Source organism: Leclercia sp. Colony189 (genome assembly GCF_009740165.1).
Classification (GTDB): Bacteria; Pseudomonadota; Gammaproteobacteria; order Enterobacterales; family Enterobacteriaceae; genus Enterobacter.
This window is the reverse complement of the sequence record NZ_CP046557.1, coordinates 3898270-3955346: the sequence shown is the minus strand read 5'-3', so window position 1 is coordinate 3955346 and position 57077 is coordinate 3898270. Positions and strand designations below refer to the sequence as shown.

Annotated in this window: 55 protein-coding genes and 1 tRNA gene (2 of these 56 only partly in view); 36 read left to right on the top strand and 20 right to left on the bottom strand. The window is 55.5% G+C overall.

From position 1 onward, the window contains the following. The 5 genes from ubiI to GNG29_RS18795 form a co-directional block, all read left to right on the top strand. A protein-coding gene (gene ubiI, locus GNG29_RS18815) for an FAD-dependent 2-octaprenylphenol hydroxylase (protein WP_103176884.1) crosses the window boundary here: on the top strand, positions 1-559 show its end. It extends 644 nt beyond the left edge of the window; 559 of the gene's 1203 nt are visible here — the last part of the coding sequence; the start codon falls outside the window, past its left edge; its stop codon occupies positions 557-559. Positions 560-987: 428 nt separating this feature from the next. Continuing rightward, complete coding sequence (gcvT, locus tag GNG29_RS18810; RefSeq protein ID WP_156655196.1) at positions 988-2082, top strand: glycine cleavage system aminomethyltransferase GcvT; 1095 nt, start codon at positions 988-990, stop codon at positions 2080-2082. A 23-nt stretch (positions 2083-2105) separates the two neighbouring features. Further along, positions 2106-2495, top strand: coding sequence for a glycine cleavage system protein GcvH (gene gcvH / locus GNG29_RS18805; protein ID WP_039029826.1), 390 nt, complete (start codon positions 2106-2108; stop codon positions 2493-2495). Between the two features lie 174 nt (positions 2496-2669). Then, positions 2670-5543 (top strand): aminomethyl-transferring glycine dehydrogenase, encoded by a 2874-nt coding sequence (gene gcvP / locus GNG29_RS18800; RefSeq protein WP_103176881.1) that lies wholly within the window; start codon positions 2670-2672, stop codon positions 5541-5543. 69 nt (positions 5544-5612) lie between these two features. Continuing rightward, a complete protein-coding gene (locus GNG29_RS18795) occupies positions 5613-6356 on the top strand; it encodes an SDR family oxidoreductase (protein WP_103176880.1) in 744 nt (247 codons plus the stop codon). 86 nt (positions 6357-6442) lie between these two features. On the opposite strand, the gene bglA is transcribed toward GNG29_RS18795, so the two are convergent. Further along, positions 6443-7876: a 6-phospho-beta-glucosidase BglA gene (gene bglA, locus GNG29_RS18790; protein ID WP_156655195.1), complete on the bottom strand. Its 1434-nt coding sequence runs from the start codon at positions 7874-7876 to the stop codon at positions 6443-6445. Positions 7877-7990: 114 nt separating this feature from the next. After that, positions 7991-8722: a MurR/RpiR family transcriptional regulator gene (locus GNG29_RS18785; protein ID WP_103176879.1), complete on the bottom strand. Its 732-nt coding sequence runs from the start codon at positions 8720-8722 to the stop codon at positions 7991-7993. Positions 8723-8774: 52 nt separating this feature from the next. Here GNG29_RS18785 and yqfB point away from each other — a divergent pair, with 52 nt between their 5' ends. Further along, positions 8775-9086: a N(4)-acetylcytidine aminohydrolase gene (gene yqfB, locus GNG29_RS18780; RefSeq protein WP_103176878.1), complete on the top strand. Its 312-nt coding sequence runs from the start codon at positions 8775-8777 to the stop codon at positions 9084-9086. A 165-nt stretch (positions 9087-9251) separates the two neighbouring features. After that, complete coding sequence (trhA, locus tag GNG29_RS18775; RefSeq protein ID WP_103176877.1) at positions 9252-9911, top strand: PAQR family membrane homeostasis protein TrhA; 660 nt, start codon at positions 9252-9254, stop codon at positions 9909-9911. A gap of 85 nt (positions 9912-9996) precedes the next feature. Here trhA and ygfZ read toward each other — a convergent pair whose 3' ends face one another. After that, the gene (gene ygfZ / locus GNG29_RS18770; RefSeq protein WP_156655194.1) at positions 9997-10977 is read right to left on the bottom strand and encodes a tRNA-modifying protein YgfZ; all 981 of its coding nucleotides are present in this window, start codon (positions 10975-10977) and stop codon (positions 9997-9999) included. A gap of 303 nt (positions 10978-11280) precedes the next feature. Between ygfZ and sdhE the strand changes: the two genes are divergently transcribed. Both sdhE and GNG29_RS18760 read left to right on the top strand, forming a co-directional pair. Continuing rightward, positions 11281-11547 carry an FAD assembly factor SdhE gene (gene sdhE, locus GNG29_RS18765; RefSeq protein ID WP_103176875.1) on the top strand — a complete coding sequence of 89 codons (267 nt, stop codon included), beginning with the start codon at positions 11281-11283 and terminating at the stop codon, positions 11545-11547. Beyond that, positions 11528-11941, top strand: a complete 414-nt coding sequence (locus GNG29_RS18760) for a protein YgfX (RefSeq protein WP_103176874.1) — start codon at positions 11528-11530, stop codon at positions 11939-11941. Before sdhE ends, GNG29_RS18760 begins: the two co-directional genes overlap by 20 nt. Before the next feature lie 4 nt (positions 11942-11945). On the opposite strand, the gene fldB is transcribed toward GNG29_RS18760, so the two are convergent. Continuing rightward, positions 11946-12467: a flavodoxin FldB gene (gene fldB / locus GNG29_RS18755; RefSeq protein ID WP_103176873.1), complete on the bottom strand. Its 522-nt coding sequence runs from the start codon at positions 12465-12467 to the stop codon at positions 11946-11948. Positions 12468-12537: 70 nt separating this feature from the next. Here fldB and xerD point away from each other — a divergent pair, with 70 nt between their 5' ends. The 9 genes from xerD to ompA all read left to right on the top strand — a co-directional run bounded on the left by xerD (position 12538) and on the right by ompA (position 21739). Further along, the gene (xerD, locus tag GNG29_RS18750; RefSeq protein WP_409201128.1) at positions 12538-13464 is read left to right on the top strand and encodes a site-specific tyrosine recombinase XerD; all 927 of its coding nucleotides are present in this window, start codon (positions 12538-12540) and stop codon (positions 13462-13464) included. Between the two features lie 21 nt (positions 13465-13485). Further along, complete coding sequence (gene dsbC, locus GNG29_RS18745; RefSeq protein WP_156655193.1) at positions 13486-14199, top strand: bifunctional protein-disulfide isomerase/oxidoreductase DsbC; 714 nt, start codon at positions 13486-13488, stop codon at positions 14197-14199. Positions 14200-14204: 5 nt separating this feature from the next. Beyond that, the gene (gene recJ, locus GNG29_RS18740) at positions 14205-15938 is read left to right on the top strand and encodes a single-stranded-DNA-specific exonuclease RecJ (RefSeq protein WP_103176870.1); all 1734 of its coding nucleotides are present in this window, start codon (positions 14205-14207) and stop codon (positions 15936-15938) included. A gap of 90 nt (positions 15939-16028) precedes the next feature. Next, positions 16029-17127, top strand: a protein-coding gene (gene prfB, locus GNG29_RS18735) for a peptide chain release factor 2 (protein ID WP_103176869.1) whose coding sequence is annotated in 2 segments (ribosomal slippage) — positions 16029-16103 and positions 16105-17127 — 1098 coding nt in all. Because the reading frame shifts where the segments join, the coding sequence is not laid out codon by codon here. A 9-nt stretch (positions 17128-17136) separates the two neighbouring features. Continuing rightward, positions 17137-18654, top strand: a complete 1518-nt coding sequence (gene lysS, locus GNG29_RS18730) for a lysine--tRNA ligase (RefSeq protein ID WP_103176868.1) — start codon at positions 17137-17139, stop codon at positions 18652-18654. A gap of 224 nt (positions 18655-18878) precedes the next feature. Beyond that, the gene (actS, locus tag GNG29_RS18725; protein ID WP_103176867.1) at positions 18879-19616 is read left to right on the top strand and encodes an amidase activator ActS; all 738 of its coding nucleotides are present in this window, start codon (positions 18879-18881) and stop codon (positions 19614-19616) included. Positions 19617-19696: 80 nt separating this feature from the next. Beyond that, positions 19697-19770: transfer RNA gene (locus GNG29_RS18720), tRNA-Gly, on the top strand. A gap of 180 nt (positions 19771-19950) precedes the next feature. Further along, entirely contained in the window at positions 19951-20580 is a 630-nt protein-coding gene (locus GNG29_RS18715) for a helix-turn-helix domain-containing protein (protein WP_103176866.1), read from the top strand. Between the two features lie 115 nt (positions 20581-20695). Beyond that, positions 20696-21739: a porin OmpA gene (gene ompA / locus GNG29_RS18710; protein ID WP_156655192.1), complete on the top strand. Its 1044-nt coding sequence runs from the start codon at positions 20696-20698 to the stop codon at positions 21737-21739. A 54-nt stretch (positions 21740-21793) separates the two neighbouring features. Here ompA and GNG29_RS18705 read toward each other — a convergent pair whose 3' ends face one another. Next, positions 21794-22156: a hypothetical protein gene (locus tag GNG29_RS18705; RefSeq protein WP_231736557.1), complete on the bottom strand. Its 363-nt coding sequence runs from the start codon at positions 22154-22156 to the stop codon at positions 21794-21796. A gap of 185 nt (positions 22157-22341) precedes the next feature. On the opposite strand from GNG29_RS18705, the gene yjdI reads away from it, so the two are divergent. Together yjdI and GNG29_RS18695 are read left to right on the top strand one after the other, a co-directional pair. Beyond that, positions 22342-22572 carry a 4Fe-4S mono-cluster protein YjdI gene (gene yjdI, locus GNG29_RS18700; RefSeq protein WP_040074154.1) on the top strand — a complete coding sequence of 77 codons (231 nt, stop codon included), beginning with the start codon at positions 22342-22344 and terminating at the stop codon, positions 22570-22572. 10 nt (positions 22573-22582) lie between these two features. Beyond that, the gene (locus tag GNG29_RS18695) at positions 22583-22855 is read left to right on the top strand and encodes a GNAT family N-acetyltransferase (RefSeq protein ID WP_103176863.1); all 273 of its coding nucleotides are present in this window, start codon (positions 22583-22585) and stop codon (positions 22853-22855) included. Positions 22856-22892: 37 nt separating this feature from the next. Here GNG29_RS18695 and GNG29_RS18690 read toward each other — a convergent pair whose 3' ends face one another. Together GNG29_RS18690 and GNG29_RS18685 are read right to left on the bottom strand one after the other, a co-directional pair. Then, positions 22893-24122, bottom strand: coding sequence for an amino acid permease (locus GNG29_RS18690; protein WP_156655190.1), 1230 nt, complete (start codon positions 24120-24122; stop codon positions 22893-22895). Between the two features lie 118 nt (positions 24123-24240). Continuing rightward, positions 24241-24702, bottom strand: coding sequence for a multidrug/biocide efflux PACE transporter (locus tag GNG29_RS18685; RefSeq protein ID WP_103176861.1), 462 nt, complete (start codon positions 24700-24702; stop codon positions 24241-24243). 104 nt (positions 24703-24806) lie between these two features. Between GNG29_RS18685 and GNG29_RS18680 the strand changes: the two genes are divergently transcribed. The 4 genes from GNG29_RS18680 (at position 24807) to GNG29_RS18665 (ending at position 28632) form a co-directional block, all read left to right on the top strand. Continuing rightward, on the top strand, positions 24807-25682 hold the full coding sequence (locus GNG29_RS18680) for a LysR family transcriptional regulator (RefSeq protein ID WP_103176860.1): 876 nt from the start codon (positions 24807-24809) through the stop codon (positions 25680-25682). Positions 25683-25756: 74 nt separating this feature from the next. Continuing rightward, positions 25757-26269, top strand: coding sequence for a cupin domain-containing protein (locus GNG29_RS18675; RefSeq protein WP_103176859.1), 513 nt, complete (start codon positions 25757-25759; stop codon positions 26267-26269). A gap of 171 nt (positions 26270-26440) precedes the next feature. After that, positions 26441-27619 carry an acetyl-CoA C-acetyltransferase gene (locus tag GNG29_RS18670; RefSeq protein WP_103176858.1) on the top strand — a complete coding sequence of 393 codons (1179 nt, stop codon included), beginning with the start codon at positions 26441-26443 and terminating at the stop codon, positions 27617-27619. 329 nt (positions 27620-27948) lie between these two features. Next, complete coding sequence (locus GNG29_RS18665; protein ID WP_103176857.1) at positions 27949-28632, top strand: porin; 684 nt, start codon at positions 27949-27951, stop codon at positions 28630-28632. Positions 28633-28785: 153 nt separating this feature from the next. Here the strand turns inward: GNG29_RS18665 and GNG29_RS18660 are convergent, their stop codons facing one another. Beyond that, positions 28786-29961 carry an oligogalacturonate lyase family protein gene (locus GNG29_RS18660; protein ID WP_156655189.1) on the bottom strand — a complete coding sequence of 392 codons (1176 nt, stop codon included), beginning with the start codon at positions 29959-29961 and terminating at the stop codon, positions 28786-28788. 454 nt (positions 29962-30415) lie between these two features. Between GNG29_RS18660 and kduI the strand changes: the two genes are divergently transcribed. The 3 genes from kduI (at position 30416) to GNG29_RS18645 (ending at position 33806) form a co-directional block, all read left to right on the top strand. Further along, positions 30416-31252, top strand: a complete 837-nt coding sequence (kduI, locus tag GNG29_RS18655) for a 5-dehydro-4-deoxy-D-glucuronate isomerase (RefSeq protein ID WP_114385818.1) — start codon at positions 30416-30418, stop codon at positions 31250-31252. 62 nt (positions 31253-31314) lie between these two features. Next, entirely contained in the window at positions 31315-32076 is a 762-nt protein-coding gene (kduD, locus tag GNG29_RS18650; protein WP_103176854.1) for a 2-dehydro-3-deoxy-D-gluconate 5-dehydrogenase KduD, read from the top strand. Between the two features lie 296 nt (positions 32077-32372). Beyond that, positions 32373-33806 carry a sugar porter family MFS transporter gene (locus GNG29_RS18645; RefSeq protein ID WP_259935569.1) on the top strand — a complete coding sequence of 478 codons (1434 nt, stop codon included), beginning with the start codon at positions 32373-32375 and terminating at the stop codon, positions 33804-33806. 78 nt (positions 33807-33884) lie between these two features. Here the strand turns inward: GNG29_RS18645 and GNG29_RS18640 are convergent, their stop codons facing one another. The 6 genes from GNG29_RS18640 to GNG29_RS18615 form a co-directional block, all read right to left on the bottom strand. Continuing rightward, the gene (locus GNG29_RS18640; protein ID WP_156655187.1) at positions 33885-35012 is read right to left on the bottom strand and encodes an oligogalacturonate lyase family protein; all 1128 of its coding nucleotides are present in this window, start codon (positions 35010-35012) and stop codon (positions 33885-33887) included. Between the two features lie 66 nt (positions 35013-35078). Continuing rightward, a complete protein-coding gene (locus GNG29_RS18635) occupies positions 35079-36368 on the bottom strand; it encodes an ABC transporter substrate-binding protein (RefSeq protein WP_103176851.1) in 1290 nt (429 codons plus the stop codon). 13 nt (positions 36369-36381) lie between these two features. Then, positions 36382-37509, bottom strand: coding sequence for an ABC transporter ATP-binding protein (locus GNG29_RS18630; protein WP_103176850.1), 1128 nt, complete (start codon positions 37507-37509; stop codon positions 36382-36384). A gap of 12 nt (positions 37510-37521) precedes the next feature. Next, on the bottom strand, positions 37522-38424 hold the full coding sequence (locus GNG29_RS18625; protein WP_103176849.1) for a carbohydrate ABC transporter permease: 903 nt from the start codon (positions 38422-38424) through the stop codon (positions 37522-37524). Beyond that, complete coding sequence (locus tag GNG29_RS18620) at positions 38417-39307, bottom strand: carbohydrate ABC transporter permease (RefSeq protein WP_103176848.1); 891 nt, start codon at positions 39305-39307, stop codon at positions 38417-38419. Before GNG29_RS18620 ends, GNG29_RS18625 begins: the two co-directional genes overlap by 8 nt. Before the next feature lie 547 nt (positions 39308-39854). After that, positions 39855-40178 carry a cupin domain-containing protein gene (locus GNG29_RS18615; protein WP_039029883.1) on the bottom strand — a complete coding sequence of 108 codons (324 nt, stop codon included), beginning with the start codon at positions 40176-40178 and terminating at the stop codon, positions 39855-39857. A gap of 137 nt (positions 40179-40315) precedes the next feature. On the opposite strand from GNG29_RS18615, the gene GNG29_RS18610 reads away from it, so the two are divergent. Beyond that, positions 40316-41008 (top strand): aspartate/glutamate racemase, encoded by a 693-nt coding sequence (locus GNG29_RS18610; RefSeq protein WP_103176847.1) that lies wholly within the window; start codon positions 40316-40318, stop codon positions 41006-41008. Here GNG29_RS18610 and GNG29_RS18605 read toward each other — a convergent pair. After that, positions 40995-41933 carry a LysR family transcriptional regulator gene (locus GNG29_RS18605; RefSeq protein ID WP_156655186.1) on the bottom strand — a complete coding sequence of 313 codons (939 nt, stop codon included), beginning with the start codon at positions 41931-41933 and terminating at the stop codon, positions 40995-40997. The genes GNG29_RS18610 and GNG29_RS18605 overlap by 14 nt on opposite strands. Before the next feature lie 119 nt (positions 41934-42052). On the opposite strand from GNG29_RS18605, the gene lysA reads away from it, so the two are divergent. Next, complete coding sequence (lysA, locus tag GNG29_RS18600; RefSeq protein WP_103176845.1) at positions 42053-43315, top strand: diaminopimelate decarboxylase; 1263 nt, start codon at positions 42053-42055, stop codon at positions 43313-43315. Here lysA and GNG29_RS18595 read toward each other — a convergent pair. Then, a complete protein-coding gene (locus GNG29_RS18595) occupies positions 43285-44322 on the bottom strand; it encodes a LacI family DNA-binding transcriptional regulator (protein WP_103176844.1) in 1038 nt (345 codons plus the stop codon). The genes lysA and GNG29_RS18595 overlap by 31 nt on opposite strands. A 291-nt stretch (positions 44323-44613) precedes the next feature. Between GNG29_RS18595 and GNG29_RS18590 the strand changes: the two genes are divergently transcribed. From GNG29_RS18590 to GNG29_RS18575, 4 genes are all read left to right on the top strand, one after another. After that, positions 44614-45951 (top strand): PTS sugar transporter subunit IIC, encoded by a 1338-nt coding sequence (locus GNG29_RS18590; RefSeq protein WP_103180976.1) that lies wholly within the window; start codon positions 44614-44616, stop codon positions 45949-45951. After that, a complete protein-coding gene (locus tag GNG29_RS18585) occupies positions 45948-47375 on the top strand; it encodes a glycoside hydrolase family 1 protein (protein WP_156655185.1) in 1428 nt (475 codons plus the stop codon). Before GNG29_RS18590 ends, GNG29_RS18585 begins: the two co-directional genes overlap by 4 nt. 90 nt (positions 47376-47465) lie before the next feature. Continuing rightward, the gene (locus tag GNG29_RS18580) at positions 47466-48239 is read left to right on the top strand and encodes a GntR family transcriptional regulator (protein ID WP_103180974.1); all 774 of its coding nucleotides are present in this window, start codon (positions 47466-47468) and stop codon (positions 48237-48239) included. Continuing rightward, positions 48236-48712 carry a GNAT family N-acetyltransferase gene (locus GNG29_RS18575; protein ID WP_103180973.1) on the top strand — a complete coding sequence of 159 codons (477 nt, stop codon included), beginning with the start codon at positions 48236-48238 and terminating at the stop codon, positions 48710-48712. Before GNG29_RS18580 ends, GNG29_RS18575 begins: the two co-directional genes overlap by 4 nt. On the opposite strand, the gene galR is transcribed toward GNG29_RS18575, so the two are convergent. After that, the gene (gene galR, locus GNG29_RS18570; RefSeq protein WP_103180972.1) at positions 48673-49689 is read right to left on the bottom strand and encodes an HTH-type transcriptional regulator GalR; all 1017 of its coding nucleotides are present in this window, start codon (positions 49687-49689) and stop codon (positions 48673-48675) included. The two genes, GNG29_RS18575 and galR, sit on opposite strands and share 40 nt — an antisense overlap. A 621-nt stretch (positions 49690-50310) precedes the next feature. Here galR and aas point away from each other — a divergent pair. After that, the gene (aas, locus tag GNG29_RS18565) at positions 50311-52470 is read left to right on the top strand and encodes a bifunctional acyl-ACP--phospholipid O-acyltransferase/long-chain-fatty-acid--ACP ligase (protein WP_156655184.1); all 2160 of its coding nucleotides are present in this window, start codon (positions 50311-50313) and stop codon (positions 52468-52470) included. Beyond that, positions 52463-53656: a lysophospholipid transporter LplT gene (gene lplT / locus GNG29_RS18560; protein WP_156655513.1), complete on the top strand. Its 1194-nt coding sequence runs from the start codon at positions 52463-52465 to the stop codon at positions 53654-53656. The genes aas and lplT overlap by 8 nt, the downstream gene beginning before the upstream one ends. Before the next feature lie 159 nt (positions 53657-53815). Here lplT and GNG29_RS18555 read toward each other — a convergent pair whose 3' ends face one another. The 3 genes from GNG29_RS18555 to mutH form a co-directional block, all read right to left on the bottom strand. After that, positions 53816-54856, bottom strand: coding sequence for an NADP(H)-dependent aldo-keto reductase (locus GNG29_RS18555; RefSeq protein ID WP_103180970.1), 1041 nt, complete (start codon positions 54854-54856; stop codon positions 53816-53818). Between the two features lie 116 nt (positions 54857-54972). Continuing rightward, positions 54973-55191 carry a YgdI/YgdR family lipoprotein gene (locus GNG29_RS18550; RefSeq protein WP_039029896.1) on the bottom strand — a complete coding sequence of 73 codons (219 nt, stop codon included), beginning with the start codon at positions 55189-55191 and terminating at the stop codon, positions 54973-54975. A 129-nt stretch (positions 55192-55320) separates the two neighbouring features. Beyond that, positions 55321-56013 (bottom strand): DNA mismatch repair endonuclease MutH, encoded by a 693-nt coding sequence (mutH, locus tag GNG29_RS18545; RefSeq protein WP_103822739.1) that lies wholly within the window; start codon positions 56011-56013, stop codon positions 55321-55323. Positions 56014-56697: 684 nt separating this feature from the next. Here mutH and rppH point away from each other — a divergent pair. Beyond that, on the top strand, positions 56698-57077 hold the 5' portion of the coding sequence (gene rppH, locus GNG29_RS18540; RefSeq protein WP_103180968.1) for an RNA pyrophosphohydrolase. 151 nt of this gene lie beyond the right edge of the window; only the first 380 of its 531 coding nucleotides appear in the window; its start codon is at positions 56698-56700; the stop codon falls past the right edge of the window.

The window sequence follows — 57077 nt, the reverse complement described above, 5'->3', positions numbered from 1 at the left end:
GCCGCTCAGCGATCCGCATCTCTGCTCCATCGTCTGGTCGCTTTCCCCTGAGAAGGCGCAGCAGATGCAGGAGGCATCAGCCGAAGCGTTTAATCAGGCCCTGTGCGTGGCCTTTGATAACCGGCTGGGGCTCTGCACTGTCGAAAGCGAGCGTCAGGTATTCCCGTTAACCGGTCGCTATGCGCGCCAGTTCGCGGCGCATCGCCTGGCGCTGGTGGGCGACGCGGCGCACACCATTCATCCGCTGGCCGGGCAGGGGGTAAACCTGGGCTTTATGGATGCCGCCGAGCTGGTGAATGAACTGCGCCGCCTCCATCGTGAGGGCAAAGATATTGGTCAGCATATTTACCTGCGCCGGTACGAGCGTAGCCGTAAGCACAGCGCGGCAATGATGCTGGCGGGGATGCAGGGCTTCCGCGAACTCTTTGCCGGTGCCAATCCGGCGAAAAAACTGCTGCGCGATCTCGGTCTGAAACTGGCTGACACCCTCCCGGGCGTTAAACCACAACTTCTGCGTCAGGCGATGGGACTTAACGACCTGCCGGACTGGCTACGCTAATTTAGAACTCCATCACACTTTATTCTCCCGGCCTGCAGGCCGGGGGATCTCCCTCGTTTGAAATAATCTAATTTCACCGCCTTTTTCGCATTAGATTAACTAATCTGGCTATTTTTATGTTACGGAAATTTCGCGCATTTTTCCGCAGTAAATATCAGCCTGTGCTAAATCCCATCTTATCGACTTTGCTTTTGTGCGGAACGATTCGCATTTTTATAGTGAATAACTCTGTACGCTTTGCTGGCTTTTTTGACTATAAGCTAATGTGATGACCCATTTTGCCTTATGGTTAACCACCGTTTTCGGTGGTAAGTTCTGAGGAAAGAGAACGTTTGCGTCGGTGTCCGGGAGCGATGCCGATGCCGGGTTTCGTGGTGAATTTTTCGCCATGAAACGCAAGACAGCCCAGCTCATTCAACGAGGATAAGATGGCTCAACAGACGCCTTTGTATGAACAACACACCTTATGCGGTGCACGCATGGTCGATTTCCATGGCTGGATGATGCCGCTGCATTATGGTTCGCAGATTGATGAGCATCATACGGTGCGCACCGATGCCGGTATGTTCGACGTCTCTCACATGACCATTGTCGATCTGCACGGCAGCCGCACCCGGGAGTTTTTACGCTATCTGCTGGCAAACGACGTCGCCAAACTGAAGACGCCGGGTAAAGCGCTCTATAGCGGCATGCTGAATGCCTCCGGCGGCGTTATTGACGACCTGATTGTCTATTACCTCTCTGAAGATTTCTTCCGCCTCGTTGTAAACTCCGCCACCCGCGAAAAAGACCTCTCCTGGATCACCCAACACGCTGAACCTTACGGCATCGACATCACCGTGCGTGACGACCTGTCGCTGATTGCGGTGCAGGGGCCAAATGCCCAGGCGAAAGCCGCCTCCCTGTTTAACGAAGAACAGCGTAAAGCCACCGAAGGCATGAAGCCGTTCTTTGGCGTGCAGGCGGGCGATCTCTTTGTGGCGACCACCGGCTACACCGGTGAAGCGGGCTATGAAATTGCCATGCCGAACGAAAAAGCGGCCGATTTCTGGCGTGCGCTGGTAGAAGCGGGCGTTAAGCCGGCGGGTCTGGGCGCGCGCGATACGCTGCGTCTGGAAGCCGGTATGAATTTATATGGCCAGGAGATGGACGAAGGGGTCTCTCCGCTGGCGGCCAACATGGGCTGGACCATAGCCTGGGAACCGGCCGATCGCGACTTTATCGGTCGTGAAGTGCTGGAACAGCAGCGTGAGAAGGGCACCGAACAGCTGGTTGGGCTGGTGATGACCGAGAAAGGCGTCCTGCGCGGTGAACTGCCGGTACGTTTCACCGATGCCAATGGCAACCACTGCGAAGGCATTATCACCAGCGGCACCTTCTCCCCGACGCTGGGTTACAGTATTGCGCTGGCGCGTGTGCCGGCGGGCATTGGCGAGACGGCCGTGGTGCAGATCCGCAACCGCGAAATGCCGGTCCGCGTGACCAAACCGATTTTTGTTCGCGCCGGTAAACCGGTCGCCTAATTATTTTTATCAGGAGAAATTCAATGAGCAATGTGCCAGCAGAACTGAAATACAGCAAAGAACATGAGTGGCTGCGCAAAGAAGCCGACGGCACCTATACCGTTGGGATCACCGAACATGCTCAGGAGCTGTTAGGTGACATGGTCTTTGTGGATCTGCCGGAAGTGGGCGCGACCGTGACCGCGGGCGACGACTGTGCGGTGGCGGAATCGGTAAAAGCAGCTTCAGACATCTATGCCCCGGTCGGCGGCGAAATCGTGGCGGTTAACGACGCCCTGAGCGACTCCCCGGAGCTGGTCAACAGCGAGCCTTACGGCGAAGGCTGGATCTTCAAAATTAAAGCCAGCGATGAAGCGGAAGTTGCCGCCCTGCTGGATGCCACCGCGTACGAAGCTCTACTCGAAGACGAATAAATACGCGTCATCCTTCACGTTGCAGGCGCGTTGGCTTCCTCGCTCACCCCGGTCACTTACCTGAGTAAGCTCCCGGGGATTCGCTGCGTCGCCGCCTTCCTGCAACGCGAATGATTTAGCGTATTCAGTTAAATTCCAAATACGATTCACTGCACGTTTCAGGAACCATCGCTCATGACACAGACTTTAAGCCAGCTTGAAAACCGTGGCGCCTTCATCGAACGTCACATTGGGCCGGATGCTCAGCAACAGCAGGAGATGCTGAAGACGGTTGGCGCGGATTCGCTCAACGCCTTGATCGGCCAGATTGTGCCAAAGGATATTCAGCTCGACACGCCGCCGCAGGTGGGGGAATCGACCACTGAATATGCCGCCCTGGCGGAACTGAAGGGCATTGCCAGCCTGAACAAGCGCTTTAAGTCTTACATTGGCATGGGTTACACCAACGTGCAGTTACCGCCGGTGATCCTGCGTAACATGCTGGAAAACCCGGGCTGGTACACCGCGTACACCCCTTATCAGCCGGAAGTCTCTCAGGGCCGTCTGGAAGCGCTGCTCAACTTCCAGCAGGTGACGCTGGATCTGACCGGTCTGGATATCGCCTCCGCCTCGCTGCTGGATGAAGCCACTGCCGCCGCAGAAGCGATGGCGATGGCAAAACGCGTCAGCAAACTGAAGGGCGCAAACCGCTTCTTCGTCGCAGCCGACGTGCATCCGCAAACCCTCGACGTGGTACGTACCCGTGCTGAGACCTTTGGCTTTGAAGTGATCGTTGATGATGCCGATAAAGTGCTGGATCACCAGGATGTGTTCGGCGTGCTGTTGCAGCAGGTTGGCACCACCGGTGAAGTGCACGATTACGCCAAACTGATTGCCGAGCTGAAAGGGCGTAAAATTGTCGTCAGCGTGGCGGCCGATTTTATGGCGCTGGTGCTGTTAACCGCCCCGGGTAAACAGGGCGCAGACATCGTCTTCGGCTCCGCGCAGCGCTTCGGCGTACCGATGGGCTACGGCGGTCCACACGCGGCCTTCTTCGCCGCCAAAGATGAATTCAAACGCTCCATGCCAGGCCGTATTATTGGCGTATCGAAAGATGCCGCCGGCAATACCGCCCTGCGAATGGCGATGCAGACTCGCGAGCAGCATATCCGCCGTGAGAAAGCGAACTCCAACATCTGTACCTCTCAGGTACTGCTGGCCAACATCGCCAGCCTTTATGCGGTCTTCCATGGCCCGGTCGGCCTGAAGCGTATCGCCAGCCGCATTCATCGCCTGGCCGATATTCTCGCCTGTGGCCTGCAGCAGAAAGGTCAAAAACTGCGTCACGCCCACTTCTTCGACACCCTGTGCGTTGACGTGGCCGACAAAGCCGCCGTGCTGGCACGCGCTGAGGCGGCAGAAATTAACCTGCGCAGTGATATCCTGAATGCGGTCAGCATCACCCTGGATGAGACCACCACCCGTGACGATCTGCAGGTGCTCTTCAACGTCCTGCTGGGTGAAGACCACGGTCTGGATGTGGACACGCTCGATAAAGAGGTGGCGCACGACAGTTGCTCCATTCAGGCGAGCATGCTGCGCGATGACGCGATCCTGACGCATCCGGTCTTTAACCGCTATCACAGCGAAACCGAGATGATGCGCTATATGCACTCTCTGGAGCGCAAAGATCTGGCCCTGAATCAGGCGATGATCCCGCTGGGCTCCTGCACCATGAAGCTGAACGCCGCCGCCGAGATGATCCCAATCACCTGGCCGGAATTCGCTGAACTGCACCCATTCTGCCCGGCCGATCAGGCGGAAGGGTATCACCAGATGATCAACCAGCTCTCCGACTGGCTGGTGAAACTGACCGGCTACGACGCACTCTGCATGCAGCCAAACTCCGGCGCCCAGGGTGAATACGCAGGTCTGCTGGCGATCCGCCATTATCACGAGAGCCGTAACGAAGGGCATCGCGATATCTGCCTGATCCCAAGCTCCGCCCACGGCACCAACCCGGCATCGGCCCAGATGGCAGGGATGGAAGTGGTGGTAGTGGCCTGCGATAAAAACGGCAACATCGACCTGGCCGATCTGCGTGCGAAAGCGGAACAGACCGGCGATAAGCTCTCCTGCATCATGGTCACCTATCCGTCCACTCACGGCGTGTATGAAGAGACCATCCGCGAAGTGTGCGAAATTGTGCACCAGTATGGCGGCCAGGTTTACCTCGATGGCGCCAACATGAACGCCCAGGTGGGGATCACCACGCCAGGCTTTATCGGCGCGGACGTGTCGCACCTGAACCTGCACAAAACCTTCTGCATTCCGCACGGCGGCGGCGGCCCGGGCATGGGCCCGATCGGTGTGAAAGCGCACCTGGCGCCGTTTGTTCCGGGCCACAGCGTGGTGCAGATCGAAGGCATGCTCACCCGTCAGGGCGCGGTCTCTGCGGCACCGTTCGGCAGCGCCTCTATTCTGCCAATCAGCTGGATGTATATCCGCATGATGGGCGCAGAAGGGCTGAAGCAGGCCAGCCAGGTGGCGATCCTGAATGCCAACTACATCGCGACGCGTCTGAAAGATGCCTATCCGGTGCTCTACACCGGCCGTGATGGTCGCGTGGCGCACGAGTGCATCCTCGATATTCGTCCTCTGAAAGAAGAGACCGGTATCAGCGAGCTGGATATCGCCAAGCGTCTGATCGACTACGGCTTCCACGCCCCGACCATGTCGTTCCCGGTTGCGGGTACGCTGATGGTTGAACCAACCGAGTCCGAAAGCAAAGTTGAGCTGGACCGCTTTATCGATGCGATGCTGGCGATCCGCAGCGAAATCGACCGCGTGAAGGCCGGGGAGTGGACCCTGGAAGATAACCCGCTGGTTAACGCGCCGCATACTCAGAACGAACTGGTAGCGGAGTGGAACCACGGTTACACCCGCGAACTGGCGGTCTTCCCGGCAGGCGTAGCCAACAAGTACTGGCCGACCGTGAAGCGTCTTGATGACGTTTACGGCGACCGTAACCTGTTCTGCTCCTGTGTGCCGATGAGCGAATACCAGTAATCTTTCTGTCATACTGTAGGCCGGGTAAGCGTCAGCGCCACCCGGCTTTTTTTTATCCGGAGGTTGTAGATGGCAATCGCATTAGTCACCGGCGCCAGCCGTGGGATTGGCAAAGCGACGGCGCTTGAGCTGGCGCGTGTGGGTTATAACGTGGCGGTGAATTATCACCACAACATCAGCGCCGCCACCGACGTGATCAATCAGATTACAGAAGAGGGCGGCAGAGCCTTTGCCCTGCGCGCGGATATCAGCGACGAAGCGCAGGTTATGGCGATGTTCGACAGCCTCGATCGCGAAGGGGAGCCCCTCGCCGCGCTGGTCAACAACGCCGGGATTCTCTTCGAGCAGAGCACCATTGAGAACCTCTCCGCCGAGCGGATTAACCGCGTGCTGGCCACCAACGTGACCGGGTATTTCCTCTGCTGCCGCGAAGCGGTGAAACGCATGTCGCTGAAACATGGCGGTAAAGGCGGGGCGATCGTGAATGTCTCTTCAGCAGCCTCACGACTCGGCGCGCCGGGGGAGTATGTGGATTACGCGGCATCGAAAGGGGCGGTGGACTCCCTGACGACCGGGCTATCGCTGGAAGTGGCGGCCCAGGGCATCCGGGTGAACTGCGTGCGTCCGGGGCTGATTTACACCGACATTCATGCCTCCGGCGGTGAACCGGGGCGGGTGGATCGGGTGAAGTCGATGCTGCCGATGCAGCGCGGCGGCCAGCCGGAAGAGGTGGCGCAGGCGATTGTCTGGCTGCTGAGCGAGAAGGCCTCGTACGTGACGGGCAGTTTTATTGAGTTAGCGGGCGGGAAGTAAGGCCCCTCACCCTAACCCTCTCCCCATAGGGGAGAGGGGATCGATCGCAGGCCGGTGCAAGCGCAGCGCCGCCCGGCAATGCCGGATTAAAGCGTCTCGCCGTTGCTGGCGATCACTTTTTTGTACCACTCAAAGCTCTTCTTACGCGAACGGGACATGTCGCCGGTGCCGTCGTCGTGCTTGTTCACATAGATAAAGCCGTAACGTTTGCTGTACTGGCCGGTAGTGAACGACACGCAGTCGATGCAGCCCCACGGGGTGTACCCCATCAGATCCACACCATCGTAAGTGACCGCTTTCATCATCTCTTCCACGTGCGCGCGCAGATAGTCGATGCGGTAGTCATCATTGATGCTGCCGTCCTCTTCTACTTTGTCGTACGCGCCAAAGCCGTTTTCCACGATAAACAGCGGTTTCTGATAGCGCTCATAGAGTTCGCACAGGGAGTAACGCAGGCCCACCGGGTCAATCTGCCAGCCCCAGTCGGACGCTTTCACGTGCGGGTTCGGCACGCTGCCTTCAAAGCCGGAGATCGCATCGCCGGTGCCGCCTTCCGCTTTCACCGCGTTGGTCATGTAATAGCTGAAGCCCAGATAATCACAGGTGCCTTCGCGCAGGATCTGCTCGTCGCCCGCTTCCATCTTGATGGTGAAACCGCGGCGCTCCCACTCATTCAGCACGTAGGACGGGTAGTAACCCCGCAACTGCACGTCGGTAAAGACATAGCGTTCACGCATCGATTCCTGAGCAAACATCACATCTTCTGGTTTGCAGGAGTAAGGATAGAGCGCGACCATTGCCAGCATGCAGCCGACTTTCATCTCCGGGTTGATGCGACGGGCCGCTTTCACCGCCAGGGCGCTGGCCACGAACTGGTGATGCAGCACCTGGTACATGGTCTCTTCCGGATTCTGATGCTCGGTATAGACCACCCCGGAGCAGCAGTAGCCGAACAGCGGCGCGCGCCAGTTACGCTGATTGTTGATTTCGTTGAAGGTCATCCAGTATTTGACCTTGCTCTTGTAGCGCTCAAAGACCACTTCGGCGAAGTTGACGAAGAAATCGACCACCTTACGGTTGGTCCAGCCGCCGTACTCCTGCACCAGGTGCAGCGGCATTTCGAAGTGGGAGAGGGTGATGACCGGCTCGATGTTGTATTTCAGCAGCTCATCGAACATGTCGTCGTAGAACTTCAGCCCCTCTTCGTTGGGCTGAGTTTCGTCACCTTTCGGGAAAATACGGGTCCAGGCGATGGAGGTGCGGAAGCATTTGAAACCCATCTCGGCAAACAGCTTGATATCTTCTTTATAGTGACCGTGGAAGTCGATGGCCTCGTGGTTAGGGTAGTATTTGCCGTCAACTACCTCCTGGGTGATTTCACGCGGTACGCCGTGCGCGCCGCCGGTCAGCACGTCACAAATGCTCGGGCCTTTGCCGCCTTTGTTCCAGCCGCCTTCAACCTGATGCGCCGCAACCGCGCCGCCCCATAAAAAGTCTTTTGGTAAGGTGAGTTTTTTCATCTTTGCTAATCTCATTTATTGCTATTGTTTTTGAGTCTAACAAAGGGGAATAAAATGTCACGATATAACAATTCGTGAGAGTTGTAATATGTTACACCGAAAAAACAGGGTGTTTTATTCCGTTAATTTCTTCGCCAGTTTACGCCCCAGCGATTCAAGAATATAAATAACCGGAATCTGCGTGGTAATATCGTAGACGCCTGCGATACGCGTTTGCGGAACATGCCATGAGAGGTTAAAGTCCGCCAGTTTCGCCAGCCGCGAATGTTCGTGGCTGGTAATGGAGAGTACCTTGCAGTGATGCAGGCTGAACTGGCTGGCGAAGCGCAGGATCTCTTCGGTTTCGCCCGAGACCGAGAGCACAATCGCCAGCGCATTTTTTGCCATATCGTTAGTGACCGGGAAATAAGGGTCGTCGATATGGTTGCTGAATTTTCCAATATTGGAAAAGAACCGTGCGCCATATTTTGCCAGCGAACCTGAAGTTCCCGCGCCGACAAATATAATACGTTCCGAGGATAATATAATATCCACGGCGTTATTTAATAGCGCGTCAAATTCGTCGTTGTTTACGCTTTTGAAAAAACTGATAATCTCACTGGCGCCAAAATTAGCCTGCTGCGGTTCGTTTTGCTCAAGGTATAATTTAAACCGCACGCGGAATTCCGAATAGCCATCGCAGTTCAGCTTGCGGCAAAAGCGCAGCACGGTGGTGGTGGACACCCCCGCCGCATCCGCCAGTTCACGAATGGTCATGTACATCACCCGATCGCGGTTTTTAATGACGGTGTTGTAGACCATCATCTCCAGGTTGTTGAGGCTGGCAATGGCGGAATGGGAGAACATGCTCACTGGGGCTAAACTCACTCATCAGACTTCATCTTCAGGGAATAATAACATGCAGCCAAACGACATCACTTTTTTTCAGCGCTTTCAGGATGACATTCTGGCCGGACGTAAGACCATTACTCTCCGCGATGAAAGCGAATCACATTTCAAAGCGGGCGATGTGCTGCGGGTGGGGCGTTATGAGGATGACGGCTACTTTTGCACCATTAAGGTTACAGGCACGTCGACGGTCACGCTCGATACGCTGAGTGAAAAACATGCTCAACAGGAGAACATGTCCCTGGACGAACTGAAGCGGGTAATTACAGACATTTACCCGGACCAGCATCAGTTTTATGTTATTGAATTTAAATGCCTTTAAGTTTTTATGTGAACAGCCGTTAGCTGAAATAATCCCTCAACCTTATGATTGTAATAAATAAATTTTAAACTGATATTTATTTTAGCGAACAGGTGTTCACTGGAATCATTCTCAGTTAGCATAGACAGCGAGACATTATTCACTTTTGTTTTCCCGGAGTTATCTATGGTTAGCAAACCATTAACCACACAGGGATATTCGCTGGCTGAGGAGATAGCCAACAGCATTAGCCACGGTATTGGCCTGGTGTTTGGCATCGTTGGGCTGGTGTTGCTGCTGGTTCAGGCCGTCGACACTAACGCCAGCACGCTGGCGATCACCAGCTACAGCCTCTACGGCGGGAGTATGATCCTGCTGTTTTTGGCCTCCACCTTGTACCACGCCATTCCCCATCAGCGGGCCAAGATCTGGCTGAAGAAATTTGACCACTGCGCGATCTATCTGCTGATTGCCGGAACCTATACGCCGTTTTTGCTGGTCGGGCTGGATTCACCCCTGGCGCGTGGGTTGATGATTGTTATCTGGAGCCTGGCGCTACTGGGGATCCTGTTTAAGCTCACCATCGCGCACCGCTTTAAGGTGCTGTCGCTGGTGACCTATCTGACCATGGGCTGGCTGTCGCTGATTGTGATCTATCAGTTGGCGGTAAAACTGGCGGCGGGCGGTGTGACACTGCTGGCGGTGGGCGGAATTGTCTATTCGCTGGGGGTCATTTTTTACGTCTGCAAGCGCATCCCCTATAACCACGCTATCTGGCACGGGTTTGTACTGGGCGGCAGCGTGTGCCATTTCCTGGCGATTTATCTGTACGTCGGGCAGGTCTAATAAAAATTGCCGGGTGGCGGCTTCGCCTTACCCGGCCTACGGGTTTTGTAGGCCCGGTAAGCGCAGCGCCACCGGGCAACAGCTATCACTCTTCCAGCGAATAGGGCAGCGGCTCAATGCTTAACGTATTCACATCCTCACGGACGCGGAAGACGCTGTCTGGCTCCATATCATTATTCATCACGGCCTGAACCAGCAGGCGGCCATCGTCAAGCTGAACGGCAGCCAGTACGGTGCCAGTACGGCGCCAGTTATCACCCATTTTCAGCTCCAGATCTTCACCGGCTTCCGGTACGCGGCTGGCTTTACCCGCCAGATACCAGAGCGCGCGTTTGTTGGCGCCGCGGAACTTCGCGCGGGCAACCATCTCCTGACCGGTATAGCAGCCTTTTTTAAAGCTGATACCGCCCAGCGCCTGAAGGTTGGTCGCCTGCGGAATAAACTGCCCGCTGTTGGCGGCATCGATAACCGGAATGCCCGCTTCAATGTCCAGCGACAGCCACTGCTGGCTGTTATTTAACTGCGCTTCGCCACGCAGGGCCTGGGTCACGCGCTCGGCGGTAGCGACATCGGTTACCAGTAAGAAACGCTCTGCCGGATGTTCAAACCACAGCAGCGAGGTAGCCCCGTCGTTGGTGACCTGTTTTTCTGCATCAGGCAGTTCGCTGAACAGGTTTTTCAGCGCGGCGCGCGCCTGGAAGCCCGCCACACCCAGCAGCACCTGCTCGTCATCGGCCGCGATGGTCACTTTAGAGAATACCGCATACTTTTTCAGCTCGGTGAGCTGGGCGTCGCGCAGGCTACGACGTTCGATCAGGGCAAAACCATCCTGACGACGGAAGAGGCGCAGGTTGCTCCACATCTTGCCTTTCGGATCGCAGTGCGCCGCCAGCAGATGCTGGTGTTCGGTCAGCTGACTGACATCCGCGGTCACCTGGCCCTGCAGGTACTTTTCGCTGTCCACGCCGACGAGGGTTGCCAGCGCCCAGTCATCAAGGGTCATAAGCGTCAGCGGCAGACGCGCAGAGGCGACAGGCTGGCGCGGAGAAAAGGGTGTAAATGCCATATTGATGTCCTGAATTGCTTAACGCTTTGATAATGCCTAATGGTAAAAGAGACTGTAGCCATTGCAAGCGGTTTCAACAGGCTATTCGTGCCCTTAGCCTAATCTACGTAACGCTACGCAAAACAGCTGAACACGCTTATTTATTGTGGTTTTTTGTGGAAGCCTGCTCCTGGAACACAATATTCCAGTAATGAAACAGCAAAAAACACGTTACACTAAGAGCCGTTTCTTCCCGGTTGAGCACGTTTCTCTGCCGATACGAACGGAACACTGCCTGAACTCAACGTTATGCAGGAATCAGACATGGACATTAATAACAAAGCCCGCATTCACTGGGCATGCCGTCGCGGCATGCGCGAACTCGATATCTCCATCATGCCGTTCTTCGAATACGAATATGACAGCCTGAGCGATGAGGATAAGCATCTCTTCGTTCGCCTGCTGGAGAACGACGATCCCGATTTATTTAACTGGTTGATGAATCACGGCAAACCCGCCGACGCCGAGCTGCAACGGATGGTGCTTTTAATTCAGACACGGAATCAGGAACGTGGTCCTGTGGCAATCTGATCTACGCGTCTCATGGCGCGCCCAGTGGATGTCGCTTCTGCTCCACGGCCTGGTCGCGGCTGTTATTCTTCTGATGCCGTGGCCGCTGAGCTACACCCCATTATGGCTGATGCTGCTGTCGCTGGTGGTGTTTGATAGCGTACGCAGTCAGCGGCGCATTAACGCCCGTCAGGGTGAAATCAAACTGTTTATGGATTCCCGTCTGCACTGGCAGGAGAGCGAGTGGGAAATTGTCGGCACGCCGTGGATGCTGAACTCCGGCATGATGCTCCGCTTACGCAAAGGCGCGGGTCAACGCTGCCATCATTTATGGCTTGCGGCAGACAGTATGGATGAAGCGGAGTGGCGGGATCTACGTCGGATGATGTCGCACCAGCCGACGCAGGGGCGGTAGTGGTTTAGCTGAACTGCTCCGCCATTTCGCCAAGGATTTGCTCGCACCAGCTCTGCAGGCGCTCTTCACTGAGGTCGTACTGGTTGGTTTCATCCAGGGCCAGCCCGACAAACAGCTCTCCGTCGGCGATAATCGGTTTCTTGCTGGTAAACTCATAGCCTTCTGTCGGCCAGTAACCGATGAACGTGACCCCTTTCGGTGCCAGCTTGTCATGCAGCATCCCCAGCGCGTCGAGGAACCACTCGCCGTAGCCCAGCTGATCGCCCATGCCGTAAAGCGCGATAATTTTGCCTTCAAGCGCCAGGGAGTCGAGCTGATCCCAGATGGCTTCCCAGTCTTCCTGCAGTTCACCGAAATCCCAGGTCGGGATGCCGAGGATCAGCACGTCGTACTGCTCCATCATCGATGGGGCATCATCTTTGAGATTGTGCAGGGTGACCAGTTCCGGGCCGATAATGTCGCGAATTTTCTCTGCGGCCATCTCGGTGTAGCAGGTGCTGGAACCATAAAACAGACCAATATTCATCGCTAAAATGTCTCAATACTTGCTATGACTTTGCGAGTAGTGTACCAGAAACAAGACCCATTCAGGCATAATGCCCCATTGCAGAACGAAAGAGGCGGACGTGGAAAAGGATCTCTCACTCATCGAACAGTTTCTCGATGCGCTCTGGCTGGAGAAGAATCTTGCCGAGAACACCCTCAGCGCCTACCGACGCGATCTGGCGATGCTGGTGGCATGGTTACACCATCATGATCTCTCTCTGGCCACGGCCCAAAGCGACAATTTGCAGGCGCTGCTTGCCGAGCGGATGGAAGGGGGATATAAAGCCACCAGTTCCGCGCGGCTGCTGAGCGCCATGCGGCGTCTGTTTCAGCACCTTTATCGCGAGAAGATACGCCCTGATGATCCCAGTGCGGCACTGGCGTCGCCAAAACTGCCCCAGCGTTTGCCAAAAGATCTCAGCGAAGCGCAAGTTGAGAGATTATTACAGTCGCCAGTGGTTGACCAACCGCTGGAGTTACGCGATAAAGCGATGCTCGAAGTGCTTTACGCCACAGGATTACGCGTGTCTGAACTGGTCGGGCTGACGATGAGCGATATCAGTCTGCGCCAGGGCGTGGTACGGGTGATCGGTAAAGGCAATAAAGAGCGTCTGGTGCCGCTGGGTGAAGAGGCGGTTTACTGGCTGGAGAACTATCTTCAGCATGGCCGCCCCTGGTTGCTGAACGGTGTCTCCATTGACGTGCTGTTTCCCAGCCAGCGCGCGCAGCAAATGACACGTCAAACCTTCTGGCATCGCATCAAACATTACGCCACACTGGCGGGTATCGACAGTGAAAAACTTTCGCCGCACGTTCTGCGTCACGCGTTTGCGACCCATCTTCTGAATCACGGTGCCGATCTGCGCGTGGTCCAGATGCTGCTTGGGCACAGTGACCTGTCAACGACGCAAATCTACACGCATGTCGCGACGGAACGCCTGCGGCAGCTACACCAACAGCATCACCCACGTGCGTGATGACTTGTAACAGGAACCAATATGAAAAAGTCTTTAGTGCTGTTCTCTCTGCTGGCAGCGTCATTATCCGGTCTGGCGCATGCTGACGATGCGGCCATCAAACAGTCTCTGGCGAAGCTTGGTGTCACCAGTAGCGAAATTCAGCCTGCGCCCGTTGCGGGCATGAAAACGGTACTGACCAACAGCGGCGTGCTGTATGTGACCGAAGACGGTAAGCACTTTATCCAGGGACCGCTGTACGACGTGAGCGGCGCGCAGCCGGTTAACGTTACCAACCAGATGCTGATGAAAAACCTGAACGCGCTGGAAAAAGAGATGATCGTCTACAAAGCGGCGCAGGAAAAACATGTCATTACCGTCTTTACCGACATCACCTGCGGCTACTGCCACAAGCTGCATGAAGAGATGAAAGATTACAACGCGCTGGGGATCACCGTGCGTTATCTCGCCTTCCCGCGTGCGGGCGTGCAGAGCCAGCCTGAGCAGGACATGAAGGCCATCTGGTGTGCGAAAGATCGCAACAAAGCCTTTGATGATGCCATGAGCGGTAAAGGCGTTAAGCCTGCCTCCTGTGATATCGACATTGCCAATCACTACGCGCTGGGCGTGCAGTTTGGTGTGACCGGTACGCCTGCGATCGTGCTGAGCAACGGCTATGTTGTGCCGGGCTACCAGGGGCCGAAAGAGATGAAAGCCTTCCTTGATGAGCATCAGAAACAGTTTGGCGGTAAATAATTCGCGTGAAATCTTCGACACAACTTCGTCGTCGTGAAGTGGACGAGAGCGCCGCGTTACCCGCGACGCTCCCTCCGCTGTTGCGTCGGCTCTATGCCAGCCGTGGCGTGCGAAATGCAGATGACCTTGAACGCAGCGTAAAGGGTATGCTCTCCTGGCAGCAGCTTAGCGGCGTCGAACGCGCCACCGAGCTGCTGTACAACGCCCTGCGGGAAGGAACGCGCATCATTGTGGTAGGGGATTTTGACGCCGATGGCGCCACCAGTACCGCGCTGAGCGTGCTCAGCCTGCGGGCGATGGGGTGCGACAACGTCTCATATCTGGTGCCGAACCGCTTTGAGGATGGCTATGGCCTGAGTCCGGAAGTGGTGGATCAGGCTCACGCCCGCGGCGCGCAGATGATCCTGACGGTGGACAACGGGATCTCCTCCCACTCCGGAGTTGAGCGCGCCCATGAATTTGGCATCCCGGTGCTGGTCACCGATCACCATCTGCCTGGGGATACCTTACCGGCGGCAGAAGCGATCGTTAACCCCAACCTGCGCGACTGCGACTTCCCGTCGAAATCGCTGGCGGGGGTGGGGGTGGCTTTCTATCTGATGCTGGCGCTGCGTACACGGCTGCGTGATGAAGGGTGGTTTGACGCTAAAGGTATTGCGCCGCCTAATCTGGCGGAATTCCTCGATCTGGTGGCGCTGGGCACCGTAGCGGACGTGGTGCCGCTGGATGCCAATAACCGTATTCTGACCTGGCAGGGTTTGAACCGCATTCGGGCGGGAAAATGCCGTCCGGGTATCAAGGCGCTGCTGGAGATCTCCAACCGGGACCCGCTGCGGCTGGCGGCCAGCGATCTCGGCTTTGCCCTTGGCCCGCGTCTGAACGCTGCCGGACGTCTGGACGATATGTCGGTGGGCGTAGCGCTGCTGCTGTGCGATAACATCGGCGAGGCGCGCGTGCTGGCCAACGAGCTGGATGCGCTGAACCAGACCCGCAAAGAGATCGAGCAGGGGATGCAGGCCGAAGCCCTGATCCTCTGCGAAAAGCTGGAGCGCAGCGGCGACTCGCTGCCCGGCGGGCTGGCGATGTATCACCCCGAGTGGCATCAGGGGGTGGTGGGCATCCTCGCCTCGCGCATTAAAGAGCGTTTTCACCGCCCGGTGATCGCCTTTGCCCCTGCCGGAGACGGCACCCTGAAAGGATCCGGCCGCTCGATTCAGGGGCTGCATATGCGCGACGCGCTGGAGCGCCTGCATACGCTGCATCCGGGGCTGATGATTAAATTTGGCGGCCACGCCATGGCGGCGGGACTGTCGCTGGAAGAGGCGAAATTTGACCAGTTCCAGCGCCTGTTCAGCGAGCTGGTCACCGACTGGCTGGATCCGGCTCTGCTCCAGGGCGAAGTGGTCACCGATGGCCCGCTGGCGCCGGCGGATATGACCATGGAGGTGGCGCAGATGCTGCGCGACGCCGGTCCGTGGGGGCAGATGTTCCCGGAGCCGCTGTTTGACGGGCGTTTTCGCCTGCTGCAACAGCGTCTGGTGGGGGAACGGCATCTGAAGGTGATGGTGGAACCGGTTGGCGGCGGTCCGCTGCTGGACGGTATCGCCTTTAACGTGGACACCACAATCTGGCCTGATAACGGCGTACGCGAAGTCGAACTGGCCTATAAACTGGATATTAACGAGTTTCGCGGCAACCGCAGCCTGCAAATCATCATCGACCATATCTGGCCACTTTAGCATCACTATTCCGCTATAAAAAAGGGCGTGAATCCGGTACAATTCCGCCCTTACACCGCATTTTTACTCGTCCATAAAAGAAAACAGACCATGTTTGAAATTAATCCGGTAAAAAACCGCATTCAGGACCTCACCGAGCGCTCCGACGTTCTTAGGGGGTATCTTTGACTACGATGCCAAGAAAGAGCGTCTTGAAGAAGTAAACGCCGAGCTGGAACAGCCAGACGTCTGGAACGAACCTGAACGCGCACAGGCGCTGGGTAAAGAGCGTTCCTCTCTCGAAGCTATCGTAGATACGCTGGATCAAATGGCGCAGGGTCTGGATGATGTTTCCGGACTGCTGGAGCTGGCCGTTGAGGCCGACGACGAAGAGACCTTCAACGAAGCTGTCGCAGAGCTCGACGGGCTGGAAGAGAAGCTGGCACAGCTGGAATTCCGTCGTATGTTCTCCGGCGAGTACGACAGCGCCGACTGCTACCTTGATATCCAGGCCGGTTCCGGCGGTACAGAAGCCCAGGACTGGGCCAGCATGCTGACCCGCATGTATCTGCGTTGGGCTGAAGCCCGCGGCTTCAAGACTGAGATTATCGAAGAGTCTGAAGGCGAAGTGGCAGGCCTGAAATCTGTCACCATCAAGATCATTGGCGATTATGCCTACGGCTGGCTGCGTACTGAAACCGGCGTACACCGTCTGGTGCGTAAGAGCCCGTTCGACTCCGGCGGTCGCCGCCATACCTCGTTCAGCTCCGCGTTTGTCTATCCGGAAGTGGACGAAGATATCGACATCGAAATCAACCCGGCAGATCTGCGTATCGACGTCTACCGCGCATCCGGTGCGGGTGGTCAGCACGTTAACCGTACGGAATCTGCGGTGCGTATTACCCACATCCCTACCGGGCTGGTGACACAGTGCCAGAACGACCGTTCCCAGCATAAAAACAAAGACCAGGCCATGAAGCAGATGAAAGCGAAGCTTTATGAGCTGGAGATGCAAAAGAAAAATGCTGAGAAACAGGCGATGGAAGATAACAAGTCTGATATCGGCTGGGGCAGCCAGATCCGTTCTTACGTCCTTGATGACTCCCGCATCAAAGACCTGCGTACCGGTGTCGAAACCCGTAACACGCAGGCGGTGCTGGATGGCAGCCTGGACCAATTTATCGAAGCAAGTTTGAAAGCAGGGTTATGAGGAACCAACATGTCTGAACAACAAGCACAGGGCGCTGACGCGGTAGCCGATCTTAATAATGAACTGAAAACCCGCCGCGAGAAGCTGGCTGCGCTGCGCGAGCAGGGCGTGCCGTTCCCGAACGATTTTCGCCGCGATCGTACCTCAGACCAACTGCATGCTGACTTCGACGCTAAAGAGAACGAAGAGCTGGAAGCGCTGAACATCGAAGTGGCCGTTGCTGGCCGCATGATGACCCGTCGTATCATGGGTAAAGCCTCCTTTATTACGCTGCAGGACGTGGGTGGCCGTATTCAGCTGTACGTCTCCCGTGACGATCTGCCGGAAGGCATCTACAACGAGCAGTTCAAGAAGTGGGACCTGGGCGATATCCTGGGCGCGAAAGGGAAACTGTTCAAAACCAAGACCGGTGAACTCTCTATCCACTGCACCGAGCTGCGTCTGCTGACCAAAGCCCTGCGTCCGCTGCCGGACAAATTCCACGGCCTGCAGGATCAGGAAGCGCGCTACCGTCAGCGCTACCTGGATCTCATCTCTAACGATGAATCCCGCAAGACCTTCAAAATTCGCTCTCAGATCATGGCCGGTATCCGCCAGTTCATGGTGGGCCGCGACTTTATGGAAGTAGAAACCCCGATGATGCAGGTGATCCCGGGCGGCGCGTCTGCGCGTCCATTCATCACCCATCACAACGCCCTGGACCTGGACATGTACCTGCGTATCGCGCCGGAACTGTACCTGAAGCGTCTGGTGGTCGGTGGTTTCGACCGCGTGTTCGAAATCAACCGTAACTTCCGTAACGAAGGCATCTCCGTTCGTCATAACCCTGAGTTCACCATGATGGAACTCTATATGGCCTACGCGGATTACAAAGATCTGATCGAGCTGACCGAATCCCTGTTCCGCACCCTGGCGCAGGACATTCTGGGCACCACTGAAGTGCCGTACGGCGAAGAGGTGTTCGACTTCGGTAAGCCGTTCGCTAAGCTGACAATGCGTGAAGCAATCAAGAAATACCGTCCGGAAACCGAGATGGCCGATCTGGATAACTTCGACTCTGCGAAAGCTATCGCTGAGAGCATCGGTATCAAGGTTGAGAAGAGCTGGGGTCTGGGCCGTATCGTGACCGAGATCTTCGAAGAAGTGGCCGAAGCGCACCTCATTCAGCCAACCTTCATTACCGAATACCCGGCTGAAGTCTCTCCGCTGGCGCGTCGTAACGATGTGAATCCGGAAATCACTGACCGCTTCGAGTTCTTCATCGGTGGCCGCGAAATCGGCAACGGCTTTAGCGAGCTGAACGATGCAGAAGATCAGGCGCAGCGCTTCCAGGATCAGGTTGATGCGAAAGCGGCGGGTGACGACGAAGCGATGTTCTTCGACGAAGATTACGTGACCGCACTGGAACACGGCCTGCCGCCGACGGCTGGTCTGGGTATTGGTATCGACCGTATGGTGATGCTGTTCACCAACAGCCACACCATCCGCGACGTGATCCTCTTCCCGGCGATGCGTCCGGTAAAATAATCCCTGTTGCGAAAAAGCCCCGGCGTATATTGCGTCGGGGCTTTTTTTATTGCCTGGCGTTTGTCGCGAAGCGCAGCGGTGAGCCTCTTGCAGCCCGGGCTTCTTCGCCCTTCACGGCCTGGAGCGTAATCGCTGCTACACTGGTTGTCGCGCAGGGTGCTCTTGGGCATCCGTAATGAGGCTGCTATGATAGCGCGGCCATTCACGTTGACCGAGGAACTGTTTTGTTTGCAGGAAGCCCGACGAAAAACCCCGTTTCTGCTCTGTTTTGCCTGATTCTGGCCCTGTTGCTGGCGGGATGCGCGGGCAGTAAATCATCGGATTCTGGCCCGGTGTATACCGTTAAACGCGGTGATACGCTGTACCGTATATCGCGTGCGACCGGCACCAGCGTGAAGGAGCTGGCGCGCCTGAACAATATTTCTCCGCCTTACACCATCGAAGTGGGGCAAAAGCTGAAGATTAACGGTACCAGCAGCACGGCCAGAAAGTCTTCGTCAAAGAGCCGCGGTAAAACCGCTGCGGTCACCCCATCTTACACCGTACCGAAATCTTCCTGGCCGCCTGTCGGGCAGCGCTGCTGGGTCTGGCCTGCCAGCGGCAAAGTGGTGATCCCGTACTCTACCGCAGAAGGGGGAAACAAAGGCATTGATATCGCCGGCACCCGCGGCGCACCGGTGTATGCCTCCGATGCGGGCAAAGTTGTCTATGTCGGCAATCAGCTGCGGGGTTATGGCAATTTGATCATGATTAAGCACGGTGAGGACTACATCACCGCCTATGCCCATAACGACACAATGCTGGTGAATAACGGGCAAAACGTGAAGGCGGGGCAGAAGATTGCGACTATGGGCAGCACCGGCTCCAATACCGTGGCGCTGCATTTCCAGATCCGCTATCGGGCGACGGCTATCGATCCGATCCGCTATTTACCGGCGCCGGGCGGTAAACCGAAGTGCTAAGTGATTATTTTATCGCCACTTAGCAAGCAGGTCTCTTGTCAGCAGAGGCGTAAGGTCTATAATGCCTTACGCACCTCAAAGCGGGCGTAGTTCAATGGTAGAACGAGAGCTTCCCAAGCTCTATACGAGGGTTCGATTCCCTTCGCCCGCTCCAGCTTTTATCTCTGCAACAGCGCGACACAGCATCCGTCCCCGTCGTGCAAAAATTTAAAAATAAACAACCTAAATTTTACCCGCCGTTTATTCATTGCTATATCTGAAGAGAGAAGTAGAGGCCAACCTGCGCAAATCGCAGAGCTATTCTGGCTGCTATCCAACGTTATCAGGTCATACTATGCATCTTATTTCACCCGTTCGTCCCGAAGGGGCCATGCAGCGTCTGCTTGCGGCGCTTGAGCCGATCGCGGATAAACTCCAGGTCATCCCCCGCAAGCGAATGACCTGGACATACAAAGGACGTCCCCAGCTTTACTTTTTTATCGAGGGAGAGTTATCCATTCTGCGTGCCTCTGATGGGCTGTTGATTGTCACGGTTTACGAAGCGCATCTTTTTGGTATTGCGGAGATGATCCAGCCGACAAAAGGCCATATTCTGCGCACCGAAGCGGAGTCGACACTGTTACGGATTGATGCAGGGCGGGCGGCGGAACTTATTTCCCAACAAGGGTTATGGGAGGAGGTGGCAGCGGTGCTCTCCTACCATACTGCTTATCTGTTTTATCGTGACGCGCTAGTGGTACAACAACGAACCTATTCCGTGATACGTAACCACCTGCTGGAGATGATCACGCTGCCGGAACAGACTCGCATGCGTATATCGATCCTCGATTATATTCAGGACAGAACGCTGCTTTCCCGCAGCAGTGTGTTAAATGTCATTTCCGCCCTGAAGCGAGGGGGATATATCAACTTTAAACGTGGCGGTTATCTTCAGGAGCTAAAGAGTTTGCCAGAGAGTTTTTAACTGAAAATTTAATTTTAAACAGAATGATAATTAACCTGACAGCTTTTTTTCTATATCGTTTGCCTACTGAAATTAATAAAGAAATCTATCTACAGTAAGTGTGAACGGGATTGTTATGAAAAAGACTGTTGTTGCGTTAATTATCGCAAATGCTTTTACCGCTACCGCAGCTTTTGCTGCAGGTGATGCCGGAACCTGGTACAGCGGTGGAAAATTAGGTTGGTCGCACTATTTCGATACCAACACGGGTAGCAAAGCGCTGGATAATAACAGTGGCTCAAACCATTTTGATTTAGACCAGGATAATGTGAGTGGCGGTATTTATACCGGTTACCAGATTAACTCCAGGCTTGCTGTGGAAGGTGGTTACGACTATTTAGGGAATATGCAGTTAAACGGCCATCACGCCGGCGCTGGCGCCAGGATGAAAAGTCAGGGGATCCAGATGTCCCTGAAAGCCAGCTATGCCGTCACGCCGAAATGGGACCTGTATGGCCGGGCCGGGGCAATGGGATACCGGGCTGAATCCGATGTAAGCGGTCATAATCGCTTTGAAACCGGAGTCCGCCCGCTGGCTGCTGTAGGAACCGAGTATGCCTTTAACAAAAACTGGGCGGGCCGCCTTGAGTATCAATGGGTAAGCAACGTTGGCAACGCCAACCAGATTGGAGTAAGCAGTGATGTCAGTTCGGTTACGGCCGGGCTGAGCTACCGTTTTGGTCAGCATGAGGACGCACCTGTTGTCGCCACTCCCGCGGCTACCGTTGAACCGGCCCCGGCGCCACAGCGTTTTAACCTGAAATCCGATGTGATGTTTGACTATGACTCTGCAACCCTTACCAGCGAAGGCCACGCAGCGATTCGCCAGCTCTACAATAGCCCGGGTTTACAGCCTGCCAACGACAAGTCGACAGTGGTTATTGGCTACAGCGATCGTATCGGTACGCCTGACTACAATCTGCAACTCTCTGAACGCCGCGCGCAGGCTGTAGCTGATGAACTGGTTGCGCTGGGCATTCCGGCGCAAAACATCACCACAGCAGGCCGCGGTGCGAGTGAGTCCGTGACAGGAGCGCAATGTAATGGTCAGAGCGGCAACGCGCTGATTGGTTGTCTGTCCCCGGATCGACGGGTGGTGGTAGAGATCAGCAATAAATAAAATTCTGGAACGCTTTAAACCCGGCATTAACCTGCCGGGTTTTTTTATCGAAGATTAGCCGGTAATAACCGGTTTGAGCGCAATATGTATCTGCTGTAACCCCATTTCATTCTTATCTTTAAGGTATTGCTGATTCATCATGGCTAATGCTTCTAATCGGGAAAGAGAAGCGTAGACGGGCTGTACATCGCTATCCATTTCAAATATCTCTTTGGGTTTTACATCCTGTAAATATCGCTTTTTTAGCGTGTCGGTAAGCCTCTCTATATCCTGTTTATTGGAATTGTACAGCGAGGCGATATGGGATGTCTGTGCCGGTGGGGCTTTGCTGCCGGGCAGAACTAATGGAATATGCAATCTGTTGATCTGTTCAACTTTGTCCGGTTCCGGGCTGCTACAGCCGGTGATAAAAACCATACTAAATACCAGTATGAGCGGGGATATCTTTCTCATTATCTGACCTGTATTACTGAAAAACAGCGTTAATTATCCAGCGTGGGTAGCCAGATTGCAGATTAATGTTGTTTATTTTTAAACGAGCAGGTTGAATAGAGATGTCGCGCTATGCTTAATCCCAACCATAATAATTCAGAGGCAATGTCATGGATAATGAACTGCTGGAGGCGGGATACCGGGCCTATACCGGTGAGAAAATTGACGTCTACTTCAATACCGGCATCTGCCAACACGCGGGAAACTGCGTGCGCGGCAGCGCTAAGCTCTTCAATCTGAAACGTAAACCGTGGATCATCCCTGACGAAGTGGATGTCGATACGGTCGTGCGTGTGATCGATACCTGCCCAAGCGGCGCACTTAAATACCGCCACAAATAAGCGAGAAACCATGGATATTCAGGAAGGCCATAACAAGTTTTACGTGAACGATGCCGAAGGTAATCAGGTTGCGGAGATCGTCTTTGTCCCCACCGGCGAGCACCTCAGTATCATTGAGCATACCGATGTCGATCCGAGCCTGAAAGGGCAGGGCGTGGGTAAACAGCTGGTGGCAAGGGTGGTGGAAAAGATGCGTGCCGAAAACCGCAAAATTATCCCCCTCTGCCCGTTTGCGAAACACGAATTTGATAACACCCGCGAGTATGACGATATCCGCGCCTGATTCTGAACCTGCAGCAGCGCGCTGCAGGTTCTCTTTTTTAAGCGATAAACATCACCGACACGCATAACACCCCGATAATCAGCGTCAGCACATTGCCGACGGAGCGGTAGGGCTTCAGCGCCGGAATGAGGAAGGTCGACAGAGTCGGCATGATGAACAAAATCATGGCGATAAGTGGCCCGCTGATGGCATAGATCATCGAGATGGCATTGGGATTAATGCAGCACACCGCAAAGGTGATCAGGGAGACCCCCATCACCGATACCGCCCGATTAAAGGCCCGGCTTTTCTTTACGCCAACCTGGTTTAATCCTGATTTCACCATCGCTGTAGCCCCCTCAATCACCCCGAAATAGGTGCCGAGAAACGACTTCGACATCGCGATGATGGCGACAACAATCCCGGAGATCCCAAGCCACGAAGGGGAGGAGGGCATCATCGAGAGCGCCGAGAGGATGGTGACCCCTTCCTCTTTCGCGGCGACGATGTAAGAGGGTGGGATCGACATCAGACAGCTGAAGACGAAGAAGAGCACGCTCAGGCAGATAACCAGGTAGGCCACCTCCATGATGCGGGTACATTTGCCCATGGCGGCCTCGCCATATTTCTCCCGCCGGTCGACGGCAAAGGTTGAAATAATCGGCGTATGGCTAAAGGCGAACACCATCACCGGAATGGAGATCCACACCTGGTGCAGAGTGTGCTTATCAACGCTCATCTGGCTGGTGAGCAGCGCGGGTTGCCAGCTGTGGGTGAGATAGAGCGACACCAGCAGGAAGTAAGCGATCAGTGGGAAGACCAGAAAACCCATCACCCGGATGGTGGCATGCCGCCCCATCAGGAAGATCAGATTTAACGCCAGCACGACGCCCAGGCTGACCAGCACCCGCACGGGGGTGTCCACCGTCATATGCTTCGCCAGCTGTTCGGTCAGCGAATTAGTGATCGCCACGGCATAGATCTGCACCACCACAAAAAAGGCGATAAAGTAGAGCGTGGTGATCAGGTTGCCGATCTTTTTCCCGTAGTAGTAGGTCACCGCGCCGGTGATCCCTTCGCTACCTTTGGTTTTTGCAGAGAGGATGAACTGGCATAACGCTTTGTGGGGCCAGTAGGTTAATGGATATGCCACAAGGGCGGTGATGAAAAGGACGACAGCGCCCGCAGATCCCAGTTGGATGGGCAGGAACAGGGTTCCTGCGCCCACGGCAGTGCCGTAGAGGGCAAAGCTCCAGAGGGTCTCTTCTTTAGACCAGATTTTCGACATGAGATAAACGTATCAACTATAAAACCAACAAAAAGGAGACTATTTTACCATAATCAACAGTTGGCCTGGCGGTTGGAACGGTTTTAAGCGGGCCGGAAAGCATTTCCGGCCAGGGGAGTTAAGAGGTGGCAGCCTGCCGCTGTTGGCGTCGCTTAATCATGCGATCGCGCAGGGTATCGTACGCCCAGTTATAAACCATGGTGTACGGCAGGAAGAAAATAAAGAAGCCAATCTCTAAGGTGAAGGCCTGAAGCAGGCTCACGCCCAGCACCAGCGATACAATCCCGACGCCGATAAAGATGAACCCGACTTCAAAGCCCAGCGCGTGCAGGGCGCGGACTTTCGCGGTGCGAGGCACCTTATGCCGCGGCCACAGCCTGTCGAACAGGTAGTTGAAGATGATGTTCCAGATCATCGCCGTGGTGGCGAGGAGAACAGTTAACCCGCCCATCTCCAGTATGGGGCGCTGCATCAGCCACGCGGTGGTCGGGGCCAGGATCGCCGTGGCAATACCCTCAAAACAGACGGCGTGAAAAATGCGTTCCGGCAGTTTTCTGCGCTGAACATCGTTGTGCTGCATAATCTCTTACCTCAAAAACAAGCCAGGACGGCCAATCATGCGGCTATTTTTATCGCTAAAAGTGATATATAAAAGTGAGATTCCATCGATAAAGTAGATACTACATGCGCTACTCACCCGAAGCGTTAACAGCATTTGTCGAGACGGTTGCTGCGGGCTCTTTTTCCGCTGCGGCCCGCCGCCTGCGGAAAAGCCAGTCCACCATCAGCACCGCCATCGCCCATCTGGAGGATGATCTGGGTTTTGCCCTGTTCGACCGCAGTGCCCGCCAGCCGGTACTCACCGCCCAGGGCAAGCAGGTGCTGGGCTATGTGCAGTCGATTCTGGCGGCCAGCGCGCGGCTGGATGAACTGGCGGTATCCCTTAGCGAAGAGACCGAAGCACGGCTCACCTTTGTCCTCTCCGATACCCTGCATCCGGATGTGCTGGAGGAGATGCTGTTTCGTTTTGATGAGCGTTTTCCCCATACCGAATTTGAGTGTCTGATTGGCGAAGAGGAAGATGTCATCGATCTGCTGCAAAAAGGGCGGGCGCAGATTGGCCTCACCGAGGCGCGGGAAAACTATCCCACCGACATTGCCGCCGTTCGCCTTCCCATGCAGACCCATATGGCGATTTATACGTCAGCCAGCCATCCGCTGGCCGCGCAGGCGCGAACGGAGCACGATGAACTGCACAGCTGGCGGGAGCTGCGCCTGAATACCTATCTGGAGCGTGAACCGGTGCTGGCGCAGGGGCCGGTCTGGTCGGCACCTAACTACCTGATGTTGCTCAGCATGGCGGTTCAGGGATTTGGCTGGTGCGCGCTGCCTTGCGCGCTGGTAGAGGAGTTTGCGCCGGCGAAAGCGCTGGTGCAGCTCAATGTGCCGGGCTGGCCGCGCTCGGTGGCGATCGATCTGGTCTGGAATAAACGCTCCCCGCCGGGAACGGCAGGCAACTGGCTGCGCCATTATTTACAGCAAAAAGCGGATCCACGGTGATCTCTGCCCCCGTCAGTGGCGACATTGAAACGAACTACACTTAGCGGAGTGTAATAACTGACTGAGAAGAGACCATGACCGCTAAAACGAGAATCACACCCCGGACGCTGATGCTCTCCGCCAGAGAGTGGGTGCCGAATAATCCCCATTTGCCGGTGCTGCTCTATAAAGGGGTGATAACGGATGGCGATCGCGCAAGCCAGTTTGAACAACGATTTGCCGACAACGGTTGGCCGCCTCAGTGGCGCGATGGGGTTTTTGATTATCACCACTACCACTCTAATGGGCATGAAGTCTTAGGTATTGCCCGGGGGGCGGCACGCCTCATCGTTGGCGGACCTGGGGGCGAAGAGATCGAAGTAGAAGCGGGAGACGCACTGTTATTGCCTGCCGGAACCGGGCACTGCCGGATATCTGCAACCGACGATTTTCTGGTGGTGGGTGCCTATCCGCCGGGGACGGATGTTGATCTCTGCAAGCAGGCGGCGACGCCGGCCATGCTGGCGCGGATCGTTGCGTTGCCCTTTCCTGAGCGGGATCCGGTCAATGGAAACTCGCCCGCCTTAACCCAGTACTGGAGATCTTGACCCGCCTTGCCCTGCGCCCGCGCAGGTTAAGTTTCCCGGTATCGGCTGAGCAACCATTTCTCTCGGCCCTCCAGAATCCTTTGTGATAAAACTCACTTTTTTTAAACAATTACATCATTAGTTGATAACAATCCTCTACTATGAGCGGTGTCATTTTGCGCAGAGGTAGAGATGAAAGACGTCGTGATAGTGGGTGCATTGCGTACCGCAATCGGCTGTTTCCAGGGAGCGCTCTCACGCCACTCGGCGGTTGAGTTAGGCAGCGTGGTGGTTCGCGCGCTGGTGGAGCGAAGCGGCATTGAGGGACACGAGATCGACGAAGTGATCCTCGGTCAGGTGCTGACCGCAGGCGCCGGGCAAAACCCTGCCCGCCAGGCGGCGCTGAAGGGAGGATTACCCAATACCGTCTCTGCCATCACCATCAACGACGTGTGCGGCTCCGGTTTGAAGGCGCTGCATCTGGCGACCCAGGCGATCCAGTGTGGCGAAGCCGATGTGGTGATCGCGGGCGGCCAGGAGAACATGAGCCGTGCCCCGCACGTGCTCACCGACAGCCGTACCGGGGCGCAACTGGGCAATAGCCAGCTTATCGACAGCCTGGTGCATGACGGGCTGTGGGATGCCTTCAACGATTACCATATGGGGGTCACGGCAGAGAACCTGGCGCGTGAATATGGCATCTCCCGTGAGCTGCAGGACGCCTATGCCCTCAGTTCCCAGCATAAGGCCCGGGCGGCCATCGACGCGGGCCGTTTTCGCGACGAGATCGTACCGGTTGTCGCCCAGAAGCAGGGCGGGGAGAACCTGCTGGTGGATACAGATGAACAGCCGCGCACCGATGCCAGCGCAGAGGGGCTGGCGCTGCTGAACCCTGCCTTTGAGCTCACCGGGTCGGTCACCGCCGGGAATGCCTCCTCGATTAATGACGGGGCCGCCGCAGTGATGATGATGAGCGAGAGCAAAGCCGAAGCGCTGAATCTGCCGGTACTGGCGCGCATCAAAGCCTTTGCCAGCGTGGGTGTTGATCCCGCCTTAATGGGGATCGCCCCGGTTCACGCCACGCGCCGCTGTCTTGAACGGGCAGGCTGGCAGCTGGCGGATGTGGATTTGATCGAAGTGAACGAAGCCTTTGCTGCCCAGGCGCTGTCGGTGGGCAAAATGCTGGAGTGGGACGAACGCCGGGTGAATGTTAACGGTGGAGCGATCGCCCTGGGTCACCCCATTGGCGCATCGGGCTGCCGTATCCTGGTCTCACTGGTGCATGAGATGGTAAAACGCGATGCGCGTAAAGGGCTGGCTACGCTGTGTATCGGCGGCGGACAGGGCGTGGCGTTGGCTATAGAAAGATAATTCGCGTTGATATATATCAATCCAAATAAGCCTCCGATCCCGGAGGCTTATTTGTTTGTGAGCTTCATCATATTTTTACCTCCTGTCAGTAAAATCTTAATCATCCGCAAAATAGTTAACTTATTCCTTGAATCGATAATAACGATTTAGTGTGATCGCGATCCTTTAAATTCCGCTTAAAAGTCAACATTTGTTGATATTGCTCACGGCTGGGTTTGCCAAAAAAAATGAAACAGATAATTACGATCGAGATCACTAAAATTACGTTTATTAAAAAATAAAATGCAATTCCATAAAAACGAAACATCATTTTAAACGAGGGTTTTTCCATGTTTAAGAAATCTCTGGTCCTTGCTTCACTTATTGGCGCTTCTTTCGCAGCTCAGGCTGTCACCGTGGATCTGCGTCACGAATATATCGATAGCGGCTCGAACGCCGACCGTGTTTCGGTTTCGCACCGTTTCGAAAATGGCTTTGGTTTCTCAGTAGAAGCAAAATGGAAATCTGGCGGCGATAAAGCTGACCAGCCATTTGCGGACGTGGTGGGTAACGGCCACGAAGATCAGATTAGCTGGCGCTGGAAAGCGAACCAGAACATTGCGTTAACACCAGGCTTTACGCTCGAAAGTAAAGACAGCTTCACCATTTATAAACCCTATCTGCACGCGCAATATAGCTTCGATAATGGCTTCTATGTGGCTGCCCGTTATCGCTATGACTACACCCGTTATCCGTCAAGCGCGAATAAAGACGACGATAAAGTTAACCGTGGCGACGCCTGGGTTGGTTGGGTAATGGGCGACTGGCGTACCGAGCTGAACTACGTATACGCGAAAAGTACAGAAGGGAATATTCGTAACAACAATAAAGATTACTCCCAGGAATATAACGTTAAGCTGGCGTACAAAATTGATAAGAACTGGGCTCCGTATGGCGAAGTGGGTAACGTTGGTGTGAAAGATACCGATGAGCGTCAGACCCGTCTTCGTGTCGGCGTAGCTTATTCATTCTAATAATAAGCAATACCTCCGGGATAAACCGGCTCTCAGGAGCCGGTTTTTTTGCGTCTGTAATGTATTATTTTTGCGGTTTATGCCTTTTCAGCGGATAAAAAAAGCCCTCCATAAAGGAGGGCAAGGCCAGTTACAGGAACACAAACACAAACATTATTCTCGCAACAGTTCTGGTTGCTCAGGAAGCTTCGCAATATAGAGAGCAGGTTTGCCATCTTTATCGGAACTAAACAGCACCGCTTTATCATCCGGGGTAAAGGAGGGGTGCGGGTGAGTGACCTGACGGCTGTTTGCCACGGTTGCCCAGGAGGTATCGTGACGCGCGATACGGAAATACGCCTCTTTCGCCACGTCGAATGCATAAAGATACGGATCGTTATCGATGGTATAGCCGCTGGTATCTTTCACATCGACCGGCGTACCGGAACCATCACCGACCAGCAGCGTGCCGTCAAAGTTACTCATCAGGTGTGAACAGGCAGGCATCTTCATGACCGCGCGGTTCTCACCGGTATCCGGATTGAAGCTATACACGGTACGTCCTTGCTCACCTTTCAGGTAAGAGACATAGACCAGCGCTGAGCCATTCGGTACCCAGAATTCATGGGTGCAGCTTTCGCCTGCGGCGTGCTCTTTCACCTTGCGAACGTTGCTGCCGTCTTCGTTGACCATCCACATACGGGCATCCACCAGATCGTGCGGGCCTTCATGACAGAACGCGACGGTACTGTCGTCAAACGGACGGTAAATCGGGTGGCCCAGCCAGTTCTTCTCTTCATGGATTACGCTGCTTTCACCGGTCTGCAGATCGACCCTCAGCAGGCGGCAGTGTGGGCCTTTATGGAAGAAGTCGTGGAAGATTTTCCAGTCGTTGAGCGGCGTCCAGTCGCTCTTCGCAATTTCGATGCCCACCAGTTTGGTGCAGTCGCTGTTGGCCACCCAGGTGCCATAGCCGACCCAGTCGTCGCTGACGCGATAGACTTCACGCTCCTCTAGGGTGGTCAGATTGACTTCCCGCAGGGTGCGATCATTCTTAACGTAATAGAGGGATTTATCATCCGGTGAGAGGAAGCCGCCAAAGGTGTTATCGCCTGCGCCTTCGGTTAACTGCACCGCTTCGGCGTTTTTCAGATCCAGCAGATAGTAGTTCCAGTGGCCATCGAATTCACCCGCAAACAGCAGGTGGTTGCCATCGTTGAAAAAGCACTTTTGATAGAAGTAGTTACGGTGACAGGTAACTTCAGGGGGGGTCAGGCGGGTCACTTCCACGCCTGTATCCGGATCGCGGCTGACCTCATAGTTCAGTTTGACCCGCATACCTTTTGCCATGATGCGCTCCTTGAATTCGACGGCAGGATCGCGCCTGCGGTCCGATCGGTAAATATGAGTTTAAAAACTGGGTGTTAAAATATCAAAACAATGTTTCACTGTGTGTGACTGGTGGCGCACTTCTGAAGGAAAAGCGTGCTGATTCATCAATATGATTAATTTTGTTCAGTTTTTTCTCATGACCTCATCCATTTTTTATTTTTTTATAACCTTTTGTTTAATATGAAAAATAACTGACTGGATTTAAAAAAATGATCTAAGAAAAGCTTGTCAACTCCCTGACAATCGTGATCGGAACTACAGTTTTGAGATTATCATACAGAAAAAGTGAAACATCGTTTTGAATGTAATTGAAAACCTATTTCACAGCAGATAATATGTGCTCATCATGAAAACGGAACACCGTTTTGTTAATTATCCAGGCCGTCGCGGCCGATAAATTCTGGAGGTTAATGTGGAAGTCAGACAAAGCATCCACAGCGCGCATGCAAAAACGCTGGATACCCAGGGTCTGCGTGATGAGTTTTTAGTCGAGAAAGTGTTTGTCGCAGATGAATACACCATGGTGTACAGCCACATTGACCGCATCATCGTTGGCGGCATTATGCCAGTTGCCAAAACGGTTTCTGTGGGTGGGGAAGTGGGCAAGCAGCTCGGCGTCAGCTTCTTCCTGGAGCGTCGCGAGTTGGGCGTAATCAACATTGGCGGCCCGGGCACTATTACCGTTGACGGTCAGTGCTATGAGATCGGCCATCGCGATGCGTTGTACGTCGGGAAAGGCGCACAGGAAGTGGTATTTGCCAGCGTCGATAGCAACAAACCGGCGAAGTTCTACTACAACTGCGCCCCGGCACACACCACCTACCCAACCAAAAAAGTGACCCCGGCAGACGTTGCTCCGGTCACCCTGGGTGACAACCTCACCAGCAACCGCCGCACCATCAACAAATACTTCGTTCCAGATGTGCTGGAAACCTGCCAGCTCAGCATGGGTCTGACCGAGCTTGAGCCAGGCAACCTGTGGAACACCATGCCGTGCCATACCCACGAGCGCCGCATGGAAGTGTACTTCTACTTCAATATGGAAGAAGACGCCTGTGTATTCCATATGATGGGTCAGCCGCAGGAGACACGCCATATCGTGATGCATAACGAGCAGGCGGTCATCTCTCCAAGCTGGTCTATTCACTCCGGCGTAGGCACGCGTGCCTATACCTTCATCTGGGGCATGGTAGGTGAAAACCAGGTCTTCGATGATATGGACCACGTTGCCGTTAAGGATCTGCGCTAGTCGCGGACAGTTAAGCATAAACTTGCCTGTTCGTTCAGGCGCTGAAAGACTAAGGATAAAAAATGATTCTGGATGCATTTTCTTTGCAAGGTAAAGTTGCGGTTGTGACCGGTTGTGACACTGGCCTCGGTCAGGGCATGGCGTTGGGGCTGGCAGAAGCGGGCTGCGACATCGTGGGGATCAACATTGTTGAGCCGCAGGAGACCATCGAGCGTGTAACCGCGCTGGGCCGTCGTTTCCTGAGCCTGACCGCTGACCTGCGTAAGATCGACGCTATCCCTGAGCTGCTTGACCGTGCGGTTGCGGAATTCGGTAAAATCGACATTCTGGTGAACAACGCCGGTCTGATCCGTCGTGAAGATGCGATCAACTTCAGCGAGCAGGACTGGGATGACGTCATGAACCTGAACATCAAGAGCGTATTCTTCATGTCTCAGGCGGCGGCGAAGCACTTCATCGCGCAGGGCAACGGCGGCAAAATCATTAACATCGCCTCCATGCTCTCCTTCCAGGGCGGCATCCGTGTGCCTTCTTATACCGCTTCCAAGAGCGGCGTTATGGGCGTAACCCGTCTGCTGGCGAACGAATGGGCGCAGCACAACATCAACGTAAACGCCATTGCGCCGGGCTACATGGCCACCAACAACACCCAGCAGCTACGTGCTGACGAAGAGCGTAGCGCAGCTATCCTCGAGCGTATCCCTGCGGGTCGTTGGGGTCTGCCAAGCGATCTGATGGGGCCGGTGGTGTTCCTGGCCTCCAGCGCATCTGACTATATCAATGGCTACACCGTAGCGGTTGATGGCGGCTGGCTGGCGCGTTAATTCCTGCTCAGGTCAAAAAACCTCTGCCCCAGGGCGGAGGTTTTTTTTGACCTGGATAAGCCATTGTCCATATAGCAAAAATAGAAAAATCCATAAGCATTTTACGAAAATTGCATGGATCACACATTTAATTTCCATAAATCAGCCAGTTAACAATAATTGAGTAATTTTCACGCTTGTTTTAAAGTGTAATGTCCATCACAGTTCGAACCTTGCTAGCTGAAAAATCCATATTTTCACGTTATACGACCTGACACATTTTTAGGGTTTCTCGTAATTTCGATTAACGTCTTACGCTGTTCAGGCAGGAAAATATGACATCTATAAATGACTCTACCTTTATGCCCCGCGCCCTTCGCGATACCCGAAGGATGAACCTGTTTGTTTCTGTGTCCGCGGCGGTAGCCGGTTTACTGTTTGGGCTGGATATCGGCGTCATTGCCGGTGCGTTACCCTTTATCACCGATCACTTCACGCTCAGCAATCGCCTGCAGGAGTGGGTGGTGAGCAGTATGATGCTGGGCGCAGCCGTAGGGGCGCTATTCAACGGCTGGCTCTCGTTCCGCCTGGGCCGAAAATATAGCCTGATGGTGGGAGCTATTCTGTTTGTGGTCGGCTCATTGGGTTCCGCGTTTGCCACAGGCGTTGAAGCGTTACTGCTTTCTCGCGTGCTGCTGGGTGTGGCCGTGGGGATCGCCTCCTATACCGCCCCCCTTTATCTGTCAGAGATGGCGAGCGAGGACGTGCGCGGCAAAATGATCAGCATGTACCAGCTGATGGTGACCCTCGGAATTGTGCTGGCCTTTCTTTCTGACACCTATTTCAGCTACAGCGGCAACTGGCGCGCCATGCTGGGTGTACTGGCATTACCGGCAATATTGCTGATTGTGCTGGTGATTTTTTTGCCCAACAGTCCACGGTGGCTGGCGCAAAAAGGGCGACACGTCGAGGCGGAAGAAGTGCTGCGGATGCTGCGCGATACCTCTGAGAAAGCGCGTGAAGAGCTGAACGAGATCCGCGAAAGCCTCAAGCTTAAACAGGGGGGCTGGTCGTTGTTCAGAGTCAACCGCAACGTGCGCCGTGCGGTATTTCTCGGCATGCTGCTGCAGGCGATGCAGCAGTTTACCGGCATGAACATCATCATGTATTACGCGCCACGTATTTTTAAAATGGCCGGATTCACCACCACCGAGCAGCAGATGATCGCCACGCTGGTGGTGGGGCTGACCTTTATGTTTGCCACCTTTATTGCAGTATTTACCGTCGATAAAGCGGGCCGTAAGCCTGCCCTTAAAATTGGTTTCAGCGTGATGGCGCTGGGGACGCTGATTCTGGGCTATTGTCTGATGCAGTTTGATAACGGTACGGCGTCCAGCGGCTTATCCTGGTTGTCCGTGGGTATGACGATGATGTGCATCGCCGGTTACGCGATGAGTGCCGCGCCGGTGGTGTGGATCCTCTGCTCAGAAATTCAGCCCCTGAAATGCCGCGACTTTGGGATCACCTGTTCCACCACCACTAACTGGGTGTCGAACATGATCATTGGCGCCACCTTCCTGACCCTGCTGGATGCGATCGGCGCGGCGGGAACCTTCTGGCTTTATACGGTGCTGAATGTGGCATTTATTGGCATCACCTTCTGGCTGGTTCCGGAAACGAAAGGCGTCACCCTGGAGCACATTGAGCGCAAGCTGATGACAGGGGAGAAGTTACGGAATATTGGGGTATAGCAGATTGCCCGGCGGCGCTTCGCTTGCCGGGCATGGGGTTTTGTAGGCCGGATAAGGCGTAGCCGCCACCCGGCTTTTTTACACCCGGGCGAGGTACAGCGCCGGCATCCCTTCTTCGTCGGAGGTGTAGAGCACCCACTGATTATCCGGTGAAAATGACGGATGCGGATGGGTCACCTGGCGGTCGCCGTCGAGCACTTTCCAGCTGGTGTTGTGCTGGCAGATGGCGGTTTGCGTGCCTTTGGCAATATCGAACACCCAGATAAAGGGATCGTTCAGGCTGATATTGCCGGTGTTGTGTGGCGCGCCGTCGCCGACGATCAGCGACCCGTCGTGGTTACTCATCAGATGGGAGCAGGGCGGGATCGCCATCAGCTGGCGATTTTCCAGGGTGGCGGGATCGGCGCTGAACAGATAGCGCTGAGGATCGTTCTCCTTGTGCGCCACGTAATAGAGCGCGGAGCCGTCAGGCACCCAGAACTCGTGGGTAAAACTCTCCCCCTCAGCATGCTGGCGCACCTTGCGCAGATTGCTGCCATCCTCGTTAATCAGCCACATGCGGGCGTCGATCGCATCCCGTGGCCCTTCGTGACAAAACACCACGGTATTATCGTCAAAAGGACGGTAGATCGGGTGTCCGAGCCAGCGCTTTTCCTGCAAAATCACGCGGCGTTCGCCGGTTTGCAGGTCGATATTGATCAGGCGGCATTCCGGGTGGGTAAAGTAAAACGCGCGGAATTTGCTCCAGTCGGTGAGCGGCTGCCAGTCGCTTTTTTTAATCTCGATACCTACCAGCTTCGTGCAGTCCGAGTTCGCCACCCAGGTACCGTAGGCCACCCAGTCGTCATCGACCTCATAGACCACATACTCCTCCAGACTCCCGAGGTCGACGCGCCGCAGTTCGCGGCTGTTTTTCACATACCACAGCGAGCGATCGTCCGTGGAGAGGAAGCCGCCAAAGGTGTTATCTCCGGCGCCCTCGGTAAGCTGGATCGCCTGCTGCTGCGCAATGTCCAGCAGATAGTAGTTCCAGTGGCCCTCAAAGGCGCCGCCAAAGATGAGCTTGCTGCCATCACGGGTAAAACATTTTTGATAGAAGTAGTTACGGTGACAGATGATGTGCGGGGGCGTCAGGCGGATCACCTCGTGTCCGGTTTCACTGTCCTGACGAGGTCGAAAACGCAGGGGAATGATTTTTCCTTTCATAGTATGTTCCTTCAGATAAAAAAATACCCCACCGCATAACGGTAGGGTATTGATAACGTATGGGAATTAGCGCATTGCGCGTTTCAGGATACGTTCAGCCTGACGCTGGAAGTCAGCGGCTGTCTCTTCAACGGTTTTCTGGCCATAGTCGATGTACTGCAGCGAGGTACCGAACTGTGCCACGATCTGCGGGTCATCAAAGTATGGCGACACAGAGAGTTTCGCTGGCAGAGACTGCGCCAGACGCAGACCCGCAACCGCCGGATCGTCCTCTTTGATAGCGCCGTTTTCGGTCAGGTATTTCACCGCCACTTTGCTCAGCGGTACGCCACGCTCCAGGCCCAGCGTCTCAACACCTTCTTTGCTGTTCAGCAGGAAGTTGATCACTTTCGCGGCCGCTTCCGGGTTCTTGGTCGATTTACCGATAGAGAGCATCTGTGCTGGCTTGAAGAACAGACCCGCATCGGTTGCACCCGGCAGCATTGGGTAGCTGCCCAGCTCCAGCTTCGCTGGTGGCTTCAGGTTGTCGGAATATTTTTTGATGGTAGAGTTCCACATATAGGTGCCGCCCCATTCACCCTCGATCCACGGCTTCATCTCATACATGTTGCTCTTACCGAACGACGCATAGTACTTGGTGTCCGGCATGACATGGCTGTCGATCAGCTTTTTATAGGTCTGGAAGAACTCAACCCACTGCTCTTTGGTGTAGGAGAATTTTTTCGCCTTCTCGTCCACCGCCGGGATGTTGTACTTCTGGATCATGTAGGAGTTCAGCAGCGCCAGGGTATCCTGGTGCTCGAGAATAACCGGGTAGTACTGTTTACCCAGTTTGCTCTCGAAGGCTTTACCCGCCGCCATCAGCTCATCCCAGGTTTTCGGGTATTCGACGCCCGCTTTTTTCCAGGTTTCATCGTTGAAGTAGAAGACGCGCGCGGTCACGGAGATCGGAATACCGTTCAGCTTGCCGTTGACCGTGGTCGACTGCAGCTCTTTTGGATCGAACTGGGACAGATCGATCACATCTTTCATTTTGTTCAGGTCGTAGAAGCCGTCGCCGGTTTTAGAGAAGATCGGCAGCCAGTTCCAGTTAGTCTGCATCACGTCCGGCTCGGTGCCGCCCGCAATCTGCGTGGTCAGACGCGAGAGGTGACCATCCCAGCCGGTGTATTCCGACTTCACGTTAATATCCGGGTGCTGTTTGTGGAACTCTTCCAGGGCTTTCAGCGTGACCTGGTGACGGCCATTGCCGCCCCACCAGGACATACGCAGATCGGTGCTGTCCGCAGCAAAAGTGGGTAGGGCACTCATTCCAAAGGTAGCGGAGATAACGGCGCTTAAAAGCACTTTTTTCATTTTTATAACTCCATTAAAGAGAGATGTTCTGTTCAGTTTTTGCGTCAAAAATATGACACTTATTCATATCAAACTTAAAGTAAACCTTACGGTGAAGGCCCTTGTTGATCATGGGTTTAGCTTCATCGGAAGGAATTCGGGCTGTCAGTTCGTACTCGCCAACTTTCAGGTAAACAAAGAATTCATGGCCCATATTTTCGGCGCGGACCATCTCACCGGTGCAGCAACCTTCAGCGAACGGCTCATCGGAGATAGAGACAAAATCAGGGCGAATGCCGTAGAAAATCTCCTTATCCGCGTGACCGGCCACTTTCTCTTTCAGCTCTGGGCTTAACGGCATGGTCTGGTTGCCGATGGTCAGGGCCAGTTGGCCCTCCTGTTGCACCAGCTTGCTGGCGCGGATGTTCATCTCCGGTGAGCCGATAAAGCCCGCGACGAACATGTTTTTCGGTTTGTGATACAGGTTGTCCGGGGTATCTACCTGCATGATGTGGCCGAGCTTCATCACGCAGATGCGGTCGCCCATGGTCATCGCTTCGGTCTGGTCGTGCGTCACGTAGACGGTGGTCGCCGGTTTGCCGGAAGCCTTCAGCTGCTTGTGCAGATCCGAAATACGGATACGCATCGAGGCACGCAGTTTGGCGTCGAGGTTGGAGAGCGGTTCGTCGAACAGGAACACATCTGGTTTTTTCACAATCGCGCGGCCGACGGCCACACGCTGCGCCTGACCGCCCGAAAGCTGACGCGGCAGGCGGTCGAGCAGCTCTTCCAGCTCAAGGATTTTTGCCGCTTCGTTCACCTGGGCCTCAATCTGCGCTTTAGGCAGCTTGCTCAGCTTCAGGCCGAAGGCGAGGTTTTCCCGCACGGTCATGTGTGGGTAGAGCGCATAGTTCTGGAACACCATCGCAATCCCGCGCTCTTTTGGCGCGAGGTTGTTAACGATTTTATCGCCGATACGCACTTCACCGCCGCTGATGGTCTCCAGACCGGCCAGCATACGCAGGGTAGTGGACTTCGCGCAGCCGGAAGGGCCGACGATGACCATGAACTCACCTTCAGCGATTGAAAGGTCGATAGCATGTACCGCTTTGAAGCCGTTGGAGTAGACCTTTTCCAGTTTGTTGAAAATCACTTCAGCCATGATATTTCCCTCTTAACCTTTAATTCCGCTGCTGGTTACGCCCTGTACGAAGTAGCGCTGTGCCAGGAAGAAGACAATGATGGATGGCAGAATGGAGATGCTCGCCATTGCCAGAATTTCGTTCCACGGCGCCCCTTCGGTGACGTCGATGGACATTTTCAGAGCCAGTGCAATCGGGTATTTATCCACGCTGTAGACATAAATCAGCGGCCCGATAAAGTCGTTCATTGACCACATGAACTGGAACAGTGCCACGGAGATAATGGCCGGCTTCAGGATTGGCACCACCACGTACCAGAGCACCTGAATGGAGTTACAGCCGTCAATCTGCGCGGCCTCTTCCATGTCACGCGGTACGCCGCGCAGGAACTGGATCAGCATGAAGACGAAGAACCCTTGCGTGGCGAAGGCCAGCGGCAGGTAGAGCGGCATATAGCTGTTCAGCATGCCCATTTCACGGAACATCAGGTACTGCGGGATCAGCAGTACGGTGCTTGGCAGCAACATGGTGGTAATCAGCGTCGCGAACCAGAACTTCTTCCACGGGATCTCGAAGCGGGCAAAGCCGTACGCCACGATGGTGGAGGAGATAATGGTCAGGATCACTTTCGGGATCACATACTTAAAGGTGTTCAGCATGTAATGGCCGAAGTTGTACTCGGTACCGGTTTTCCAGCCGTTTACAAAGCCATCCCAGGTGGCGTGTGCGGGCCACAGGCTGAGGGTGGTGAAGATCTCGTGGTTCGGTTTGAACGACGCCGAGAACATCCACACCAGCGGATAGAGCATCAGCAGGCCAACAAACAGCAGGATCACATAGCGAATGGTGGCGCTAATTTTTTCACGACGCTGGGTACGCGCCACTTCACGCTCTGCGATACTTCTCGCCGTGGAGAGTTGTTGAATATCAGCCATTTTTGCCTCCCTTATCGGCGGAGTAGAAGACCCAGTATTTCGAAGACTTAAAGGCGATAGCGGCAAAGACAGCGACCACCAGGAAGAGGATCCAGGCCAGTGCAGCGCCGTAACCCATGTCAAAGTACTTGAATGCGGTATCGTAGATGTAGAGTGAGAACAGGTAGGTGGAGTAGGTTGGTCCACCGCCGGTAATAACATACGGACCGGTAAATTCCTGGAACGCCTGGGTGGTCTGCATAATGAAGTTGAAGAAGATAACCGGCGTGATCAGCGGCACGGTCACTTTCATGAACATCTGCCATTTGGAAGCACCGTCAATCATCGCCGCTTCGTACTGCGACTGCGGCACGTTCTGCAGGGCAGCCAGGAAGATCACCATGGCAGAGCCGAACTGCCAGACGCGCAGCAGGGTCACGGACATCAGCGCCAGTGAGGGTTCGCCCAGCCAGTTCACCGGGTCAAAACCAAATACGCCAATGAAGCTGTTCAGCAGGCCATCAATCGCGAACAGCGCACGCCACAGAACGGCAATCGCAACGGAGCTGCCGAGAATAGACGGAATATAATAAGCGGTACGGAAGAAGCCGATGCCGCGCAGTTTAAAGTTCAGAACAAACGCAATACCCAGCGCAAAGGCCAGCTTTAACGGGATAGTCAAAAATACGTAGGCAAAGGTCACGCCCATGGATTTCCAGAAGAGGGTATCTTCCGTAAACATGTAGCGATAGTTTTCTACGCCGTTAAATACGGGCGGGCTCATCAAATCGTACTCAGTAAAACTGAGGAAGAAAGATGAGACAAAGGGGAAGGCAGTGAAGAGTATCAACCCAATTATGTAGGGTGATATCCAGGCTAGCCCCAGCATCTTGTTTTCATTCATACATACCTACCTGGTAATTAATGGTTTAAAACGGAATCTGCCCGGCTCTGCCCGCTTAACAGCAAGCGAACAGCGGAATGCGTCTGGTGCGAAATTTCACGGCGGTATCTCCTTTTACCTGTTTGTGAGTGCCGGTAATGCCGGGCCTGTCCTGCCCGCTAAGCAATTTTTTAAAACTTATGAACCACCGTTTTCAATTTGTAAAACGTCGTTTTAATTTATTTTATTGTGATTTAAATCCACGTCATTCGATAAATAGTGGAAATGTGATCAAGGTCGAAACAGCGTTTCAATAAGGTGAGATGGGTGGCATTTTTATCGGTAGGCGCGAAAAAATGAGGGTAAAGGATCGGCTAAACGGAAGACTTTACTCAGCTATTCTGGGAATTATTGATGGCAGATACAAACTACTAATATTTGTAGCAAAAATGTAACGCAGGCCTGAAGGTAGCGAGGATATAATTAACTTGTTGAATGATTTTTCGCGAAAATAAAGCGAATTGCACTTAAGCAAAAAAAGGCGATGCCCGCGCATCGCCTTATTACTTTATTTGAGGAAGTCTTCACGAACCGGCGTGAAGGTATCCAGCAGCGTACCCGGTTTCAGGCAAACGCAGCCGTGCATAATATGCGGCTGTTTATAAAGGGTATCCCCGGCGGTCACCACATGCTTTTCTTCGCCGATGGTAAATTCGAACTCACCGGATAAAACATAAGTCAGCTGCTCGTGGGGATGGTTATGCATTGGGCCAACGGCGCCTTGCTCAAAATTGACCTCTACCGCCATCATTTTGCCATCGTGCGCCAGAATACGGCGCGTCACGCCATTACCCAGATCTTCAAGCTGTGTCTCTTTGTGGAAAATAAACATGCTCATGTCCTGTTATATAGTGAAACATCGTTTCATTTAATTTATCCCAGAGCCAGCTAAAAGGAAATGTTGAACCAGAGAACTGGAAACTCGATCACAAGTTTGCTTCACTGGTTGAAACCGGAAAGGAGAGCAAGATGAAAACCATTGGCCTGTTAGGAGGAATGAGCTGGGAGTCTACCATTCCCTATTATCGTCTGATCAACGAAGGGGTAAAACAGCGCCTGGGGGGATTACACTCGGCCAGCCTGCTGCTGCACAGCGTTGATTTTCATGAAATCGAAGCCTGCCAGTCCAGCGGCGACTGGGAAAAGGCGGGAGAGATCCTGGCAGAGGCAGCACTGGGCTTGCAGGGTGCCGGGGCGCAGGCCATTTTGCTCTGCACCAACACCATGCACAAAGTCGCTGAGCAGATTGAAACCCGCTGTTCCCTGCCGTTTCTGCATATCGCCGATGCTACCGGGCGGGCGATTACCGCGGCGGGCATGAACCGCGTGGCGCTGCTGGGTACGCGCTATACCATGGAGCAGGATTTTTACCGCGGGCGGCTGACGGCGCAGTACGGCATCGAGAGCCTGATCCCGGACGAGGCGGACCGGGCCCGGATCAATCAGATCATCTTTGAAGAGCTGTGTCTCGGCACCTTTAGCGAGACGTCACGCCAGTACTATCTCAGCGTGATCCGCAAGCTCGCCGATCGCGGGGCGCAGGGGGTGATCTTTGGCTGCACCGAGATTGGCCTGCTGATCCCGGCGGATGAAAGCCCGATCCCGGTGTTTGATACCGCCGCGATCCACGCCGCCGATGCGGTGGAATTTATCCTTTCGTAACGGGCGAGGCTAAAAGCTCTTCCAGCGGGTCGGTGATCGCCGCCAGCCCCTGTTGCAGATGCGCGCTGAAAGCGTCCACCAGCGCCGAGGCCGGGCGGTGCAGCGGGCGGATCAGGCTCACCGTAAACGGCACCGAGAGACTGAAGCGGCGAATAACAATCCCGCTGTCGGCATAATCCAGCGCCGTCAGCGGATTGACCACCGAAATCCCCACCCCCGCGCGCACCATTGCACAGATGGAGGCCGCGCTGTGCGTCTCCACCACCATGCGTCGCTTCACCTGATGTTCGGCAAAAAGCTGGTCCAACAGCTGCCGGTAACTGTCGGTGCGCGACAGGCTGATGTAGTTCTCGCCCTGGAAATCACCCGGCGTCAGCACCGCTTTTGCACCAAGGGGATGGCTGGCGGGCAGGACGCATACCTCATCTAATGACAGCAGCTCGTGACGCGCGGTGCCCGCTGGGGTGGCGAGGGTTTCAGTCAGACCAAGATCGTGGCGCTGGGCCGAGAGCCACTCCTCCAGCAGGGGCGACTCCTGGGGCACGATGGTCAGGTTCACGTCCGGGTAGCGGGCAAGAAACGGCTGTAGCAGGGCGGGTAAAAACGACTGGGAGAAGACCGGCAGGCAGACGACGGAGAGCTCGCCCTGGCGAAACTCGCGCAGGCTGTCGGCGGCGCTGACGATGCGGTCCAGCCCGTACCAGGATCGCTGCACCTCTTCGAAGAGCCGCAGCCCCTGCACCGTAGGGTGTAGCCGCCCGCGGGTGCGCTCGAACAGCGTCAGGCCGATCACCTTCTCAAAGCGCGCCAGCTCGCGGCTCACCGTCGGCTGCGAGGTGTGCAGCAGACGCGCGGCTTCGGTCAGGTTCCCGGCGGTCATCACCGCGTGGAAAATCTCAATATGGCGTAAATTCACAGCGGGCATGGCAGCAACCTGGTTGAATATAATCCATATCATTTTTGCATAGAGTGGCGATAAAACGATATTTTTTATTCTCTTCGCGCTGTGGCGTAATCATAAAAAACGTATTCCCGGAGAGCACCATGCCACGCCCGCTGAACAACACCGATACCGATCTCAATGCCGACAATTTGCTGCGCCTGCCCGCCGAGTTTGGCTGCCCTGTCTGGGTCTACGACGCGCAGATCATTCGCGACAAAATTGCCGCCCTGCATCAGTTCGACGTGGTGCGCTTTGCCCAGAAAGCCTGCTCCAACATCCATATTCTGCGCCTGATGCGCGAGCAGGGCGTCAAGGTCGACTCCGTGTCGCTGGGTGAAATCGAGCGTGCGCTGGCGGCGGGCTACGATCCGAAGATCGACAGCGATGCGATTGTCTTTACCGCTGATCTGATCGACAGCGCCACGCTTGCCCGGGTGCATGAGCTGCAGATCCCGGTCAATGCCGGTTCCGTGGACATGCTGGAGCAGCTCGGTCAGGTGTCGCCGGGCCACCGCGTCTGGCTGCGGGTTAACCCGGGCTTTGGTCACGGCCACAGCCAGAAGACCAACACCGGCGGCGAAAACAGCAAACATGGCATCTGGTACAGCGATCTCCCTGCGGCACTGACCGTACTGCAACGCTATAACCTGAAGCTGGTGGGCATTCATATGCATATCGGCTCCGGCGTGGACTACGGCCATCTCGAGCAGGTGTGCGGCGCCATGGTGCGCCAGGTGATTGAGTTTGGTCAGGATCTGGAGGCGATCTCTGCGGGCGGCGGGCTGTCGATCCCCTATCGCGAAGGGGAAGAGGCGATCGATACCGATCACTACTACGGCCTCTGGAATGGCGCGCGGGATAAAATCGCCGCGCATCTGGGCCACGCGGTAAAACTTGAGATCGAGCCGGGGCGTTTCCTTGTCGCCGAGTCGGGCGTTCTGGTGTCGCAGGTGCGCAGCGTGAAGGCGATGGGTAGCCGTCATTTCGTACTGATTGACGCAGGCTTCAACGATCTGATGCGCCCGGCCATGTACGGCAGCTATCACCACATTTCGGCGCTGGCTGCCGATGGCCGCGACTTATCTCAGGCCAATCTCGTGGAGACGGTGGTGGCCGGGCCGCTGTGCGAATCCGGAGATGTGTTTACCCAGCTGGAGGGCGGAAAAGTGGAAACCCGCGCGCTGCCGCCGGTCGTGCCGGGGGATTATCTGGTGCTGCACGATACCGGTGCATACGGCGCGTCTATGTCATCTAACTACAACAGCCGCCCGCTACTGCCGGAAGTGCTGTTCGATAAGGGCGCGGCGCGCCTGATCCGCCGCCGCCAGACCATTCAGGAACTGCTCGCCCTCGAACTGTTCTGATCGCACCAGGGTCCCGTCGCCACCGAATCGCGTAACACCAGCGTGCCGGTGAAGGGCGGGATCGCTTCGATCGGCTCGTTTTTGACCAGCCGGATGGCCTGATCGATAGCGGTAGTGATCATGTTGTCGATGGGCAGGTAGACGGTAGAAAGCCCCGGCTCCAGCCACTTCGCACACGGTGCGTCATCGAAGCCGAACAACGACACATCCTCTGGAATGCGCAGCCCGGCCTGGTGCAGCGCCTTCGACGAGCCCAGCGCCATATCGTCGTTACAGGCAAACAGGGCGCTGAACACCACCTTCTCATTCAGCAGCTCCTGACACAGCTCGTATCCGCGCGTCATCCCCGAATCGCCATACTTCACCCGGCTCTCATCCCAGGGAATACGGTGCTTCTCCAGCGCCTTGCGATAGCCCGTCAGCCGCGCCTTGCCGGTAGGGGTGTGGATCGGCACGGTTATGCAGGCGATCTCCCGGTGCCCCTGGCTTATCAGGTACTCCACCGCGTTGAAGGCCGCCTCCTGCTGCTCGAAGAAAACGCAGCGCTCCCGCGCCTGGCTGACGTCACGGTTGATCACAATAAGCGGCATCTGCACGCTGTTGATGAGCTTCATGATCGCTTTTTCGCTCATGTAGCGGGTGTAGAGCACGATGGCATCGCACTGGCGATCGGCCAGCATCTGCACCGCTTCCTCTTCCCGCTCCGGGGTGTCGTGACCGTCGGTGACAATCAGCTGCTTCCCGTGCGTTTCGGTCTGTCTTGAGGCCTGTTGCAGCAGACGACCAAAGTAAAAACCGTCAAAGGTTGAGACCACCAGACCAATGCTGTTGCTGGTCCGGTTCGCCAGCGATCGCGCCAGGAAATTGGGGCGATAGCCCAGCTCTTCCATCGCGTTAAAAACCTGCTGACGGGTGCTCTCTTTTACCTGACCTGTGCCGTTCAGTACGCGCGACACGGTGGCTTTCGACACGCCCGCACGCAGTGAGACATCCAGCATTGTTGCCATTCGTTATTCCTGCTTCCACGTTATGCACGGAAGTTTATCACAGACGTTCAGGGGCATAAGCCGGGCGGGAGGGTGAAACCCCCACCACGATCACGCTTTCTGGCAACAGATGAGGGAGTAACGACAAGTGGCATACCAAAGTGGTGATAATTCATACTCCGGGATACCTCTGGCGGCGTTGGGAGCTTAATCACAGAACAAATCTTCACCAGAAGCTATTTTTGGTATGCCAATAGAAGCCGGCTGAACACCTAAATCCCAATAAAGGCCCTTTTACTGAGGTATTACCCCATGGCATTACAGGAAAAACTGATCAACTCTCTGGGCAGTTTCGCCACGAAGTTCAACAGTTATCGCTATATCATGGCGATAAAGTCCGCCTTCATCACCCTGATGCCGGTCATCATTGTTGGCGCATTTTCGGTGCTGATATCCAACATGGTGCTGGATCCGAAAAACGGCTTAGCCAGCTTTCAGTCGCTTTCGTTTCTCGCCACGCTGAAACCGATCACCAGCGCCCTGAACTACGCCACGCTCAACTTCCTCAATATCGGGGCCGTGTTCCTGATCGGCATTGAGCTGGGGCGCATCAACGGTATTAAGTCGTTGTTCCCGGGGCTGCTGGCGGTGATCTGCTTTATCTGCGTCACTCCGACTACCGTTGAGATGATGGTCGATGGCGAAATGCACATGGTAAAAGATGTGCTCCTGCGCCAGTTCTCGGATACCCGTAGCCTCTTCCTCGGCATGTTTATCGCCATCCTGTCGGTGGAGATCTACTGCTGGCTGGAGGGGCGTCCGGGATTGAAAATCAGGATGCCGGACACCGTGCCGCCAAACGTCTCGGCCTCGTTCTCGGCCCTGATCCCGGCGATCATCACCACCACCACCATCGCCACCTTCGGCTTTGTCTTCCATCAGCTCACCGGCATGTACCTCTACGATGCGGTATACCAGGTGGTGCAGCAGCCGCTTGAGCGGGTGGTGCAAAGCCTGCCGGGGATCCTGCTGTTGATGTTCGTGGCCCAGCTCTTCTGGGTGATAGGGATCCACGGCAATCAGATGATCAAGCCGATCCGTGAGCCGCTGCTGCTGGGAGCGATCACCGTCAACATGAGCGCCTTTGAGCAGGGCAAAGAGATCCCGAACATCATCACCATGCCGTTCTGGGATGTCTACATGAGTATCGGCGGCTCGGGTCTGACCATCGGCCTGCTCATCGCGGTGATGATCGGCACCAAACGCAAAGAGATGAAGGAGATCGCCAAGCTCTCCATCGGCCCGGGGATCTTTAACATTAACGAGCCGGTGATCTTCGGTATGCCAATCATGCTCAACCCGATTCTGGCGATCCCGTTCATCATCACCCCGCTGGTGACCGGCACTATCGGCTACTTTGCCACCGTCACTGGTTTTGCCGGCAAAGCGGTGGTGATGGTGCCCTGGACCACGCCGCCGCTGATCAACGCCTGGCTCTCTACCGCCGGGTCGATGGGCGCGGTCGTAACCCAACTGGTCTGTATTATCACCGCCGTGCTGATCTATCTGCCGTTTGTGAAGATCGCCTCCCGCCGGGCAGAGCAGGCCGCGCAACAGGCCGCGAACCAGGAGGCGACGAATAACGCATGAGCATTAAACAGATGACTATCCCCGAGGGGTTTATCCTTGGGGCCGCGGCCTCCGCCTGGCAAACCGAGGGCTGGAGCGGCAAAAAAGCCGGGCAGGATTCCTGGATCGATCTCTGGTACAAAAACGATCGTCAGGTGTGGCACAACGGCTACGGCCCAGCGGTGGCGACCGACTTTATTAACCGCTTCCGGGAAGATGTGGCGCTGATGAAGCAGGCCGGGCTGACCCACTACCGCACCTCCATCAACTGGTCGCGTTTTCTTACCGACTACGAAAACGCCACGGTGGACGAGGAGTACGCTGCGTATTACGACGCCCTGTTTGCCGAGATGCATCGTCAGGGCATTGAGCCGATGATCTGCCTCGAACACTACGAGCTGCCGGGTACGCTGCTGGAAACCTACGGCGGTTGGGCGTCGAAGCATGTGGTCGAGCTGTTCACCCGCTATGCTGAACAGGTCTTTGCCCGCTATCACCATGTGGTGAAGCGCTGGTTTACCTTCAACGAGCCGATAGTGGTGCAGACCCGGGTATACCTCGACGCCCTGCGCTGGCCTTATGAGCAGAACACCCATACCTGGATGCAGTGGAACCACCACAAAGTGCTGGCGACGGCGAAGGTGGTGAAGCTGTTCCGCGAAAAAGGCTACAGCGGCAGCGTAGGCTGTATCCTCAACCCGGAAGTGACTTATCCCCGCTCCCGGGCCGCCCACGACATCAAGGCCGCGGAGATCTACGATCTGTTTTACAACCGGGTATTCCTCGATCCGCTGGTGCATGGGCGTTATCCCCAGGAACTCTTCACCCTGCTGGAAAAACACCAGGTGCGGTGGGAGTACAGCGACGACGAACTGGCTCTTATTGCGGAGAACACCGTCGATGAGCTGGGGATCAATCTCTATTACCCGCACCGGGTGAAGGCGCCGTCCCGGGCCTGGCATCCCGAGACGCCGTTCCATCCGGCATACTACTACGAGCCGTTTGACCTGCCGGGGCGAAGGATGAACCCCTCCCGCGGCTGGGAGATCGCCCCGCGCATCATCTACGACATGGCGATGCGCATCAAAAACGACTACCGCAATATCGACTGGTTCGTGGCCGAAAGCGGGATGGGGGTGGAAAACGAAGGCCAGTACCGTAACCGCGATGGCATCATCGAGGACAGCTACCGCATCAACTTCATCAGCGAGCACCTTTATTACACGCTGCTGGCGCGGGAGGAGGGAGCCAACTGCCACGGCTACATGCTGTGGGCCTTCACCGATAACGTCTCGCCGATGAACGCCTTTAAGAACCGCTACGGCCTGATTGAGATCGATCTGGCGGACAACCGCGCCCGACGCCCAAAAAAATCGGCCAGCTGGTTCCGGCAACTGCGCGATAAGCGCGTGCTGACCCTGACCATTGATGATGAATGGAAGTAGGCGAAGAGTGCGACGCTTCTGGTAACATAGGGCACAAACTGGCCGGGAAGCTGCCCGGCCCGCGCATTAACTCTCAGTACAGGTGATAACGTGGATAAGGCTGTCGTCCCGGCGGAAAAGAAGCAGTACCAGGAGATTGGCGAGGATTTACGCGCCCAGATCGTCCAGGGGCACTATCCCGTGGGCTCACGTCTGCCGCCGGAGCGCAACATTGCGGAAACCTACGGCGTCAGCCGTACCATCGTGCGGGAGGCGCTGCTGATGCTGGAGCTACAGGGCACCGTGGATATTCGTCAGGGTTCCGGCGTCTACGTGATGCGCATTCCTGAAGAGCATGAGAACGAGGAAGAGCGCTTCTTTCACAGCGACGTCGGCCCGTTCGAGATTTTGCAGGCGCGCCAGCTGCTTGAGAGTAACATTGCCGCCTTTGCTGCGAAGATGGCGACCCGGGCGGACATCGATAACCTGCGCCGCATCATCGAGCAAGAGCAGCGGGCGATCGCCGCCAACGATAACAGCCAGGACAACAACAAGATGTTCCATCTGGTGCTGGCGGGGGCAACGCAGAATCAGATGCTGCTGGCCACCGTCGAAAGCATCTGGCATCACATGGACAGTAGCCCGCTCTGGCAACAGTTCAACGCCCATATCGCCAGTCGGGCGTATCGCCTGAAGTGGCTGGGCGACAGACAAACCATCCTCGCCGCCCTGCGCCGTCGCGACGTCATGGGCGCCTGGCAGGCCATGTTTCAGCATCTGGAAAATGTCAAAAAGAGCCTGCTGGAACTCTCCGACGAGGATGCCCCGGACTTTGACGGCTATCTGTTTGATTCGGTTTCCCTTTTTCAGGGGAAACTGATGTGATTATTCAACCGCTGTACGCGGCTCCGCAACATGCGGAGCAGGTGATTGACTGGCTGTGGCAGGCCTTTGGCGACGGTGTGCCTCGGACGTTTTTTACAAGCGTCGTGACCCACAGCCAGACCCCCGGCGCGCTGCCGCTCACCTTTATTGCTACCGAAGGGAAACGCCTGCTCGGCACGGTGGGGTTATGGCGCTGCGACCTGATTACCCGTCAGGATCTCCATCCCTGGCTGGCGGCGCTGTATGTGGACGACGCGGCGCGCGGACAGGGACTGGCGGGGAAATTACAGCAGCATGTTCAGCGCTACGCCGCAGAGAGCGGCTTTAGCGAACTGCATCTCTGGTCTGCCTGCCGCGATTTTTATGAGCGCTACGGCTGGCACTATATCGGCGACGGACTGGAATACCCGGACAAAACCGTCCACCTCTACCGCTACTCGCTGGCGGACTCTGCCGGCGGCACAACGGAGTGACGGCGCACCAGCGTCGGGCTAAACAGGTGGGTGATCTCCGGCGGCTGGCGTTTATCCGCCAGTGACAGCGCCAACTCCGCCGCCTGCGTCGCCATGGTGACGATAGGGTAGCGCACCGTGGTCAGGCGCGGTCGCACATAGCGGGAGATCAGAATGTCATCGAAGCCAATCAGCGAAATATCTCCCGGCACGTCAATGCCGTTATCGTTCAGCACCCCCATCGCCCCGGCGGCCATCGAGTCGTTGTAACAGGCGATCGCCGTAAAGTTACGCCCGCGTCCCAGCAGCTCGGTCATCGCCTGCTCGCCGCCGCGCTCGTCAGGTTCACCATAAGTGACCAGGCGATCGTTGCAGGGCAGGTCGTTCTCGCGCAGCGCATCGTAATAACCCTGCAGCCGATCTTCGGCGTCGGAGATGGGGTGGTTGGAGCAGAGATAGCCGATACGGGTATGCCCCTGCTGGATCAGGTGGCGGGTGGCAAGCCAGGCGCCGTAGCGATCGTCCAGCGCCACGCAGCGCTGCTCATAGCCGGGAATAATGCGGTTCACAATCACCATGCCGGGGATCTGCTTCATCAGATGCACCAGCTCCTCATCCGGCAGCTTTTTGGCATGCACCACCAGCGCCGCGCAGCGATGGCGGATCAGCTGCTCAATCGCCTGACGCTCTTTCTGCTCGTTGTGGTAGCCATTGCCGATCAGCAGAAAGTTGCCGGTCTGGTAGGCGACCTGCTCGACAGCTTTGACCATCGCGCCGAAAAAGGGATCGGAGACATCGCCCACCACCAGCCCGACGGTATCGGTGGACTGCTGAGCCAGCGCGCGGGCGTTGGCGTTGGGGTGATAGTTCAGGGATTCCATGGCAGTCAGCACGGCCTGGCGGGAGGTTTCACTGGCTTTTGGGGAGTTGTTTATCACACGTGAAACCGTGGCGACGGAAACACCCGCCAGTCGGGCCACATCCTTTATTGTCGCCATTCTCTACCTTCTTGTTAGGGTAAGCGTTTACACACTCAATAGTGTTGCGGAAAAGTGAGGTGTATTCAAGCGCAGGGCGGTGAGGCAATTCACAAAGGTGAGAAACGCTGGCGGAAACGGTGTAATCGTTACACAGCGAAGCGTGACAGAAGAGGGTGAATTTGAATCTTTGGTTACACTTTGCCTCAGGCTGTTGCGATTGTCTGCTGGCAGGGGTTTGGGCCGCGTTGCTACATTTGAGATCCCAGAGGTATTGATAGGTGAAGTTGACCCCGGGTTAACTGACACGCTTTACACCAGCCTGCGTTCTTACGCAGGTTTTTTTTGCTTGTTGTTCAACATGTAACAGCTATCGATAAAATTCACACCTGGTTGCACTTCGGCTCATTCCCTTGCTTTTTTGCGCTGGTGAAGTGGATTGCCCGGCGCCACAATCAAGATCCCAGAGGTATTGATTGGTGAGAATTCTTAGTACGTACTGCGTACTCATCTCTTGCACCAACCTGCGCAGATGCGCAGGTTTTTTTTTGTCTCTATCCGGTTGTCGCTCCCACCGCACTTCTCGTGTAATCTGCCACAATTTACCGTAACCCGGCTAATTGAAAGGCAAAGGGAGTTGAAATGTTATTTGGGTTTTTCCGCACGCTGTTTCGTATCCTCTTTCGCGTCCGTCTGACTGGCGACACCCAGGCTCTGCACGCAGAACGCGTTATTATTACCCCCAATCATGTCTCTTTTATTGACGGCATTCTGCTGGCGCTGTTTTTACCTGTGCGCCCGGTCTTTGCGGTCTACACCTCCATCAGCCAGCAGTGGTATATGCGCTGGCTGTCGAGCGTGATTGAGTTCGTTCCGCTCGATCCCACCAAACCGATGATGATCAAACATCTGGTGCGACTGATCGGGCAGGGACGCCCGGTGGTGATCTTTCCGGAAGGGCGCATCTCCATCACCGGCTCGCTGATGAAAATTTATGACGGCGCGGGCTTTGTGGCAGCGAAATCGGGCGCCACTGTGGTGCCGGTGCGCATTGAAGGCGCAGAACTCACCTTTTTCAGCCGCCTGAAAGGGCTGGTGAAGCAGCGCCTGTTCCCGCGTATTACCCTGCATCTGCTGCCGCCAACCACCTTGCCGATGCCCGATGCATCCCGCGCCCGCGACCGACGTAAGATCGCCGGGGAGATGCTGCATCAGATCATGATGGAAGCCCGGATGGCGGTGCGTCCGCGTGAAACGCTGTATGAGTCGCTGCTGACGGCGATGTACCGTTATGGCGCGAAGAAAAACTGTATCGATGACATTAATTTTGCGCCTGATACTTATCGCAAGCTGCTGACCAAGACGCTGTTTGTCGGCCGAATTCTTGAGAAATACAGCCAGCAAGGGGAGAAGATTGGCCTGATGCTGCCGAACGCCGGGATCAGCGCGGCGGTGATCTTTGGCGCCGTCTCCCGTGGCCGTGTCCCGGCCATGCTCAACTACACCGCAGGGGTGAAAGGGCTCAGCAGCGCTTTCACCGCCGCGCAGATCAACACCGTCTTCACCTCACGCACGTTTCTTGATAAAGGCAAACTCTGGCATCTGCCGGAGCAGCTTACTCAGGTACGCTGGGTCTTTCTGGAAGATCTTAAGGCGGAAGTCACCCTCGGCGATAAGCTGTGGATCTTTGCTCACCTGCTGATGCCGCACCTGGCGCAGGTAAAACAGCAGCCGGAAGATGCCGCCGTGATCCTCTTTACCTCCGGCTCGGAGGGGAACCCGAAAGGGGTGGTTCATAGCCATAAAAGCCTGCTGGCTAACGTCGAGCAGATAAAGACCATCGCCGACTTTACCGCCCGGGATCGCTTTATGTCGGCGCTGCCGCTGTTTCACTCCTTTGGCCTGACGGTGGGACTGTTTACGCCGCTGCTGACCGGTGCCGAAGTGTTCCTCTACCCGAGCCCGCTGCACTATCGCATCGTACCGGAACTGACCTATGACCGTAACTGTACGGTGATCTTCGGCACCTCGACCTTCCTCGGCAACTACGCCCGCTTTGCCAATCCGTATGATTTCCATCGCGTGCGCTACGTGGTAGCCGGAGCGGAAAAATTGCAGGAGAGCACCCGCCAGCTGTGGCAGGATAAATTTGGCCTGCGCATTCTGGAGGGCTACGGCGTCACAGAGTGCGCGCCGGTGGTCTCTATTAACGTGCCGATGGCGGCCAAACCGGGAACGGTAGGACGCATTCTGCCGGGAATGGATGCCCGTCTGCTTGCTGTGCCGGGCATTGAAGAGGGCGGACGTCTGCAGCTGAAAGGGCCGAACATCATGAACGGCTATCTGCGGGTCGAAAATCCGGGCGTGCTGGAAGCGCCAACGGCTGAAAACGCCAACGGCGAGGTGGAGACCGGCTGGTACGACACCGGCGATATCGTGCGCTTCGATGACCAGGGCTACGTGCAGATCCAGGGGCGGGCGAAGCGCTTCGCCAAAATCGCCGGTGAAATGGTCTCGCTGGAGATGGTGGAGCAGCTGGCGCTGGGGGTATCCCCTGACAAAATGCACGCCACCGCGGTGAAGGCCGACGCCAGTAAAGGTGAAGCCCTGGTGCTCTTTACTACCGACAGCGAGCTGAAACGCGAGCGACTTCTGCAACAGGCGCGCGAACATGGCATCCCTGAGCTGGCCGTGCCGCGTGATATTCGTTATCTCAAGCAACTTCCGGTGCTGGGCAGTGGTAAGCCGGATTTTGTCACCCTGAAAGGCATGGTTGAACAGGCGGAGCCGCATGATGAGTGAGTCAGTACCCACTAACACATCCATCTGGTCGAAAGGGATGATGGCGGTTATCGCCGCCCAGTTTCTCTCTGCCTTTGGTGATAACGCACTGCTGTTTGCCACTCTGGCGCTGCTCAAATCCCAGTTTTACCCGGACTGGAGCCAGCCGATCCTGCAGATGGTGTTTGTGGGCGCTTACATCATTTTTGCCCCTTTTGTCGGCCAGGTGGCGGACAGCTTCGCCAAAGGGCGGGTGATGATGTTTGCCAACAGCCTGAAACTGCTGGGAGCGGCGAGTATCTGCTTTGGCGTCAATCCGTTTGTAGGCTATACGCTGGTGGGCGTCGGGGCGGCAGCCTACTCCCCGGCTAAATATGGCATTCTCGGTGAACTCACCACTGGCGATAAGCTGGTGAAAGCCAACGGGCTGATGGAGGCCTCCACCATTGCGGCGATCCTGCTGGGCTCGGTAGCCGGTGGCGTACTGGCCGACTGGCACGTGCTGGCGGCGCTGGGGGTTTGTGCCGTGGTGTATGGCGGGGCGGTGATTGCCAACCTGTTTATCCCGAAACTGCCGGCGGCGCGTCCGGGGCAGTCCTGGCGCTTTACGCCGATGACCGCCAGCTTCTTTAGCGCCTGTCGCGTGCTGTGGCGTAACGGCGAAACCCGTTTCTCGCTAATGGGCACCAGCATGTTCTGGGGTGCAGGGGTGACGCTGCGCTTCCTGCTGGTGCTCTGGGTGCCGACGGCGCTGGGCATCACCGATAACGCCACGCCGACCTATCTCAACGCCATGGTAGCGGTGGGGATCGTGCTGGGCGCGGGGGCCGCGGCGAAGCTGGTTACGCTGCAAACCGTTGCCCGCTGCATGCCTGCCGGGGTCCTGATCGGTCTGGTGGTGTTGATCTTCGCCCTGCAACATGCGCTGTTGCCTTCCTATGCGCTGCTCTTCCTGATGGGGATCTGCGGTGGCTTCTTTGTGGTGCCGCTGAACGCGCTGCTCCAGGAGCGCGGGAAGCATACCGTCGGCGCGGGAAATGCCATCGCGGTGCAGAATCTCGGCGAAAACGCCGCCATGCTGCTGATGCTCGGCCTTTACTCGCTGGCGGTGAAGGTGGGCGTACCTGTGGTGGGCATTGGCGTCGGGTTTGGCGGGCTGTTTGCGGTGGCGATAGCGGCGCTGTGGGTGTGGCAGCGTCGGCGGTGATGTGGTGGCGGCTACGAAATCCGCCTTTGTCCTTGTAGGCCCGGCAAGCGAAGCGCCGCCGGGCAACCATGCGACACCGGAGCGACTTGTCGAATGGCGGCTTCGCCTTACCCGACCTGTGAAACTAAAAAGGCAACTGTCGTTGCCTTTTTGCGTTTATTACGGTGCCGGATAGGTATATACCTGATGCACCGCCTCAATCTCCGCTAACACCTCTTCGCTCAACTCCAGATGGAAGCTTTCGATATTCGTTTTCAGCTGCTCCATGGTGGTCGCGCCCAGCAGGGTGCTGGCCACAAACGGCTGACGGCGCACAAAGGCCAGCGCCATCTGCGCCGGATCGAGCCCGTGACGTCTGGCGATATCGACATAGGCCGCCACCGCTTTTTGCGTCTGCTCGCCGCTGTACCGGGTAAAGCGGCTGAACAGGGTATTACGCGCTCCCGCCGGTTTTGCGCCGTTAAGATACTTACCGGTCAGCGTACCAAAGCCCAGGCAGGAGTACGCCAGCAGCTCAACGCCTTCATACTGGCTCACTTCCGCCAGACCCACTTCGTAGCTGCGGTTCAGCAGGCTGTATGGGTTCTGAATGGTCACGATACGCGGCAGGTCGTGCTTGTCTGCCAGGTGCAGATAACGCATCACGCCGAACGCCGTTTCGTTAGAGACGCCAATGTAGCGGATTTTGCCTGCGCGCTGGCACTCGGTTAACGCTTCCAGGGTTTCCAGCAGCGTGACAACGGGCGCACTGTCGCTCCAGCTATAGCCCAGTTTGCCAAAGCAGTTTGTTGCGCGCTGCGGCCAGTGAACCTGATAGAGATCGAGATAATCGGTCTGCAGACGCGTCAGGCTGGCGTCCAGCGCGGCGCGGATGTTTTTACGATCGAGGACCTGATTCGGGCGAATGCCGCTATCGTTATTGCGGGAGGGACCGCTGACCTTGGAGGCGACAATCAGCTTTTCGCGATTACCGCGCTTTGCCAGCCAGTTGCCGACGTAGGTTTCAGTTAAGCCCTGTGTTTCAGGACGCGGCGGCACCGGGTACATTTCCGCGACATCAATCAGGTTAATGCCCTGGCTGACGGCGTAATCGAGTTGTGCATGGGCATCGGCTTCGCTATTTTGTTCACCAAATGTCATCGTGCCCAACCCCAGTTGGCTTATCTCAAGAGCGCTATGGGGGATACGGTGATAATGCATAGCCGGCTTCCTTATTTGACATGTTATCTGCGTCAGGAAACTCCCGACAAAGGACTATAAACATGACAGAGGGGAAGAGAAAAATCAAAAGGCCAGCAAGCCGCTGACCTTTACTATTATCTTTCTATAATCTGTGAAACTTCGTCGCGGTTAATCTGCATATTGTTACCCTGCTGATCGCGGTAGCTGACCAGCCCGGTATCATCGTCGACTTCGGGTTTGCCGTCGGTCAGAATCATACGACCATCTTTGGTCGCCATGACGTAGTCGCTGCTACAACCAGAAACGGCAAACGCTAAACCAACTGCCGAGATTATCACTGCCCATTTCTTCATTCTTGTTACCTCCGCCTGGCTCGTGTTAGTTATCAGTGTAGTAATAACTCTGCCGTTGTTTTTCTGAAAGTGGTCAATTCTGAAAAAACAGGGAAATATGTGATAAAAAGCAACATTCTGGCTAAAAAGTCAGGTATTCAAAAGAAAGTGACGTGCCAGCAACGCGCCCGTGAAGTTTTTTTTCAGATAAAAGCCCCGGGGCAGGGTGAGGATCGGTTCGCCGCGTGCGCCGATGGCTTCGGTGAGCGCTTTACTGTTTGCGGCTTTTGGCCGTAGCTGGAGCACCTCGCCGTGGCGGGCAGTGATGCGCTCAACCTGACCCAGGACGATCATGTCCATCAACTCCTCCCAGTCCAGACGCAGCTGACGATCTTCTTCTTCGTTCGGGCTCCAGATCAGCGGGGCTCCCACGCGACGGGCGGCCAGCGGGATCGCGCGATCCCCCTCAACCGGGATCCACAGCACGCGTTTCAGCTTATGCCGCACGTGACTGCTCTCCCATGTGATCCCCGTATTGCCGGTTAGCGGCGCCACGCAGACAAACGTCGTCTCCAGGGGGCGGCCTGCGCTGTCGATGGGGATGGTCTTGAGCTCTACCCCCAGGGCGGCAAAATCCTGTTCAGGCTTACTGCCCGCGCTGGCACCCAGCCACAGCTCCAGCAGAACGCCTGTCCAGCCTTTATCGCGCTTAAGATCGGGCGGAATGGGCAGGCCTGCCAGGGCAGCGAGTTCACCCAGCGAATAGCCCGCCAGACGCTGCGCTTGTTGCAGTAACACCGCTTCTGTAGCAGGAGGCGAAGAGAGGGGAGCGAGGGGAAGCATGATAATTGCCTTTTGGTTAAAAAATGAACAGCAGTTTTCCACCGCACTGAGAGAGTTTATCTTTTTCTTTTTGCATGTGCCAGGTTAATGATTTATATGTATTTTTATGGCCACTTTCTACTGTGCTGCCGGTCGGTTATCCAGGTTGTCCAAATCTGGTCACTGACAATAAACAGGATCTTACACCCAGTTATCCACAGAAAAATGGGATAACTGGGAATAACCCCCACTACTGTTTCCATTTACAGCCTTGACGCGCGACGAAAATCGAAAATTCAGACAAAATGTGCCTAACTTATTGGCACAATCTGTGGATAAAACCGACGTTGCTCGATCTTTCATCAGCACAACGATCTTTCAGGTGACCTGCATCACACAATGCTGTGCATTTCACAGATAATCTCGTTTAAGCTAATGAAAAATAGAGAGTTGTAAAAAATGTCAATCTCTGCAATATTCAGAGTGATCTGGGTTGTCCATCGGTAATTCCATACTTCTTCACAACTCTATCCACAGAAAAAGTGTATAAAATTGCCCTTCCGGGCGGTCATCTGTTTATAACTCCGATGATAATTGTGAGTTATTCAAATGTTATTCGGCTCCAGGCCCGAAAGAGAGTGGTTTACCGCCTCACTGGAGTGTGAAACAATCATTTATATATAAGGTTTAGTTTGGGGTAGTCCGGTGATTGATGACGATGGCTACCGCCCGAATGTAGGTATCGTAATTTGTAATCGCCAGGGGCAGGTCATGTGGGCCCGGCGATATGGTCAGCACTCCTGGCAATTTCCCCAAGGGGGGATTAACCCTGGAGAGTCCGCAGAGCAAGCGATGTATCGGGAGCTGTTCGAAGAAGTTGGCTTAAGCCGCAAGGATGTTCGCATTCTGGCTTCGACCCGCAACTGGTTGCGTTACAAGTTACCGAAGCGTTTGGTGCGTTGGGACACAAAGCCGGTATGTATCGGCCAGAAACAGAAATGGTTTCTTCTGCAATTGGTGAGCAGCGATGCGGATATCAATATGCAAACCAGCAGCACGCCTGAGTTTGATGGCTGGCGCTGGGT

Excerpts from the sequence above, each read along its gene's own strand:
- gcvT (WP_156655196.1), top strand. The coding sequence starts at position 988 with ATGGCTCAACAGACGCCTTTGTATGAACAACACACCTTATGCGGTGCA.
- gcvH (WP_039029826.1), top strand. The coding sequence starts at position 2,106 with ATGAGCAATGTGCCAGCAGAACTGAAATACAGCAAAGAACATGAGTGG.
- gcvP (WP_103176881.1), top strand. The coding sequence starts at position 2,670 with ATGACACAGACTTTAAGCCAGCTTGAAAACCGTGGCGCCTTCATCGAA.
- GNG29_RS18795 (WP_103176880.1), top strand. The coding sequence starts at position 5,613 with ATGGCAATCGCATTAGTCACCGGCGCCAGCCGTGGGATTGGCAAAGCG.
- bglA (WP_156655195.1), bottom strand. The coding sequence starts at position 7,876 with ATGAAAAAACTCACCTTACCAAAAGACTTTTTATGGGGCGGCGCGGTT.
- GNG29_RS18785 (WP_103176879.1), bottom strand. The coding sequence starts at position 8,722 with ATGTTCTCCCATTCCGCCATTGCCAGCCTCAACAACCTGGAGATGATG.
- yqfB (WP_103176878.1), top strand. The coding sequence starts at position 8,775 with ATGCAGCCAAACGACATCACTTTTTTTCAGCGCTTTCAGGATGACATT.
- trhA (WP_103176877.1), top strand. The coding sequence starts at position 9,252 with ATGGTTAGCAAACCATTAACCACACAGGGATATTCGCTGGCTGAGGAG.
- ygfZ (WP_156655194.1), bottom strand. The coding sequence starts at position 10,977 with ATGGCATTTACACCCTTTTCTCCGCGCCAGCCTGTCGCCTCTGCGCGT.
- sdhE (WP_103176875.1), top strand. The coding sequence starts at position 11,281 with ATGGACATTAATAACAAAGCCCGCATTCACTGGGCATGCCGTCGCGGC.
- fldB (WP_103176873.1), bottom strand. The coding sequence starts at position 12,467 with ATGAATATTGGTCTGTTTTATGGTTCCAGCACCTGCTACACCGAGATG.
- xerD (WP_409201128.1), top strand. The coding sequence starts at position 12,538 with ATGCCCCATTGCAGAACGAAAGAGGCGGACGTGGAAAAGGATCTCTCA.
- dsbC (WP_156655193.1), top strand. The coding sequence starts at position 13,486 with ATGAAAAAGTCTTTAGTGCTGTTCTCTCTGCTGGCAGCGTCATTATCC.
- lysS (WP_103176868.1), top strand. The coding sequence starts at position 17,137 with ATGTCTGAACAACAAGCACAGGGCGCTGACGCGGTAGCCGATCTTAAT.
- GNG29_RS18715 (WP_103176866.1), top strand. The coding sequence starts at position 19,951 with ATGCATCTTATTTCACCCGTTCGTCCCGAAGGGGCCATGCAGCGTCTG.
- ompA (WP_156655192.1), top strand. The coding sequence starts at position 20,696 with ATGAAAAAGACTGTTGTTGCGTTAATTATCGCAAATGCTTTTACCGCT.
- GNG29_RS18705 (WP_231736557.1), bottom strand. The coding sequence starts at position 22,156 with ATGGTTTTTATCACCGGCTGTAGCAGCCCGGAACCGGACAAAGTTGAA.
- yjdI (WP_040074154.1), top strand. The coding sequence starts at position 22,342 with ATGGATAATGAACTGCTGGAGGCGGGATACCGGGCCTATACCGGTGAG.
- GNG29_RS18695 (WP_103176863.1), top strand. The coding sequence starts at position 22,583 with ATGGATATTCAGGAAGGCCATAACAAGTTTTACGTGAACGATGCCGAA.
- GNG29_RS18690 (WP_156655190.1), bottom strand. The coding sequence starts at position 24,122 with ATGTCGAAAATCTGGTCTAAAGAAGAGACCCTCTGGAGCTTTGCCCTC.
- GNG29_RS18685 (WP_103176861.1), bottom strand. The coding sequence starts at position 24,702 with ATGCAGCACAACGATGTTCAGCGCAGAAAACTGCCGGAACGCATTTTT.
- GNG29_RS18680 (WP_103176860.1), top strand. The coding sequence starts at position 24,807 with ATGCGCTACTCACCCGAAGCGTTAACAGCATTTGTCGAGACGGTTGCT.
- GNG29_RS18675 (WP_103176859.1), top strand. The coding sequence starts at position 25,757 with ATGACCGCTAAAACGAGAATCACACCCCGGACGCTGATGCTCTCCGCC.
- GNG29_RS18670 (WP_103176858.1), top strand. The coding sequence starts at position 26,441 with ATGAAAGACGTCGTGATAGTGGGTGCATTGCGTACCGCAATCGGCTGT.
- GNG29_RS18665 (WP_103176857.1), top strand. The coding sequence starts at position 27,949 with ATGTTTAAGAAATCTCTGGTCCTTGCTTCACTTATTGGCGCTTCTTTC.
- GNG29_RS18660 (WP_156655189.1), bottom strand. The coding sequence starts at position 29,961 with ATGGCAAAAGGTATGCGGGTCAAACTGAACTATGAGGTCAGCCGCGAT.
- kduD (WP_103176854.1), top strand. The coding sequence starts at position 31,315 with ATGATTCTGGATGCATTTTCTTTGCAAGGTAAAGTTGCGGTTGTGACC.
- GNG29_RS18640 (WP_156655187.1), bottom strand. The coding sequence starts at position 35,012 with ATGAAAGGAAAAATCATTCCCCTGCGTTTTCGACCTCGTCAGGACAGT.
- GNG29_RS18635 (WP_103176851.1), bottom strand. The coding sequence starts at position 36,368 with ATGAAAAAAGTGCTTTTAAGCGCCGTTATCTCCGCTACCTTTGGAATG.
- GNG29_RS18630 (WP_103176850.1), bottom strand. The coding sequence starts at position 37,509 with ATGGCTGAAGTGATTTTCAACAAACTGGAAAAGGTCTACTCCAACGGC.
- GNG29_RS18625 (WP_103176849.1), bottom strand. The coding sequence starts at position 38,424 with ATGGCTGATATTCAACAACTCTCCACGGCGAGAAGTATCGCAGAGCGT.
- GNG29_RS18620 (WP_103176848.1), bottom strand. The coding sequence starts at position 39,307 with ATGAATGAAAACAAGATGCTGGGGCTAGCCTGGATATCACCCTACATA.
- GNG29_RS18615 (WP_039029883.1), bottom strand. The coding sequence starts at position 40,178 with ATGTTTATTTTCCACAAAGAGACACAGCTTGAAGATCTGGGTAATGGC.
- GNG29_RS18610 (WP_103176847.1), top strand. The coding sequence starts at position 40,316 with ATGAAAACCATTGGCCTGTTAGGAGGAATGAGCTGGGAGTCTACCATT.
- GNG29_RS18605 (WP_156655186.1), bottom strand. The coding sequence starts at position 41,933 with ATGCCCGCTGTGAATTTACGCCATATTGAGATTTTCCACGCGGTGATG.
- lysA (WP_103176845.1), top strand. The coding sequence starts at position 42,053 with ATGCCACGCCCGCTGAACAACACCGATACCGATCTCAATGCCGACAAT.
- GNG29_RS18595 (WP_103176844.1), bottom strand. The coding sequence starts at position 44,322 with ATGGCAACAATGCTGGATGTCTCACTGCGTGCGGGCGTGTCGAAAGCC.
- GNG29_RS18590 (WP_103180976.1), top strand. The coding sequence starts at position 44,614 with ATGGCATTACAGGAAAAACTGATCAACTCTCTGGGCAGTTTCGCCACG.
- GNG29_RS18585 (WP_156655185.1), top strand. The coding sequence starts at position 45,948 with ATGAGCATTAAACAGATGACTATCCCCGAGGGGTTTATCCTTGGGGCC.
- galR (WP_103180972.1), bottom strand. The coding sequence starts at position 49,689 with ATGGCGACAATAAAGGATGTGGCCCGACTGGCGGGTGTTTCCGTCGCC.
- aas (WP_156655184.1), top strand. The coding sequence starts at position 50,311 with ATGTTATTTGGGTTTTTCCGCACGCTGTTTCGTATCCTCTTTCGCGTC.
- lplT (WP_156655513.1), top strand. The coding sequence starts at position 52,463 with ATGAGTGAGTCAGTACCCACTAACACATCCATCTGGTCGAAAGGGATG.
- GNG29_RS18555 (WP_103180970.1), bottom strand. The coding sequence starts at position 54,856 with ATGCATTATCACCGTATCCCCCATAGCGCTCTTGAGATAAGCCAACTG.
- GNG29_RS18550 (WP_039029896.1), bottom strand. The coding sequence starts at position 55,191 with ATGAAGAAATGGGCAGTGATAATCTCGGCAGTTGGTTTAGCGTTTGCC.
- mutH (WP_103822739.1), bottom strand. The coding sequence starts at position 56,013 with ATGCTTCCCCTCGCTCCCCTCTCTTCGCCTCCTGCTACAGAAGCGGTG.